General features: G+C 37.0%; 29 protein-coding genes and 3 pseudogenes (1 of these 32 running past the window's edge). 19 read left to right on the forward strand and 13 right to left on the reverse strand.

Annotated features, from left to right (window positions below; translation table 11 throughout):
- Nucleotides 1–49 precede the first annotated feature (49 nt).
- The 11 genes and pseudogenes from AC5JMK_RS14505 to AC5JMK_RS14555 all read right to left on the reverse strand — a co-directional run bounded on the left by AC5JMK_RS14505 (nt 50) and on the right by AC5JMK_RS14555 (nt 31,542).
- The gene (locus AC5JMK_RS14505; protein WP_495910415.1) at nt 50–1,249 is read right to left on the reverse strand and encodes a condensation domain-containing protein; all 1,200 of its coding nucleotides are present in this window, start codon (nt 1,247–1,249) and stop codon (nt 50–52) included.
- 48 nt (nt 1,250–1,297) lie between these two features.
- On the reverse strand, nt 1,298–2,554 hold the full coding sequence (ectB, locus tag AC5JMK_RS14510; protein ID WP_495910416.1) for a diaminobutyrate--2-oxoglutarate transaminase: 1,257 nt from the start codon (nt 2,552–2,554) through the stop codon (nt 1,298–1,300).
- A 59-nt stretch (nt 2,555–2,613) separates the two neighbouring features.
- Entirely contained in the window at nt 2,614–3,495 is an 882-nt protein-coding gene (locus AC5JMK_RS14515; RefSeq protein WP_096679478.1) for a cupin-like domain-containing protein, read from the reverse strand.
- 11 nt (nt 3,496–3,506) lie between these two features.
- Complete coding sequence (locus AC5JMK_RS14520; RefSeq protein WP_096679480.1) at nt 3,507–4,910, reverse strand: condensation domain-containing protein; 1,404 nt, start codon at nt 4,908–4,910, stop codon at nt 3,507–3,509.
- Between the two features lie 5 nt (nt 4,911–4,915).
- Nucleotides 4,916–10,981, reverse strand: coding sequence for an SDR family NAD(P)-dependent oxidoreductase (locus AC5JMK_RS14525; RefSeq protein WP_495910417.1), 6,066 nt, complete (start codon nt 10,979–10,981; stop codon nt 4,916–4,918).
- A gap of 13 nt (nt 10,982–10,994) precedes the next feature.
- The gene (locus tag AC5JMK_RS14530; RefSeq protein ID WP_495910418.1) at nt 10,995–14,231 is read right to left on the reverse strand and encodes a non-ribosomal peptide synthetase; all 3,237 of its coding nucleotides are present in this window, start codon (nt 14,229–14,231) and stop codon (nt 10,995–10,997) included.
- A 202-nt stretch (nt 14,232–14,433) separates the two neighbouring features.
- Nucleotides 14,434–15,456: a TauD/TfdA family dioxygenase gene (locus AC5JMK_RS14535; RefSeq protein WP_495910419.1), complete on the reverse strand. Its 1,023-nt coding sequence runs from the start codon at nt 15,454–15,456 to the stop codon at nt 14,434–14,436.
- Nucleotides 15,431–24,697, reverse strand: coding sequence for an amino acid adenylation domain-containing protein (locus AC5JMK_RS14540; RefSeq protein WP_495910420.1), 9,267 nt, complete (start codon nt 24,695–24,697; stop codon nt 15,431–15,433). Before AC5JMK_RS14540 ends, AC5JMK_RS14535 begins: the two co-directional genes overlap by 26 nt.
- Nucleotides 24,618–25,964: pseudogene (locus tag AC5JMK_RS14545) on the reverse strand (condensation domain-containing protein); the annotation flags it as partial. The gene AC5JMK_RS14540 and the pseudogene AC5JMK_RS14545, both read right to left, overlap by 80 nt.
- A gap of 39 nt (nt 25,965–26,003) precedes the next feature.
- A pseudogene (locus AC5JMK_RS14550) lies at nt 26,004–31,220 on the reverse strand (amino acid adenylation domain-containing protein); the annotation flags it as partial.
- 40 nt (nt 31,221–31,260) lie between these two features.
- Nucleotides 31,261–31,542 carry a cupin domain-containing protein gene (locus AC5JMK_RS14555; RefSeq protein ID WP_096679492.1) on the reverse strand — a complete coding sequence of 94 codons (282 nt, stop codon included), beginning with the start codon at nt 31,540–31,542 and terminating at the stop codon, nt 31,261–31,263.
- A gap of 973 nt (nt 31,543–32,515) precedes the next feature.
- On the opposite strand from AC5JMK_RS14555, the gene AC5JMK_RS14560 reads away from it, so the two are divergent.
- From AC5JMK_RS14560 to AC5JMK_RS14570, 3 genes are all read left to right on the forward strand, one after another.
- Nucleotides 32,516–35,311: a TonB-dependent receptor gene (locus AC5JMK_RS14560; protein WP_096679494.1), complete on the forward strand. Its 2,796-nt coding sequence runs from the start codon at nt 32,516–32,518 to the stop codon at nt 35,309–35,311.
- Nucleotides 35,312–35,547: 236 nt separating this feature from the next.
- Entirely contained in the window at nt 35,548–36,525 is a 978-nt protein-coding gene (locus AC5JMK_RS14565; protein ID WP_096679496.1) for an ABC transporter substrate-binding protein, read from the forward strand.
- A gap of 346 nt (nt 36,526–36,871) precedes the next feature.
- Nucleotides 36,872–37,603, forward strand: a complete 732-nt coding sequence (locus AC5JMK_RS14570) for a LuxR C-terminal-related transcriptional regulator (RefSeq protein WP_096679498.1) — start codon at nt 36,872–36,874, stop codon at nt 37,601–37,603.
- 217 nt (nt 37,604–37,820) lie between these two features.
- Here the strand turns inward: AC5JMK_RS14570 and AC5JMK_RS14575 are convergent, their stop codons facing one another.
- Nucleotides 37,821–38,525 (reverse strand): LuxR C-terminal-related transcriptional regulator, encoded by a 705-nt coding sequence (locus AC5JMK_RS14575; protein ID WP_096679500.1) that lies wholly within the window; start codon nt 38,523–38,525, stop codon nt 37,821–37,823.
- Nucleotides 38,526–40,253: 1,728 nt separating this feature from the next.
- On the opposite strand from AC5JMK_RS14575, the gene crtE reads away from it, so the two are divergent.
- The 10 genes from crtE to AC5JMK_RS14625 all read left to right on the forward strand — a co-directional run bounded on the left by crtE (nt 40,254) and on the right by AC5JMK_RS14625 (nt 51,427).
- A complete protein-coding gene (gene crtE / locus AC5JMK_RS14580; RefSeq protein ID WP_495910421.1) occupies nt 40,254–41,297 on the forward strand; it encodes a geranylgeranyl diphosphate synthase CrtE in 1,044 nt (347 codons plus the stop codon).
- Nucleotides 41,298–41,362: 65 nt separating this feature from the next.
- The gene (locus AC5JMK_RS14585) at nt 41,363–42,565 is read left to right on the forward strand and encodes a 4-hydroxy-3-methylbut-2-enyl diphosphate reductase (RefSeq protein WP_096679502.1); all 1,203 of its coding nucleotides are present in this window, start codon (nt 41,363–41,365) and stop codon (nt 42,563–42,565) included.
- Between the two features lie 163 nt (nt 42,566–42,728).
- Entirely contained in the window at nt 42,729–43,697 is a 969-nt protein-coding gene (gene ambP3 / locus AC5JMK_RS14590) for a hapalindole dimethylallyltransferase (protein WP_096679504.1), read from the forward strand.
- A 296-nt stretch (nt 43,698–43,993) separates the two neighbouring features.
- Nucleotides 43,994–45,073, forward strand: coding sequence for a Rieske 2Fe-2S domain-containing protein (locus AC5JMK_RS14595; protein ID WP_495910422.1), 1,080 nt, complete (start codon nt 43,994–43,996; stop codon nt 45,071–45,073).
- A gap of 87 nt (nt 45,074–45,160) precedes the next feature.
- Nucleotides 45,161–46,243, forward strand: coding sequence for a Rieske 2Fe-2S domain-containing protein (locus tag AC5JMK_RS14600; protein WP_096679508.1), 1,083 nt, complete (start codon nt 45,161–45,163; stop codon nt 46,241–46,243).
- A 183-nt stretch (nt 46,244–46,426) separates the two neighbouring features.
- Nucleotides 46,427–47,518 (forward strand): aromatic ring-hydroxylating dioxygenase subunit alpha, encoded by a 1,092-nt coding sequence (locus tag AC5JMK_RS14605; protein ID WP_096679510.1) that lies wholly within the window; start codon nt 46,427–46,429, stop codon nt 47,516–47,518.
- Between the two features lie 54 nt (nt 47,519–47,572).
- Nucleotides 47,573–48,292 (forward strand): hypothetical protein, encoded by a 720-nt coding sequence (locus AC5JMK_RS14610; protein WP_495910423.1) that lies wholly within the window; start codon nt 47,573–47,575, stop codon nt 48,290–48,292.
- A gap of 183 nt (nt 48,293–48,475) precedes the next feature.
- On the forward strand, nt 48,476–49,159 hold the full coding sequence (locus AC5JMK_RS14615; protein WP_096679512.1) for a hypothetical protein: 684 nt from the start codon (nt 48,476–48,478) through the stop codon (nt 49,157–49,159).
- Nucleotides 49,160–49,502: 343 nt separating this feature from the next.
- Nucleotides 49,503–50,360 (forward strand): Rieske (2Fe-2S) protein, encoded by an 858-nt coding sequence (locus AC5JMK_RS14620; RefSeq protein ID WP_495910424.1) that lies wholly within the window; start codon nt 49,503–49,505, stop codon nt 50,358–50,360.
- 194 nt (nt 50,361–50,554) lie between these two features.
- Nucleotides 50,555–51,427 carry a 2OG-Fe(II)-dependent halogenase WelO5 family protein gene (locus AC5JMK_RS14625; RefSeq protein WP_096679516.1) on the forward strand — a complete coding sequence of 291 codons (873 nt, stop codon included), beginning with the start codon at nt 50,555–50,557 and terminating at the stop codon, nt 51,425–51,427.
- A 481-nt stretch (nt 51,428–51,908) separates the two neighbouring features.
- Here AC5JMK_RS14625 and AC5JMK_RS14630 read toward each other — a convergent pair whose 3' ends face one another.
- Nucleotides 51,909–52,079 (reverse strand): hypothetical protein, encoded by a 171-nt coding sequence (locus tag AC5JMK_RS14630; protein WP_495910425.1) that lies wholly within the window; start codon nt 52,077–52,079, stop codon nt 51,909–51,911.
- Between AC5JMK_RS14630 and AC5JMK_RS14635 the strand changes: the two are divergent.
- From AC5JMK_RS14635 to dxr, 6 genes and pseudogenes are all read left to right on the forward strand, one after another.
- Nucleotides 52,062–52,400: pseudogene (locus AC5JMK_RS14635) on the forward strand (ISH3 family transposase); the annotation flags it as partial. The gene AC5JMK_RS14630 and the pseudogene AC5JMK_RS14635 sit on opposite strands and share 18 nt — an antisense overlap.
- A gap of 538 nt (nt 52,401–52,938) precedes the next feature.
- The gene (locus tag AC5JMK_RS14640; RefSeq protein ID WP_096679520.1) at nt 52,939–53,394 is read left to right on the forward strand and encodes a DUF6220 domain-containing protein; all 456 of its coding nucleotides are present in this window, start codon (nt 52,939–52,941) and stop codon (nt 53,392–53,394) included.
- 7 nt (nt 53,395–53,401) lie between these two features.
- Nucleotides 53,402–54,595 carry an ABC exporter membrane fusion protein gene (locus tag AC5JMK_RS14645; RefSeq protein WP_096679522.1) on the forward strand — a complete coding sequence of 398 codons (1,194 nt, stop codon included), beginning with the start codon at nt 53,402–53,404 and terminating at the stop codon, nt 54,593–54,595.
- 23 nt (nt 54,596–54,618) lie between these two features.
- A complete protein-coding gene (gene devC / locus AC5JMK_RS14650; RefSeq protein ID WP_096679524.1) occupies nt 54,619–55,785 on the forward strand; it encodes an ABC transporter permease DevC in 1,167 nt (388 codons plus the stop codon).
- 675 nt (nt 55,786–56,460) lie between these two features.
- Complete coding sequence (locus AC5JMK_RS14655) at nt 56,461–57,039, forward strand: AAA family ATPase (protein WP_096679526.1); 579 nt, start codon at nt 56,461–56,463, stop codon at nt 57,037–57,039.
- A gap of 64 nt (nt 57,040–57,103) precedes the next feature.
- On the forward strand, nt 57,104–57,671 hold the 5' portion of the coding sequence (dxr, locus tag AC5JMK_RS14660; protein ID WP_096679528.1) for a 1-deoxy-D-xylulose-5-phosphate reductoisomerase. 653 nt of this gene lie beyond the right edge of the window; the window shows 568 of its 1,221 coding nt (coding positions 1–568); its start codon is at nt 57,104–57,106; the stop codon falls past the right edge of the window.

The raw sequence follows: 57,671 nt of genomic DNA on the forward strand, positions 1-57,671 counted from the left end.
CCTATTTCTGTTTCTCTCTAATCTCTTTTTACCGGGGGAGAGTGAAAAACTACATATTTTTAGTAGTTACATTATCTAAACAAATGATAGATGATAATTGTGAACAATCTCCTACTAAGCCTGATAAATTGTTTAAAAGCGGATAATCTGTGAGTAAAAATCTTACTTCGCTATTAGATAGCATATATTGAATTCGATTTGGTGGGTAAGTACTATCAATGGGTACATACGCTCCACCTGCTTTGTATATAGCAAGGATCGCAATCAGAAAATTGATATCGCGGTCTTTGAAAATACCGACAAATTCCCGTTTAGCAACTCCTAATTTACGCAATAATCTAGCTAGTTGATTTGCTTTTTGATTTAGTTCTCGATAGGTTAACTTAGTTTCTTGATGAATAACAGCTATATTATTTGGAGTTTGAGATACTTGTTTTTCAAATAATTGATTTATTGTCTGATTAACTGGATATTTTTGAGTATTATTATTAAAATCTTTTAACAATTGATTCTCTTCATTTTTTTGCAATAAAAGAAGATCTGATATTTTGATATTACAATCCTTAATAATATTGTCAAGAATATTTGTATAACACCTGCTCATTAATTTTATATTTTCATGTTTAAATAGATTTTCCTTATACTCTATATTAATGCTAATACTTTCACCATCAACTAAAAAAGCTATTGTGATATCGTTTTTTAATTGTTCTAAATTATTTTTACTATGAATATTTTCTAGTAAAATAACTATATCAAAAATGGGGCAGCGACTAGGAGAGATTGGTATCTCTAATATTTTAATTAATTCATCAAAATCATAATTTTGATGAGTATAAGCAGCAATAGTTGCCTCTTTAACTTCCAACAGTAAATCTTTGAACGAAATCCCAGGTTTTACCTGATTACGCAAAGCAATAACCTTGCTATTTACGCTATTAATACCAATTTGATCGTATACTGGTATTCCGACAATAACATCATTATTTCTAGTATATCTTTGCAGCAATATATTCAATGCAGATACAATTATCAAATAGATAGAAAAGTAAGAATTATTAGCTATATTGATAATCTGTTGAGATAAATCATTTGATAAATCAAAGCGAAGAGACTTACTTTGATGACTGGAGAATAAAGGTCTTATATAATCCAGCATCAGATTTGTTTCTGGTAATTCTCCCGATAGTTTATTTATCCAATAAAATTTTTGAGAAAATAAGTCATCGGAGTGTATATGCACAGCCATATTTTTACTTTGTAATCGATGTTTTGGTAAGTTAACTAGAATGTCAAGCTAATTTGAGATGGAATCATTAAAAGCTTGTTTGATTATTAAACAACCTTTTTGTAAGGTAGGCATATCAATAATTAAAGGTGGTAAAAGTTTAATAACGGTATCATTTCTACCTGCTCGTTCAACGATTAATCCTAGCTCAAAACAACGTGACGTGATAGTTTTAGCGAAACTGCTATCGCCACAATTTTTGACATCAATTCCCCAAATCATTCCAATTCCACGGATTGCTATATTTTCACTAATTGATGCTATTTCCTGAGTTAGAAAATTTTTCAAAAAAAGCTCTTTGGCTTTAACATCCTGTTCAAAATTACAACTTTCTCTATACTCTAGAGCAGCTGTAGCTCCTACGAATGCTAGTTGATTACCTCTAAAAGTACCATTATGTTCGCCCGGTTCCCATATATCTAAATCTGGTTTGATTAATAATAGCGACATGGGAAAACCATAGCCACTAATTGATTTAGAAAGAACTACAATATCAGGAACAATATTTGCTCTTTCAAAAGAAAAGAAAGAGCCTGTTCGCCCACAGCCTACTTGAATATCATCGCATATTAGTAAAATATCATGTTGATCACATAATTTTCTTAATCTTTGCATCCACTCAATCGGAGCAACGACAACTCCACCTTCTGCTTGTACGGTTTCAAAAATGATTGCTGCTGGTTTTTCAACTCCAGAATTAACATCATTTAAAACGGATTCTATATATTCTATTGTGTCAAAATTTTCCATGAATCCATAAGGATAAGGCATGAATGTTACATTACTTGATGTCCCAATTGCGCCTGATCGGATTCCGATATTACCACTAATTGATAAGCTGCCCAAAGTCATTCCATGATATGCTCCCATAAAAGAGAATATACCTGATCTTTGTTTGATTTTTCTGGCTAATTTTAAAGCCGCTTCTACTGCGTTTGTTCCTGTGGAACCGCAAAATTGAATGCGATAATCTAGCTTTTTATAACTGAGTACTACCTCATCAAATTTGGCTAAAAATTTTTCTTTAGCCGAAGTGTACATATCCAAACCATGTGCAATACCATCGGCATCTAAGTATGACATAACCTTTTGTTTTATATAATCATGATTATGTCCATAATTTAAAGCTCCTGCTCCTGCAAAAAAATCAATATATTCTTTACCTGAATCAGAATAAATCATCGAGCCTTTAGCTCTATGAAATATATCTGGAAAACTACGGCAATAGCTTCTGACATTGGATTCGCGCTTTTCAAATATATTCATAAGATTTTTGTGTGGCAATAACAAACTGGTTATCTATACTGTGTATTATTTTAATATTTTTAAGAAACATAATTCAGATAAGATTTATAGAATTTAAAAATAATTTGAGGAGGAAGTTTAAATACTAAACCCATTGTTAATAATAAGTTATAGTATAAATTTTTAACTGGCATACCTTTGGTTATTGCACCTAAAGCCGTCACTGAACTTTTCTGAGTATGCCAATCAATATTAAAAGATATAGAAGTATCTAAACTTCTAACATGATGTAGTGTTCCCGGAGGCATATACAGAATATCTCCAGGATTGACGATAAACTTAACTGGTCTAGCGTTTTTATAATCAGGATATTTATTAAATTCTGGATTTTCTGGATTAACTAAAAACCATCGCCAGCCTTGGCGATAACAATATTTAGCATCTTCTGGTAGTAATATAGTAAATTGTTTACGTCCGACAATTTGAAAAAATATATTGTTAGTCAGAAGACAATCAAAATGTAATGGTGTAATGCTATGAGAAGAACCTAAGAAAAATTGACAGTAACGCCACCACTTGTACCAATACCATTTTGGTAAATAATCGAAAGGAAATGGTTGAACATCTTCTACTAAAGAAGGTATTAAGCTAAATAAAGGTAAGTCATGACAATATGGCGGTAGAGGATTATTTTGAGGATATTTTTGATAAGTCTCTATTAGTTCTATATATCTTGGCATTGTCAAACGGCATATCTCAATTTCCTGGTTACTAAATTTCTTAGCGTAAATATTGAGGGTGGGGGATAAATTTTTAAAATAATTTAATGACCATTTATGAAAGCCACTCCAATTGGGAATTAATCCAGAGATTATAACTGGTTTACCTAATTCAACATAATCTTTATGAAATTCATCACTTGATAGTTTATATATTCTGTCTATTTCTGATGAAACAATCATACTTTATTTCCTTAAAACACCGAAGCAAATTCCCAATTAAATGATGCTTCTTTTTCTAAAGAGGATGATATTTGCTGTTGCTGTAATGTTGAAAATGATAAGTCCTTGATTGGAAGATGAGAATTAGTAATTATTGCTTGTAGGAGAATTTGAAAGTCAGTTAGTATTCCAATAATTGTAGCAATATCAAATCTAGAATAATCATATGAAACTGCTACTATAATTTCGGATTCTGGATATATAACTAAATTCAAAGGATAGTTGTTTCTGTAATAAATTCCAGTTGGTTCAAATGCTATATTACCTTTCCAGTTTTCTGCAAATTCACTGATTGGAAAGTTTTCAACTACGACAATAGTTTCAAACAAAGGTAAGTTTCGTGGTACTTCACTCCAACCTTGAATTTGTGTCAGTGGAGTGTATTCATGATGACGCGTTTCTACTAATTGAATCTGAAAGTCCTGTAGCCATGACAACAAATGTTGCTCTGGATTTATTTTGACATTAATTGGTAAAGTATTTATAAATACACCAACTATTGATTCTACTTCCGCTAAATCTACTGGTCTTCCTGTAACAGTACACCCATAGATTACATTATGACGACAAGTATAACGACTCAGGAGAATAGACCAAATTCCATTAACTAATGTGGCAAGAGTAAAATGATTTTGTGTAGCAAAAGATAGCAGTGATTTTGTAGTTTCTTTGGAGAGTTTAATTCTCTCTTCATCGTATCTTTCTTTCTGCTGAGGTAATTGGTTATTTTCTAGATAAGTTAGAGGGGTTGGTGCTTTGACTCCTTGTAGTCCTTGTCGCCAAAAACTTTCAGTCTTAGCTATATTTTGTTGTTGCAACCAATCGATATAATTTCTAAAAGGACGAGCTGGCAGTAATTTTACCTCTTTGGATTCACAAAGGGCAGTGTAAATTTTTAAGCATTCCTCTAATATGATCGGTCCAGACCATCCATCGATGATGATATGATGATTACTCCAAATAAATTCATAGCGATCGCCAGCCAGACGAATTAAAGTTAAACGCATTAAACATGGTTGCGAAAAGTCAAAACACAATTGGCGATCGCTCTCTAGAAATGATTTTAATCGCTCTTGTTGTTCTGCTGGTTCAACACCACGCCAATCATATTGATTTAAGCTAATCTTTACTTGTTTATAGACAACCTGCAATGGATTATCAATGTCTTCCCAATAAAATCCTGTACGTAATATTGTATGTCTATCTACCACTTGTTGCCATGCTTGTTCAAAAGCTTCTATATTTGGATGACCATGTAAAGTTAAGGTGTGGTGAAAGAAATATAATGCTGACTCACTCGCATACAAACAGTGGAAGAGCATACCCTTTTGAACAGGTGTAAGTTCATATATGTCTTCGACATTTTCTGCTTTCATTGTGCTTATCTACCACCTAATTGATTAATTTTTTTCAAAAATTTATCTAAGTCTTGTTGGCTCAAATTAGCTCTAGGAAAGTCGGAAGGTGTATGTTTTTCTGCTGGCAAAAACTGACAGTGTTCAATAATTCTTTGTATAGCTTCAATCAAATTTGCAGCTAAAGTTTCTATTGTTTCTCTTCGATGACTTGCTGTGTTGTAAATCCAAGTAATATGCAGTTTTTCTTGAGTGATAACTCCGTTTATTTCCAGTAAGTAAAATCGATTTTGATTTGTACTTTGGCTAACTTTTAGAGACTGAGCAGTGAAATTAAATAAAGATGACTGTGATATTACAGGGTCAAAATTACCTAAGTAATTAAAACTGACTTGAGGTTGAGGGAAAGATTTGAACTTTGAATTTATTTCTGGATAATTGTTGATATAGCGCAGTATATCGTACCCAATACCTTTATTTGGAATGTTACGTAAATACTCTTTGACTGCGATTAATGCATTTCCTTGATCACGAGCTTCTGTGATATCTAAAATTACTGGAAAGCGAGTTGTAAATAAACCAATTGTACGAGAGAAGGATATATATTTGGAATTTTTGAAGACTATATCTCGACCATTATTCTCAACATCTACCCATAGTCGCTGCTCTCCCGTCCACTTTGCAAAAGCTTGTACTAAAGCTGTTAGTAGAACATCATTTATTTGAGTATTATAAGCTCTATTGACATTTTTTAGTAAGGCTTGAGTTGCTGTTTTATCTAGAGAAATTGATACTATGTCAGCGTTAGCTGCTGTATTTTCATCTGCAAAATAGTCAACAGGTAGACTACAGAAGGGTATTTGGGATTTTGCTAACCAGTAGTCTTGCTCCTGAGCTATTTCAGAAGTTTGAGCATACTCTTGAATAGACTGCGCCCACTGCTTGAAAGAAGTGGTTTTATCAGATAATTGTATTGCTTCGGCTTGACTAAGTTGTTGATAAACTGTTTGCAAATCTTTTAACAAAATCTGCCAAGAGACAGCATCTACTAAAAGATGGTGAATGACAATTAATAGGTAGTTTTTTGGCTGCGATCGCAATTCAATAAAAGCAATTTTTATCAGTGAACCTTCGCTGAAACTGAAGTTATTTTGTATTTCTGTAATTTTAGATTCAAAAGCATGTTGTTGTTCATCTTCTGAAAGCGCAGACAAATTTACATGCTCGTATGTCATTATATCATTAATGTGAGCTTCTATTTGCTGCAATCCAATTTTTTTTTGAATAAAATGCAGACGAAAAACATCATGATGTTCAATTACATATTGTACAGCTTGTTCTAGTATTTTGGGATTGCATGTTTGTTGGATTTCGAGTAATAGAGATTGTTTCAATGAATCTATTTTTGACTGATTTTGAGCTAATAAGCGATGCTGAATGGGTGTGAGGTATACTTCTCCAACTTCAGAATTATTTTTATTTTGATTTGTTTCAATTACACCTGTGGTTGTTGCTAATTCAGCAATAGTCTGGTGCATAAACATTTGTTGAGAAGTTAACTTCATGCCTAATTTATTGGCTTTAGCAACAATTTGAATTGTAATAATAGAATCTCCTGACAATTCAAAAAAATTGTCATGAATCCCAATTTTTTCAATTCCCAAAAATTGTTGCCAAACGTCAGCGAGAGTCTGCTCAACTTCGTTACGAGGCGCAACATAAGGATTTGCTAAACTTGGACGTGGATGGCTGATTTTGGAAACATTTGTTTTTGATGCCTGTGATAATAATGCTAATTCTTGTTCAAGATAATTGAAAGAATTATTATGCTCAATTACTGTTTGAAAGTCTTGCGTTGACACAATAACATGAGGCAAGCTACTTAGCAATATGCGATTAAAAGCTTCAGCACCTTCTTGAGATAATATTCCTTGTTTGAGTTCCTCTTTACGTTGGCGTTTTAATTGTTCAGGTAGTTCTGTCTCTACTGCCATTCCTACCTCTTGCCAAGAACCCCAATTTATTGCCACTGTAAATTGGTCAAATTTAGAATTGCAATAAGCTGCATAAACATCCAAAAATGCATTAGCGGCACAATAATCTACCTGTCCAAATTCACTCAAAATAGAGCTTTGAGATGAACAAAGCACTAAGAAATCTAGATGTATATTTTTTGAGTTTAAAATCTCCTCTAATACTAATGTCCCTTTAATTTTTGGTGCGAATACACTATTTGCTATCTCCTCTGTTTTCAGTTGAATCATACCACCGCCAGCAATACCTGCTGCATGAATGACACCATTAATTTGACCAAATTTTTCTAAAGCTTCAGTAACAGTTACCTGCATTTCTGCGTAGCTGGCGACATCGGCACTTTTCACCTCAACTTCTGATCCTAACTCTGTAAGTTCAAGTATTTTGTTGATTTTGCGGCTAACAGGATCTTGACTATCATGATTTTCTAGCCATTGTTCCCATTGCGATCGCTCAGGTAATCCCTTTCTAGCAATTAAAATTAACTTAGCTTGTACTGTCTTTGCTAAATATTCTGCTAGCACTAAGCCAATACCACCAAGTCCACCAGTAATTAAGTAAACTCCTCCTTCTTTTAACTTAGTTTTACCTGGAATATTTTCATTTAAACGGATAGGTTCAAAGGTTTGAATCCAGCGATGATGTCCACGATAAGCAACTATATTTTCGGTTTGCTGTGTTGTCAGTTCCGTAATCAGATAGTCTATTAAATTTTGGGTTGGTGGAACATTTGCGCTAGGGATTACTACATCAATCAGACAGGAATTAACATTTGGATATTCCTTGGGAATTATCTTACAAGGTCCCAATATTGTTGACTTTTCTGGATATAAGTTTTCGTCACCGATAACATTCTGCACATTGCTAGTTATAACCCTTAACTTCACAGAGTCGCTGATATTTGCTTTTCCAAATGCTTGTATTAAATACAATAAACTCCAAAAACCAAGATTTTGACTATTTTCAAAACTTTGTGCTTTTAATTTATTACAATCTAAAGTATCATTTGGTGTAATGCTCCAAAAATGAGCAATAGCAGTTGGAATTAAACTCTTTTTGTGGAGTTCTTGCAGCAAAGTATTGTAGTCATTTTTTTGCTGGGGATTAATAGTATATGTATATTTATTCAGTTGAGTAAATTTTTCTGCAACCCTAACTTTAACAATATATTGACTCTGCTGTGCGAGTCGTTGTACAACTGCATCTCCCACACCATAATCATCTATAAAAACTAACCAACGGCTGTTTTTGTCAGTTACAAATTCCTTTTGTTTAAAGAACTCAATTGGTGTAGATTGTTTCCAAATTGGGATATAAAACCAATCAGCAATATTGGGCTTTTTACTTAATAATTTTTGAGATACCGTTGATAATACAGTTTCAGAATTAGCCTCAATCCAGTAACGCTGACGTTCAAAAGGATAGGTCGGTAAACTCACATGTCTGCGTTGCTCATGAGCATAAAAACCTGTCCAGTTGATTTGCAAGCCTGTGAGCCAAAGCCGAGAAAGAGTATTGAGCAAAAATGCCACATCAGAAACTTGCTCCTGGGGATGTCGCAACGAAGTTAGCACCACAGTCTGTGAAATCAACTGTCGTTTGGCTAGGGTAGTTAATGTTCGTCCTGGGCCAACTTCCAAAAGTATTCGCTCCGACTGTTGTAACAGTTCGGCGATTCCTTCGTTAAATAATACGGGTTGGCGTAGATGTCTAGCCCAGTAATTAGGATCAGTCGCCTGCTCTGCTGTTATCCAAGTTCCGGTAACGTTGGATATAAAAGGAATTTGAGGTGGTTTCAGGTTAATTTCTCTAACATGCTGTACAAATGGCTCCAAAATCGGCTCCATCATCTGGGAATGAAAAGCATGAGATGTATGCAGTAGTCGCCGACAATCCACACCTTGCTCAGTCAAACCATTTTGTAATGCTTCTATTGCATTCGTAGCACCAGAAACTACACAAAGAGATGGAGCATTACTAGCTGCTAAAGAAAGTTCTGAACCCAACATTGGTTGTATTTCTTGAGCAGAAATAGAAACAGAAAGCATCGACCCAGATTCAATTTGTTGCATTAGTCGTCCACGAATTACGACTAAATTCAGTGCTTCTTCTAAAGAAAAAATACCCGAAATACAAGCAGCTACATACTCGCCGATGCTGTGACCAATCATTGCTTGTGGATGCAGACCCCACGCCATCCAAAGTTTAGCTAAGGCATATTCAATCACAAATAATGCAGGTTGTGTTAAGAAAGTTTGTTGAAGTTCTGCTTGTGTAGCTTCTAAACTTGAGGGATAAAGTATATTTGTGAGGTCTAAGTTTAAATGTCGTTTTAGTAATTCACAGCAATCATCAATTTGTTGTCGAAAAATCGGTTCTGTTTCATATAATTCCCGCCCCATATTTACATACTGCGCTCCCTGTCCGGGAAACATAAATACGATTGGATGGTTACGAGTTTCGGAAAATTTACTCAAAACTCCTTGTTGATTTGGGTCTGCGAGTGTTGTTATCGCATCTTGAATATCTCGACATAGCAACACTCGACGATAGTTAAAATTTCGCCGACCAACTTGCAAAGTATAAGCAACATCAGCCAGGTTAATATCAGAATTATCTGCTAAATAATTCGCAAGATTATTTGTAGCAGATTCTAAAGCAGTTGAAGTTTTTGCAGAAATAAATAATAACTGCCAAGGGCGCGATTGTAGAGACACGCCATGGCACGTCTCTACAATTGGTGCTTCTTCTAAAATTACATGAGCATTAGTACCGCCAATACCAAAAGAGCTAACTCCTGCACGTCTAGGATGTTTGTCTGTTTTCCATTCAGAGAGTTTATTATTAACATAAAATGGGCTGTTGGCAAAATCAATCTGAGGATTTGGCTGCTCAAAATGTAGACTGGGAGGAATTTGTTTATGTTTTAGAGCTAAGACTGTTTTAATTAAACCTGCAACACCAGCAGCTGCATCTAAATGCCCAATATTTGTTTTTAGAGAACCAATCGCACAAAAATTTTTCTTTTTTGTACTTCTTTGAAATGCCTGTGTCAACGCAGCAATTTCAATTGGATCTCCTAAAGAAGTTCCGGTCCCGTGAGCTTCAATATAAGTTATTGTTTCTGCGTTTACCTCTGCAACAACTTGAGCAGTTTTAATAACTTTTGCTTGACTTTCGATGCGGGGAGCTGTGTAGCTAACTTTGTTTGATCCGTCATTATTAATAGCAGAACCTTTAATTACAGCATGGATAACATCTCTATCATGTAAGGTATCTTCTAATCTTTTCAAAACAACAATTCCGACACCTTCTCCAGTCACAGTTCCCTGTGCTTTAGCATCAAAAGCACGACAATGTCCATCAGGAGAATTAATACCTCCTTCGTTATAAATATAGCCAGATTTTCTGAAGGCGCTAATAGAAACACCACCAACTAAAGCCATATCACATTCACCGTTTAGCAAACTTTGGCAAGCTAAATGTACGGCTACTAATGAGGTTGAGCAAGCTGTTTGAACTGTATAGCTAGGGCCTGTTAAATTAAGTTTGTAAGAAGTACGTGTAGCTAGGTAATCTTTATCCCCTGCAATTGTTATCTGACGTTCGTCTGTAGAGTTTCTAATATTTTGATTTAAATAAATATTTAGTAAATAACCGCTTAAGCTAGAACCAGCAAAGACACCTATAGAACCATTGTATGTTTCAGAGTTATATCCTGCATTTTCCAAAGCTTCCCAAGCACATTCTAAAAAAATCCGGTGTTGGGGATCAGTCATTTCTGCATCTCTAGGATTAAAACCAAAAAAAGCAGAATCAAAAAATTCTGCATCTTCTATAACAGCATTGGCTTTAACATAATTGGGTTGACTGATAAATTCTGCATCTATTCCTGATGCTAATAATTCTTCATCACTAAAAAAAGATATTGATTCTATACCATTTTGTAGATTATGCCAAAATTCATTAATATTTTTTGCTCCAGGAAATCTTCCTGCTAACCCAATAATTGCTATTTCTGAGCCGTTGGTAAAATATGGTTCATTTGGAATATTCATTATTGATTAATCCTTAATTATTTTCAACTGATTTCATTTTTTGGAGACGTTTCTTCTGTTGCGTTTTACCAGCTGAAATTTTCTCTGTTGGAATATCGGTTTCCTGTAAAAAAGCTGTTTGATTTTGAGATTGACTTACATACTCTGCCAAATCATAAATTGTAGGATATCTAAATAGATCAAGAGTCGATAATTCCACTTTTAATATTTTCTGCAATTGGCTGTGAACCGTAACTAAAAGTAATGAATGACCACCAATTTCAAAGAAATTATCATGAATACCTATCTTTTCCAGATTCAAAGCTTTTTGCCAAACTGAAGCTATTGTTTTTTCTAATTTAGTTTGTGGTACTAGATAAGCAACTTCTAATTCTGGACGCAGAACATCTGGTGTCGGCAATGCTCGACGATCTACTTTGCCATTAGATGTTAAAGGTAACGCTTCTAATATCATAAATGCTGTTGGTAGCATATAGTCAAGTAATTTATTTTGCAAGAAGCGCCGTAGTTCAGGAATTGTTAGTGTTTTGTGTGGATGCAGAGTTATATAAGCGATTAAATTTTGATTTCCAGGTTTATCCTCTCGAACAATCACTACACTTGCAGATACTGATGGATGTTGATTGATAACCGCTTCAATTTCTCCTAATTCAACACGAAAACCTCGGATTTTGATTTGATTGTCAATTCTACCGATATACTCAATATCTCCACTCGGTAGAAAGCGAACTAAATCTCCTGTTTTGTAAAGGCGATCGCCCTCTTGTTTAGTAAAGGGATTGGGAATAAAGTTAACAGCTGTTAATTCTGCTTTGTTTAAATAACCCCTAGCTAATCCAATTCCACCAATGTGCAATTCCCCCGTTACTCCTGTTGGTACTGGTTGTAAATATTGGTCTAAAATGTACAATTGGGTATTAGCAATTGGTCTACCAATAGGTATGGAGCCTGAATCATGTTTTCCAACTGGAACTTGATAAACACAGCAGCCTACCACTGTTTCTGTTGGACCGTATTCGTTGACTAATATCGTATCTGGGGCTACATTTTGCCAGAAGGCGATACTTTGGGCTAATAAATTTTCTCCACCGATAATAAACGCTCTAGTTTTATTTACGATCTCTTCTTTAGATAATTGTTGCTTCAACAAATTTAAGTGAGCAGGGGTGATTTTCACCAGACTTAAATTGGAGCTTGTTTTTAAAGCTTGAGAAAGGGTTTCAATACCTTGTTCTTCTGATAGTAATTCTACCGTGCGACCAACTAATAAAGGTGAGAAAAGGCTAGTAATTGTTAAGTCAAAACCCAAAGGAGAGTGAACTAAAGTTCCGACTCCTTCTTCTACTGCATATCTTTGGGTACACCAATTGAGGTAGTTAACTAATCCTTGGTGGGGAATTAAAGTTCCTTTGGGTTTACCAGTGGAACCAGAGGTATAAATAACATAGGCTAAATTTAATGGAGTTGTTGTAGTATTTAAATTATCATCTTTTTGTTGATTTATGATTTTCCAATCACTATCTATACAAATCAGTTGAATTTCATTTGTCTTGAAATCCGCCATTAAATGCTGTTGTGTCACCACCACAGGGATTTGAGAATCTTTTAGTATAAAATCTTTTCTTTCTAAGGGATAGTTAAGCTCAATCGGTACATAAGCACCACCCGCTTTTAAGATACCTAAAAGTGCAATTAACATTAAAGGTGTACGTTCGACACAAATCCCTACCAATACCTCTGCTTTGACTCCCAGTTCTTGCAAATAATGTGCTAGTTGGTTAGCACGAGCATTTAACTCTTGGTAGGTGAGTTGCTGATTTTGATAAATAACAGCAATTTTATCTGGAGTGCGATCGCACTGTTTTTCAAACCAATGATGGATGCATTTGTGCTGTAGCTGTGCTGTTTCAGTATTATTAAATGCAATTAATAATTTTTCTCGCTCTTCTTGACTTAAGATATCCAACCGTGCGATCGCTAAGGAGGGGTTATTAATAACGCTAGTTAACAAAGTTTCCCACTGACTTGCCAAACGTTGAATATCTTCTTTACAGAAAAGTTTAGCATCATAGTGAAATTCTACTTTGATTATATCATCTTGTGTATGGATACAAGAAAGTTTGATTTTAAATCGATCAAAGCAGACGTAATGCTGATAAATGTTAAATACTATTTTAGTATCATCATAATTATTAACTAGTTCTTCAAAATCAAAACAAAATGGTAAAAATAATTCTTCCTCGTCACTTGCATTTGTTTTTTTAAATAAATTCCAACTAAAGCTGTCTTGCCATTCCAGCATCTCATCTGTTAACTTATTAACCTGCATTAAGGTTTCAGTAAATGTATGATTTGCTTGCAGATTATAAACCAACGGTAAATATTTAGCGAATAAACCTAGTGCTATTTTTAATTCTTCATAGTTGCGACCATCACAACCTACACCTAAAATTAAATTTGATTGCCCACTCAGACGCCAAAGTAAAATGTGCCAGCAAGTAAGAAAAAATATATCTATCGATATTTGATATTGTTGGACAATTTCTTCAATCTTAGTTAGTAAATATCTATGAATTACTAACCTAATAACTTGAGGTTCAAATTCTGATTCTTGAAAGAAAGAATCCTCAAAAGGAAGCTTTAATTTATCCAGATCCGAAAAATCTATTTGTTGCCAGTAACTTGTTCTGATTGTAGTCTCTTCTGCCTCAAGTAATTCATTTTGCCACGTAGCGACATCAGCATATTGTAGTGATTCTTCATCTAGTTTTATATTTTGCAAATAGGCGCTGTAATACTGACTAATTTCATAAACGAGATTTTTTAATGTTCCAAAATCAGCACAGAGTGATGGTAAATTTACAAATAAAACATATTTTATTGAAGAAATATTTATCAATTCAAATTTTACTTCTTGTCCGATAAATTGTTTCTGAAATTTTTCAAATAAGACTTCTATCTCTTCTTCTTGAGAATCTCGTTTTTCTAAAAAATGCTCATTTAAATATATATATTTCTTAGTACCTATTACCTGGATAGGTATCTTTATACCAGGTGAGTGATAAAAATTTGTGCGGAGAATTTCATTTTTAGCAATAACTTTATTTAACGCTTTTTGTAATATCTCGACTTTTACATCTCCTTCAATCAGAATCGCACATTGAGTCCGATATAAATTACCATTTTGCTGTAATAACCAAAGATGTTTTTGTTGAGGAGATAGTGGAAAACCCTGAATTTTTTCTTGCATTGTTGTTACTGGAATGAAAAGTATTAACTAAAAATTAAATCCATATTCCAATACGATTCAGATAAAACTATAATCCTTTGTAGAGACGTGTAGCTTGCTTACCGCAGGTTAATTTTACGTCTCTACAGACCAATTTTATGTGCCAAAAATCCTTAAGAACAACCGTATTGATCCATATCATCAAATAATTATTGTTTCAATTTCAAGTTTTACTAAAATTGATCAGTTCTCCCATAGCCACAAAAAGCTTACGTTCTCCTACATAGGGATTGCGTCCATGAGCAGTTAAGACATTATCCAGTAATAATATATCTCCTTGTTCCCAAGGAAAAGAGACTTCTAACCTCTGATATAATCCACAGATTTCTAACATTGTATAATCTTCAATGGTAGTACCATCTCCGTAATAGCAATTTCGCGGTAAATCTTCTCTTTTAAAACTTGATAACAGTGATTCGCGGGTTTGTTTTTCTAAACAAGCTAAATGCCAATGTTGTGCTTGATTAAACCAAGAAAATTCATCTGTTTGAGGATGCTGGACTACAGCTGGACGAATAGAAATAGTTCTTAAACCACCATCTTTTTTCCATTCAAAATCAATTAAATCCCTTTGACAAATATTTTCTACATCTGCTCTATTTTGAGTTTGAAAAACTGTTTGCCAATCAAGCCCTAACCCGTTTCCGTAATTACGAACATACATAACTTGCTTTTCAACAAATTTCTCCCTAATTTTGGGTTCTATGAGTTGAAATACCTTACGACTATCAACTATTGGAGTTTCTCCTCCTTGCTGTGCAGGTTGACGACAGCCAAACAAAATTTTTCTAGGCCATTGATGATTAAAAGAATTCTCGTTATGCCATAACAACTTACTATCAGCAGGGTAAAAAACTGGAGTATAAACCTTACCACTTACCGTTTCACGCGGATGTTCGCCATTTTCATTGAATAGTTCTGAGCAAACCGCTAGACAAAATCCTTCAAATACGGCTGCTGTAGTAATATTGAATCCTTTAAAAAGGATAGCACCATGTTTGGTTAAATTTGTATCTATAAATTTCCGATTTGCCTCTGCCCAATCTACGATATCAACATCTGATACAGATGGTTTGATAACTAACGGTAGAGTTTGCTCATCTTCAAAGTTATCTATTTCGATAACTTCAGTTTGTAAATTGATAGATTTTCTGGCAATTTTAGGAATTATTTTTACCTGTTTCATTTTTATCTTCTACTCCATTGACAACATCAATTGCTTTTCGCTTCATCAGACTTAACTTTTGTTGATATTTCTCTTTGCGTTTTTCTTCTTGCTTCAACTGATGTTCTCTATCTGATTTAATAAGTATCTCTTCTAGTTCATTTAATCTGATAGCAGGATTTACCACAACTTGAGACAAAATTGTTTCAAAGCTATTTAGTAATCGGACTATGCTATTAGCATCAAATAAGTCTTTGTTATATTTCAATAACCCAACTATTCCTTGCTCAGTATCTGTTAGTTCCAGAAGGAGATCAAATCTTGCTACTGTATGTTCTAAATCATCTAAACGAGTCAAACTTAAATCTGAAATTACTAAATCATGTGTCGGAGCATTTTGTAGAATAAATTTGACTTGAAATAGAGGAGTTTGGTTTAAATCCCTTTTGGGATTCAGAGTGCTAACTAGTTTCTCGAATGGTAAATCTTGGTGGGCATAGGCTTCTAAACTAACTTGGCGTACTTGTTGCAAAAATTCACTAAAATTAGGATTGCCAAATAAATTGCTACGCAATACCAATTGATTAACAAAAAATCCAATTAAGTTCTCTATTTCAATTCTATTACGATTGGCAATATCAGTACCAACAACAATATCTTTATCACCTGTATACCAATATAATAAAATTTTGAATGCTGCTAAGAGCGTCATAAATAATGTAGTTCCCAGACTACCACTTAGCTTTTTAATCGCCTGAGATAATGTCTGAGAAAGCCTCACAATTTGCCTTTCTTCCTCAGATGTTTTCACTTTTAAAGATTGAGTAATTCTAGGTAATCGTAAAACTGGTAAATTATCTTCTAACTGTTTTTCCCAATATGTAATTAATGTATCAAATACTTCACCCTGCAACCAATTTTGTTGCCAAACAGCAAAGTCTGCATACTGGATATTCATCTGTGTGAGTGGTGAAGGCTTACCACTAGAAAAAGCTTTATAAAATACTGATAATTCTTGGATAAACACTCTTTCTGACCAAGCATCAAAGATAATATGATGCATCGTTACTAACAAAATATATTCCCTAGTTTTTAATCGTAAAATAGTTAATCGTAACAAGGGAGCTTGTGTTAATTTAAATGATTTTTGGTAACTTTCTAGTCTTAATCTTTGTACCTCTGCTTCACGTTCAATATCAGGTAAATATTGTAAATCAACTATTGGTAAAGGGATCTCTAAATCAGGAACAATAATTTGAACAGATTGCCCATTGACAACTTGGAAACATGTTCGTAAAATTTCGTGTCTGCGTGCTATTTCATTAATGCTTTGCTCCAAAGCTTTGACATTCAGCGAACCTTTTAGTAGTACTGCACTAGAACCATTATAAGTATATGATTCTGGATCTAATTGATGCAGAAACCATAATCTTTGTTGTGCAAAAGATAGAGGTAATGCTATCTCTCGTGAAACTCGTTCAATTGGTGGAACTAATTTAGCAAATTCATTCTTCTCACCAATACTTTTGGCTAACTTTGCTATTGTTGGTAATTCAAAAATTTGGCGTAGTGATAACTCAATATCAAATTTTTTATGAATGCGGGATATAACTTGGGTTGCTAAGAGTGAGTGTCCACCCAATTCAAAAAAGTTGTCGTTGATTCCTATCTTTTCTAAACCAAGTACTTGCATCCAGATAATCGCCAACTGTTTTTCAACACTTGTCTGAGGTGCAACATAGGTTTCTTCAACTTCTAGATGTACTGTATCAAGTTCTGGTAGTGCCTTACGGTCAACTTTACCATTAGGTGTGAGCGGGAGTGAATCTAAAATGACAAAATTTGTTGGTACCATGTAGCTTGGCAACTTTGATACTAGGAAGCTACGCAATTGAGAAATAATTAATCTCTGTTCAATTTCAGGAACAAGATAAGCCACCAAGTATTGCTGCTCACAGGAGTGTTTGTGTACGACAACAACAGTTTCTCGCACCTGTGAATATTGGCTGATAACCGCTTCAATTTCTCCAAGTTCAATGCGAAAACCACGTATTTTTACCTGATGGTCAATCCGACCAATATACTCAATTTCCCCATTGGGTAAATAGCGTGCTAAATCTCCAGTTTTATATAAACTTGTCCCTGGTTGCTCATTAAAGGGATTAGGTATAAATTTCTCTGCTGTCAGATCAGGACGGTTGAAATAACCACGAGCTAACCCTTGTCCAGCGATATGCAATTCTCCTGGTACACCTACAGGAACTAATTGATTGTATTTATCTAATATGTAAAGTTGGGTATTATCAATTGGCTGACTAATTGGTATGACCTTACCCTGAGCTTTGACTTGGGATGCTGCTGACCAAATAGTGGTTTCTGTCGGACCATACATATTCCACAAGGAGGCACATCGTTGCAACAATTGATTGGCTAAGTGTGCAGGTAAAGCTTCTCCACCACAGAGGATTTTTAATTGCTGATTCCCACTCCAATTTGCTGTTAGAAGTAATTGCCAAGTTGCTGGTGTCGCTTGTATGACCGTCGCTTTTGAGTCTGTAATTTGTGCTGATAATTGGATTGCATCTGAGGCTATTTCTCGACTAGTAATTACCAAACGACCACCGACAATGATGGGCAGAAAAAGTTCTAGGGCTGCAATATCAAAAGAATATGTTGTCAGTGCCAGTAAGGTATCATGTTGGCTTAATCCTGGTGTTTGCTTCATCGAGTTCAAAAAGTTACTCAAGGCTCGATGAGGTATTTGTACACCTTTGGGTTTACCTGTGGAACCAGAGGTATAAATGATATAAGCTAGGTTGTCTGTTGTGAGTTCACATAATATATTTTCCTGACTTTGTTGGACAATTTTTCCTGAATCAGCGTCTAAACAAACAACTTGAGCTTTGTGTTGTGGTATTACCTCTAACAGAGATGTTTGAGTTAGTAATACTGAGGCTTTAGCATCTTCTAAAATAAATTCTAAGCGCTCTTTCGGATAGCTTGGATCTAGTGGGATATATGCACCACCTGCTTTGAGGATACCCAAAAGTCCGATGACCATATCAAGCGATCGCTCTACACAAATTCCCACTAATACTTCTGGTTTGACTCCCTGTGAGCGTAAATAATGTCCTAGTTGATTTGCTCTGGCGTTCAGTTCCCTGTATGTCAATTGTTGGTCTTCAAATACTACTGCTACTGTATCTGGTGTTTTTTCTACTTGTGCTTCAAATAACTCATGAATACACTGTTGAGGATATTCAGCCTGAGTCTGGTTCCACTCCCGAAGCAACTGATGTCGCTCTATTTGCGTTAACAGTGGTAACTCCGACAAACGCTGCTGTGGATTAGCAACAATTGCTTCCAACAATGTTTGCAAATGCCTTACCATCCTTTGTATAGAACTTTCCTCAAATAAATCAGTATTGTATTCTAAAGTACCAAGTAGTCCCTCCGTTGTATGGGTCATGTATAGGCTTAAATCAAACTTTGCAGTATTACTTTTGTCTTCTAGAAGACTTACAGTCAAACCAGGTAATTCTAAGGCAGACATCGGTGCATTCTGAAGCACAAACATCACTTGAAATAGTGGTGTATGACTCAAGTCTCGCTCTGGTTGCAGTTCCTCAACTAACAACTCAAAGGGTAAATCTTGATGTGCATATGCTCCTAATGCTACTTCCCGCACACGTTTGAGTAGTTCAGAAAAAGTGGGATTGCCTGCCAACTTAGTTCTCAAAACCAGGGTATTGACAAAAAATCCAATTAACCCTTCTATCTCTGCTCGGTTGCGGTTAGCGATGGGCGAACCGATCGCAATATCTTCGCTACCTGTATAACGCCATAGCAAAGTTTGGAAAACTGCCAACAGGGTCATAAATAAAGTACTTCCCTGCTGCTGGCTGAGTTTATTTAAAGCAAAAGAGAGTTTATCAGATAGCTCAAATGAGTAGGTTGCACCTCGGAAAGTCTGAATTGCTGGTCTTGGATGGTCGGTAGGTAACTCTAATACTTTTGGCGCGTTCTTTAACTGCTGGAGCCAGTAGGATATTTGAGTTTTCAGTACTTCTCCTTGCAGGTGTTGTCGTTGCCAAGCTGCAAAGTCTACATACTGTATTGGTAGTATAGGTAAGGGTGACGGTTGTCTATTACAGAAAGCTTGATAAAGTGTTGCCAACTCTCGCACCAGTACACCCATTGACCAACCATCAGAGACGATGTGGTGTATTGTCAGTAATATTATGTGTTCTTCTTGATGAAGACGTAATAATTTTACTCTCAGCAGCAAGTCGGCCTTAAGATCAAAAGGTTTTTGTGCTTCTTGTGAAGCCTGTTGTTTAACTTCAGCTTGTTGTTGATTTGCAGGTAGCTTACTGATATCAAATATTGCTAATGTGAAAGGCATCGCTTCAGATATAAAAGCTATTGGTTGCCCTTCTATTGTTTGAAAATTGGTTCGCAGCGCTTCATGGCGGCTGATAATTTCGTTAAAACTTTGTTGTAGTGCGGCTACATTCAATCGTCCCTTGAGGCGAACAGCAGCAGCAATATTATAAAAAGAACTATTTGGCTCTAATTGGTCAAGGAACCATAACCGTTGTTGGGCAAATGATAACGGTAATTGTTGCGATCGCACAATCCGCTCAATATCCGTTACCTCAACTGTTGAGTCCGCCTGAATAACTTTTTCAATTACTTTTGCTAGTCCGGCTATTGTTGGTTTTTCAAACAAATAACCTAAAGGAAGCTCTACTTGAAAAACTTGCCGGATTTGGGAAATGACGCGAGTTGCAATTAATGAATGTCCACCTAATTCAAAGAAATTATGATCAATACCTACCTTGTCAATACCAAGTACTTCTGCCCAAATACCTACTAATAAATTCTCAATGGGTGTGGAAGAAGGGATGATATTGGATGATGATATTTGTGTTAATTCGGGTGCAGGTAGTGCCTTACGATCAACCTTGCCATTAGGTGTGAGTGGGAGTGAGTCTAAAATGACAAAATTTGTCGGTATCATGTAGTTTGGCAACTTTGATTCTAGGAAGTTGCGTAACCAAGGTAATATTTGACGAGCAAATTTAGACTGTAGAGGATTATTCGCATAAAAGTTCCAAGGCTTAAAACAAGCTTTTTCTCCAGGAAAATATTGAACACAACGCCTAGTGTTCTCTAACAACTCTGTCTTATACCTGTGAAAAATCACGTCATAACTACCATCTACGCCGGAGTTTGCCCAGTTGATGTCAATGTCATATGGTAATTCCTGTTTCAAAGCCCATAGAGATTCAGGATTTAACCCAAATTCGTTATTAATTGAGTTTAGAGCTTGATGTATGTTACTTACTGTTTCATGTTGTGAGTCACTAGCGAGTAGTTCTACTGCTTTGATTTCAACTAACAGACGTGTATTTGGTACATTTCTCAGTCCAAGTATCTCTGGTTGTGTTGACTCTAGCAACTGCCGAACAGAAGTCAGTGTTAACCTTTGCTCTTGCCAATCTAACCAGGGAAACTCCTGAACAACATCAACTTTAGTTCCTACATGGATAATCACATCGTAGCGGAACTTTGTAAGTTCATTTTGGTGATGACCACGCTTGGGCTGAATCTGCACATAGCTAATTTGAGGAAGGTGATGCTTCAAAGCGATAAAGAAAGCTGGATCAATCACCAGTTCTTCCTCTTGGCTGATAGCTTGTTGTACGCGCTGTTGTAACTCGACAGTGGATAAAGAAGAAGGGGCATTATGCAGTTCAACCGAGGTGTGGAAAGCTTCTAACAGAATCAGACTGCGGAGATCTCCCACAAAAATTGAACCTCCAGGTTTTACTGTATTTACAGCACCTTCTAATACTCGTAACAGATAGTCAACACTAGGAAAGTACTGAACTACTGAATTAATAATTATGGTGTCAAAGGCTTCTGACAAAAGACCCTCAAAGTTGTCAGCCATTCTTTGCAAAACCCTAACCTGCGGTAGATTATGCTCCGGCATTGCTAGCACTTGTTGGGTATAGTGCAGAGCAGCTTTTGAGAAATCTGTACCAAAATATTGGCTACAGAAGGGAGCAATCTGGAACAACAGTAAACCATTACCACAACCTATTTCCAACACTCGATCTGGTTTGAGAGCCAATATTCTCTCAACTGTGTGGTCTACCCATTCGTGCATCTCTTCTTCGGAAATAGGCAGTCCACCATAACTGCTTTTCCAAAGACTGATATTGAAAGTTGGATCATGAGCGAAATCAATTTGCTTGAAGATATCTTTTTCTGAATCAAAGACCATCTGCCACTGCGAAATTTGCTCAGTTTGCAATTTCGTCATCTCCTCATTCGACCCCTGATGGTTTGGGTTGAGAACAAGATAAGCCACCAAGCATTGCTGCTCACAGGAGTGTTTGTGTGCGACAACAACAGTTTCTCGCACCTGTGAATATTGGCTGATAACTGCTTCAATTTCTCCAAGTTCAATGCGAAAACCACGTATTTTTACCTGATGGTCAATCCGACCAATATACTCAATTTCCCCATTGGGTAAATAGCGTGCTAAATCTCCAGTTTTATATAAACTTGTCCCTGGTTGCTCATTAAAGGGATTAGGTATAAATTTCTCTGCTGTCAGATCAGGACGGTTGAAATAACCACGAGCTAACCCTTGTCCAGCGATATGCAATTCTCCTGGTACACCTACAGGAACTAATTGATTGTATTTATCTAATATGTAAAGTTGGGTATTATCAATTGGCTGACTAATTGGTATGACCTTACCCTGAGCTTTGACTTGGGATGCTGCTGACCAAATAGTGGTTTCTGTCGGACCATACATATTCCACAAGGAGGCACATCGTTGCAACAATTGATTGGCTAAGTGTGCAGGTAAAGCTTCTCCACCACAGAGGATTTTTAATTGCTGATTCCCACTCCAATTTGCTGTTAGAAGTAATTGCCAAGTTGCTGGTGTCGCTTGTATGACCGTCGCTTTTGAGTCTGTAATTTGTGCTGATAATTGGATTGCATCTGAGGCTATTTCTCGACTAGTAATTACCAAACGACCACCGACAATGATGGGCAGAAAAAGTTCTAGGGCTGCAATATCAAAAGAATATGTTGTCAGTGCCAGTAAGGTATCATGTTGGCTTAACCCTGGTGTTTGCTTCATCGAGTTTAAAAAGTTACTCAAGGCTCGATGCGGTATTTGTACACCTTTGGGTTTACCTGTGGAACCAGAGGTATAAATTATATATGCTAGGTTGTCAGTTGTCAGTTCACACAATAAGTTTTCTTGGCTTTGTTGGGCTATTAATTGGTCATCTGCATCTAAACAAACAACTTGAGCTTTGTGTTGTGGTATTGCCTTTAACAGAGATGTTTGAGTTAGTAATACTGAGGCTTTGGCATCTTCTAAAATAAATTCTAATCGTTGTTTTGGATAGCTTGGATCTAATGGTATGTATGCACCACCTGCTTTGAGGATACCCAAAAGTCCGATGACCATATCAAGCGATCGCTCTACACAAATTCCCACTAATACTTCTGGTTTGACTCCCTGTGAGCGTAAATAATGTCCTAGTTGATTTGCTCTGGCGTTCAGTTCCCTGTATGTCAATTGTTGGTCTTCAAATACTACTGCAATTGCATCTGGTGTTTTTTCTACCTGTGCTTCTAATAACTCATGAATATACTGTTGAGGATATTCAGCCTGAGTCTGATTCCACTCCACAAGCAACTGATGTCGCTCAGATTCTGTCAACAGCGACAATTCACAAAGACGCTGCTGTGGATTAGTTACCATACCCTCTAGTAAAGTCTGCAAATGTCCCAACATTCGGGTGAGAGTATCAATGTTAAAGCGATCGCTCTCATCGGAAGTAATCTTGAGCAACAATTCTTCACCAGGAATCACAGTCAGGGTGATCGGGTAGTTAGTCTTTTCAAACCCGTGAAAATCCTTGATTTCCAAATTTATATCGCTCTGTTGCAAGGAAGCATCTATGGGATAATTCTCAAAAACCACAATACTCTCAAACAGAGATAAACCTTTGGGAACTTCGCTCCATCCTTGGATTTTCACTAATGGACAATACTCGTATTGACCCACCTCAACTAGTTGATCTCTAATTTTATCTAGCCAAGGTAAAATATTTTCTTCAGGTGGTACTTGGACTCTTATTGGTAGTGTGTTGATAAACAGCCCTACCATCGACTCGATTTTAGCTAAAGTAGCAGAACGACCAGAAGTTACGGCCCCAAAAACTACGTCTTCCTGTCCACTGTAGCGGCTCAATAGCAAAGCCCAAGCACCCTGTACTAAAGTGTTGAGTGTTAATTGGTGTTGCATTGCGAACTGTCGCAATGCTGCTGTTGTGACAACAGAAAGCTTTACTTCTTGCTCTTGATAGCTATCGGTTTGAGTCAGTACTTTTCTAGTTAGTTTATTTACTGATAGCTGTGTTGGAGTGGTAAAGCCTTGCAGCGTCTGTCGCCAGAAAATCTCAGCCTCAGATAGATTTTGTTGCTGTAGCCAGACAATATAATCCCGATATGGGCGGATAGTTTCTAAGTATATATCCTGCTTATTGCTAAAAGGTTTGTAACAATCAATAACTTCCTTGAAAACCAAGGCAGTAGACCAGCCATCTAACAACAGATGATGATTACTCCAAGTAAAGTTATAGGAATTCTCCGAAAGTTGAATTAGTGTGAGGCGCATCAATGGTGGGTGCGTCAGTTTAAAGCCACTAGAGCGATCGCTTTCCCAAAAAAGTTCTAAGTTTTGTTGTTGTTTTTCTGAGGAGAGATGTTGCCAGTTATACTCTTGCCATGGTAGAGATACCTGTCGATGCACAATTTGTACTGGTTCTTTTAAGCCTTCCCAAATAAAGCATGTTCGTAGAATTGCATGTCGTTCTACAACATATTGCCATGCCCGACGGAATGCTGTAGTGTTGAGTTTTCCTTCGAGAGTCCAGCTTAGTTGTTCAAAATAAACACTAGATTTGGTATCTGCAAGACTATGGAAGAGAATACCCTGCTGCATAGGTGAGAGGGGATAAAAGTCTTCAATGTTTTTGTTTTTCACACCCATGTTACATATCTCCCATAGCTGCTGTAATAGCATCAAGTTCTGCTTGACCCCATTGGCTTTGCTTAAATTCAGCGAAATCGGAAGGAGTAAAACCACCTGCATCGTGAAACTGACAATGAGCAATGAGCGATCGCAGTGCTTTAATAAAGTTTTGAGCAAGTACTTCAATCGTGGTCTGTCGATGCACCTTATGGCTGTAATACCAGTTCACTTCCAGATTTCCCTGATAAATACCGCTATTAATTTCGAGTAAGTGAGTTCTTTTATTTCTTAAACTGCGAGTGGAACCACTCGTTCCCTGCACTAAGCTAAACAAAGATGATTCTGGTAAAAGTTGATCGAACTGTCCTAAATAGTTAAAAATTACTTCAGCCTTTGACAAGCAAAGTTTTTTAGTTATTCTCTGATCCCGACTCAGATAGCGCAGTAATCCATAGCCAATACCTCGATTTGGAATTGCTCGTAGCTGCTCTTTGATCGACTTTAGAGCTGTTCCTTGATCTCTGGCATTTTCAAGATTTAGATGTACTGGGAATATAGTTGTGAACCAACCTACAGTCCTCGATAAATCCACATCCTCAAAGATTTCTTCTCGTCCATGTCCTTCCAAATCAATGAGAAGAGAACTTTCTCTTGTCCATTGGTTAAATGTTTGTATAAATGCTGTTAATAATACATCATTAATTTGTGTCCGGTAAGCTGCTGGTACTTGTTGCAGCAAACTTTGAGTTTCTTCAACAGACAGCGATACTGACACAACAGAAGTGGTTTCTTCTAGATGATGTTCACCAGGAAAATCTCTGGGTATGGGCGAAACCGATTGATGTTGTGTTGTCAGCCAAAAATCTCGCTCCCCAAGTAGTGTTGAAGATTGTGCATATTTTTGTAGATAGCTAGACCATTGTTTATAAGATGTTGTTTTGGGTAGCAAGTTTATTGCTTTGCCCTGACTAATTTGCTGATAAGCTGTTTGAAAATCTTCAATTAAAATTCGCCAAGAGACACCATCGATAGCTAAATGGTGAATAATCCAAAGCAAGCGGTTAGGTTGATTTTCACCCAAATTGAACAGTGCAACCCGGAATAATGGCCCTTGTGAGAGATTTAAGCTGGCTTGCAGTGTATTAGTTGCTGCTTCTATTGCTTTTGCTTGTTTATCTTTTGGTAGTGCTGAAAAATCTAAGCATGTCAGTGGTATGACATCATCAGGACTGGCGATTAGTGCTTGAGTACTAGATTCCTCTTGGATAATTCGTAAACGTAGAACATCATGATGTTTTTGTAGAGACTCTATGATTTTCTCTAAGAATAGTGGGTTAAGGTTTTGCTTGCTTTCTAACAACACTGACTGATTCCAGTGGTGTGGTTCTGGTTGATTCTGTTGCAAAAACCATTGCTGAATAGGCGTTAGTTCCAATAAGCCAGTCACTACCATCTGCTCGGCTGGGATTTTTTTAGTTGTTCCAGCTACACCCGCTAGTTGAGCAATTGTTTGATATTGAAACAATTGTTTAGTAGTCAGATTCAGCCCTACTTGGTTAGCTTTAAATATTACTTGCAGACTCAGAATAGAATCCCCGCCTAATTTAAAAAAGTTATCATTTATACCTATATTTTCTAAATTTAATACCTCTGTCCAAATAACAGCTAACTGCTTTTCAACGCTTGTTTTTGGTGCAACAAAGGTTTCTTTGAGTTCTTTGAGTTCTGGATGTACTGTATCAGTTATAGGTAAAGCCTTCCGGTCAACCTTACCATTTGGTGTGAACGGTAGTGAATCTAATGTGATAAAAGCTACTGGTATCATATAGCTTGGCAACTTTGATTCTAAAAATCCACGTAATTCAGAAATTACTAATTTTTGTGCTTTTTGTGGAACTACATAGGCAACTAAACGTTTAGAATTTGCTGAATCTTGATGTACTACAGCTACAGTTTCTCGGACTGCGGGGTGTTGAGTAATAATTGCTTCAATTTCTCCAAGTTCAATACGAAAACCCCGGAGCTTGATTTGGTTATCAATTCGACCAATGTACTCTATCTCTCCATTTGGTAGATAGCGTGCTAAATCTCCTGTTTTGTACAACCGTTCCCCTATCTGATTTGTGTAGGGATTAGGAATAAATTTATCCGCAGTGAGTTCTGCTTTGTTGAGATATCCACGGGCTAAACCTGCACCGCCAATGTACAACATACCAGGTACACCTATAGGAACAGGTTGTAAATTTTGATCTAACAAATAGGTTTGGGTGTTGTGAATCGGGCGACCAATAGGTGGAGTGGTGCTAGCACCCTTGTGTATCGAGGCAAAAGTTGAATAAGTTGTATCTTCAGAAGGGCCATATAAGTTAAAAACTTGTTGTATATTATTTTGCTGATAAAGTTGTTGTACGAATCGATTCTGAAGTGGTTCGCCTGCGATATTCACAGTTTGCACTGAAGTTGGAATGCTATCAGTTCTGATTAACTGTGAAATTAAACTTGGGACAATATTAATTAAGGTTATATTATCGGCTTTTGCCAAAGTTGCTAAATGTAGAGCATTCTCAATCAAGATGACCTTACCACCGCAACACACAGGAACAAACATCTCAAACACCGAAAGGTCAAAGCAAATCGAAGTAGAAGCCAAAATTCCTTGTTTGGCTTCTACCCCAAAGGTTTTGTTTGCCCAATCCAACATTGCAACTGTGCTACCGTGTTTAATCATCACACCTTTGGGTTTGCCTGTGGAGCCAGAGGTATAGATGACATAAGCTAGGTTGTCAGTAGTTATTTCAGAGAATATATTTTCCTGGTTTTGTTGGGCTATGAGATTATAATCAGTGTCTAAACAAACAACTTGAGTTTTATGTTGGGGGATTTTTTGAGGAAGCGACGCTTGAGTGAGCAACACTGGCGCTTGAGTGTCTTCTAGTATAAATCTCAATCGTTCTTTTGGATAGCTTGGATCTAGTGGGATGTATGCACCGCCTGCTTTGAGGATGGCTAATAGTCCGATGAGCATATCGAGCGATCGCTCTACACAAATCCCTACCAATACCTCTGGTTTTACTCCCAGCTTTTGCAAATAATTCCCTAATTGATTTGCTTTGGCGTTCAGTTCCCCATAGGTCAATTCTTGATCTTCAAAAATAACTGCAACAGCATCGGGTGTTTTCTCTACCTGGGCTTCAAATAACTCATGAATGCACTTATCTTGAGGATAGTCTGTCTTGGTATTATTCCACTCAACTAATAATTGTTGTAGTTCAGACGATGTAAGTAATGGTAAGTCTGAAATACATTGCTCACAATTCCTAACTATGCTTTCTAGTAAAGTCTGGAAATGTCCCAGCATCCGGTTAATAGTATCTGCATTAAATAAGTCCGTGTTGTACTCGCAAGTAGCAACTAACCCTTGCTCGGAGTTCTCCATAAATAAGGTCAAATCAAACTTAGATGTCCCGTTATAAACTTCCTCATAAGTAACTGATACATCCGATAGACTGAGATTGGGTTTTGGCACATTTTGCAGAACAAACATCACTTGAAAGAGTGGGTTATAGCTCAAGTCTCTGCTTGGCTGTAGTTCTTCTACTAACTTCTCAAAAGGTAAGTCTTGATGAACATAAGCTTCTAAAGCAGTTGACTTCACCCGCGCTAACAACTCCTGAAAACTCAGGTCGTCAGAAAGGTTTGTACGCAACACTAAAATATTGACAAAAAATCCTATTAATGATTCGATTTCTGCTCTGTTACGATTGGCAATTGGTGAACCGACTAAAATATCAGTCTGACCTGTGTAGCGATAAAGCAAGATTTTGAAAGCTGTAAGCAAGGTCATAAATAGAGTTACTCCCTGCTGACGGCTCAATTTCTTGAGTTCTTTTGTCAAGTTTGGAGAAAGAACTGATTTCGCTTGAGCGCCTTTGAAGGTTTGAACTGCTGATCGCGGACGATCAGTTGGTAAATTCAGTACAGGAAGTTCACCACTCAACTTTTGTTTCCAATAGGTAAATAATGGTTGAATGCGATCGCCATTCAGCCATTGTTGCTGCCAATTGACAAAATCTTTATACTGAATAGGTAATTCCGAAAGTGGTGAAACTTCGCCACCAGCAAATGCTTTATAAAGCGCAGTTAATTCTTTGATGAAAACACCGATAGACCAACCATCTGCAATTATATGATGAAAACTTACAATTAAATGATAAGTTTTATCATTTAATTGTAAAATTTTAGCACGTAGAAGTGATTGAGCAGATAAATCAAAGGGTTGCTGTGCTAATTCCCTAGCCAAATGTTGTGCTGTGCTATTGCGTTCATTTTCTGATAGTGAGCGTAAGTCTTCAACCACCAAAGTTAAGAGTACAGCTTGATTGATGACTTGCACAGGTTGTCCATCTACTACTGTAAAGCTTGTACGCAATACTTCGTGTCGTCTAATAATTTCGTTCAGACTATCTTCTAAGACAGCTAGGTTAACGCAAGCTTTGAAGTTAATAACTATAGGAATATTGTATGTAGGAGCATCGGGATTTAGCTGGTTGATAAACCACAATCCCTGCTGGTCTGAAGATAGAGGATGAATAGATGTATATGTATTTTTCTGTTGTTGAGTATGTTGAGTGAGACATAGTGATGGTAGTCCATCTGTCGTCATTTGAGCAAGGATTTTAGTGACGAGCGATCGCGTACTCATCCCTGCAAAAAAGTCTGCTACCGATACTTCTACTTCAAATTCAACTTCAATTCGGTTTTTTAACTCAAATACTTTTAAAGAGTCAAGTCCGAGAGTGCTTAATAATTCTTGAGGATTGATCTCATCTACTGTAATTGCAAGTATTCCTGCCAAAAGTTCAATCAGATATGATTCTAAAAGTGGTTGACATTCCCTGGGGGAAAGCGCCAAAAGTTCCGAACGCTGTAATTGAGTTTCTTTTCTTGCAATATTACTAATTTTGAGAATGTTACTTGCAACTACATTGAGTTCACCTTGCTCAAACTGAGTCCGAGTTGCACGTCTTTGAATCTTACCACTGGAAGTTTTGGGAATACTACCTGGTTTAATCAAGACTACAGCATAAACTTGTACCTCATGCTCTTCAGTAACCGCTTGGCGAATAGCAGAGATCACTTCTTCTAAATTTGGCTTGGCGCGAAACTCTAATTCTTGTACAATTACTAGCCGTTCTTCATGATTAACTTTGACTGTAAACGCTGCACCAGCAGCAGAACGCAATGATGGATGACTGCGTTCTGTGGTTGATTCTATATCCTGCGGATAAAGATTTCGACCACGAATAATAATTAAGTCTTTGGCTCTTCCTGTAATGAAAAGCTCACCATTGTGCAAAAACCCTAAATCTCCCGTTCGCAAAAATGGCCCTTTACCTGTGTCTGATAGATAAGCATGGAAGGTTTCTATTGTCTGTTGAGGACGATTCCAATAACCTTGACCAACACTCGACCCAGATACCCAGATTTCTCCGATTTCATCTACTTTACAACTACTGAGTGTTTCTGAATTGGCAATGACTACCTCTTGTTCTGGTATAACTCGACCACAACTGACAAAATGATAAGCATCTTCATCTTGAGCAGATGATTCTACCACGCGATGGGATTCTAATGCAGATTTTGCGACTGTTTTGATTGTCGGTGCTGTTACCTTCTCCACACCAGAAACCATTAGAGTTGTTTCAGCCATTCCGTAACAAGGGTAGAAAGCTTGTTTACGAAAACCACACTCAGCAAAAGCTTCTGCAAACCGTTCTAAAGTATCATACCGAATCGGTTCAGCACCGTTAAATGCAACACTCCAGCTACTCAAGTCAAGAGTTTGTTTTTGTTCAGGAGTAATTTTTTGAGTACATAATTCATAGGCAAAATTAGGGCCGCCACTCGTTGTACCTTTATATTGGGAAATAGCTTGCAACCAACGATAGGGACGTTGCAGAAAGGAAGCTGGAGGCATTAAGATGCAAGGGAAACCTCCATACAAAGGTTGCAATATTCCACCAATCAAACCCATATCATGATAAGTTGGCAACCATGAGACAAACTTACTCTCGGTTGAATGCTCCATGAATTGGTAAGTCGTGGCAGCATTATGTATTAAATTTCGATGACTAATCATTACACCCTTGGGTGTGCCTGTAGAACCAGAGGTATATTGCAGAAAAGCTAGAGTATTTTGATCAATAGAGGGTTCTTGCCAGGTGTCTTCTATTCCTAGAGTAAGATTATCAGTAGTTAACCATTCCAAAGATTCTACATCAGTCTTTTGTGTCATTAAAGACCGCACTGTAAATAGAATTTCTGTTGTTGTCAGAGCGATCGCTGCTTGTGCATCTGTGGAAATTGCTTTGATTCTTGGTGTATTGCGCTCATTTCGAGGTGGATATGCAGTTACAGCTATGACTCCCGCATATAAGCAACCAAAAAAAGCGACTAAAAAATCTAGTCCTGGGGGATAAAGTAGTAAAGCCCGTTCCCCTGTCAAACTCAATGCTTGTAACTGAGCAGCTACTCGACGCGATCGCCTATCTAATTCTTGATAGGTCAATGTTGCTTTTTCTATTTTCCCATCTAATAAAAAGGTAAAAGCATCTTTATCTGGCTGCGTAGAGCTTCTGAAGCGTAGTAATTCGACAACTGTAGAAAAATCACCCAAATGATCACAGAAGCTATGAGAAAATTGACTCATTTTCATTTCAACTCAACACCATATACAAATTATTCTCTCATCAGACTCTCAATGAAACATTGTTTGCAAGTTCGTAACCATCTTCATAAGCAAAATTTTTAGAATCACGGCAAAAATCTGGTTGATAAAAACGCACAGGAACCAGATTATTGCTGCAATGGTTGATTAAATAATCAGGAGACCATTTTTTACAAGCATCCCAATGTTTAGCAACATCTTCAATTACAAGAGACTGATATTGTTTCCAGATATCTGAAAATTGCTTGGTGCTAGGACTTTTCATTCTTAGAATCGATGCACTCATTTGAAGTTTGATCGTCATAAAAACTCCAACATTATCACTTGCTTTTACTGGAAGTTTTATGCTAATTTCTAGCCATAGCTATGTGCAATAAATGTTAATTTTTCATTGATTATATGAATAGTTTATGAGCTTGCGTCGTGTTTTTCACTAATAATAAATATTCCGGACATATCTAAAGAATAAGGCGCTATTGTCAATTAAACCAAATCTTTGTAATTGAGCAGCTATTTAACGCGATCGCCTATCTAAATTCTTGAGCGGAATTCAGGAGTCAGGAATAAGCATAAGCAAGGCTTTTTATCTAGGTTGTAGACCAAAATACTGAACCTCACTAACTTGCAATCCATCGTAATTAGTTCTGCCAATAACTTAGATTGTGCAAACGCTGAGTATATAGTGTAGTGATTTCTTTGAAGAAATTCTGAGTTAATGCAAGTAATTTTTATTTATCTTTGATTACACTAACGAGAATAAGTAGCTTTAGCAAGAGAATATTTATAGAGATTAATTATTAATTATTTTTTTAGTATCAGTTTTAGTTATTAAAATTATTGATATTAGGACTTACGCGTTGACAGAAAAGTCAAAATAGCAGCTATGATTTTCAGCGCTTCTAGCCTGATTTTTCTATTCCTCACCAAGCGATGTCTAGCGACAAGCCGCGTAGCGTCTACGCAATGAACAAACGGTCTTTATAAAAGCCTGAAATAAGGTACTTACGTTAATACACAAGATGATTCGTTTGTACAGTGCGTAAGTCCTACACTTCACCGTGTCAATCCCCGCTCCCTATTCATCAAGCAATTATCTGGATTAGGAGTAATTATTACTTGGCATCCATAACTAAAGAAAAAAGATTATTAATTATCTTGTGCATTGTGTCACTCCATAATATGATTCAAATAACTTAAACTAAATGACAATTATTTGCAAAATTAGTCATTATGTCTTCAAGTACAGGCCAGTAGTGTGATTGAGTGAAAGCGGATAAATGAAGTTAGATAGATTTTTTCAAAGCCTGCTGCTGACAGGTGTGGTTGTTGTTTTTATAAGTACTCCTGTTAAAGCTCAGGATGCAAGAGAGGATATTCAAGGTCGATCTTCTACCCAGACGTCAGGGAAATCTACATTGGGTAAAGAATTTGTGATCACCAAATCTCCGAGATTAGTTTCCAATACTAGAAAAACCAAACTGCAAAAGTCTCAGATTCCAAGTTCACAGCAAAGAGCAAAGTCGGATAAAACAACTAAAAATATTCCTCAACTCAGAAAAATCCAACTTCCCGCTACTAACGCCGAAAGGTTAGTACAGTCACCAACACCAACTAACCCTGCTAACCCACAACAAAGAGGTGGAGAGCAAGTTATATCAATCACGGGAGTTAAGGCGAATTCCACACAGACAGGTGTAGAGGTAATTTTAGAAACATCTCTTGGAGAACAACTGCAAGTTACAAATCGCAGTGCAGGTAATAATTTTATTGCAGATGTATCTGGCGGACAATTGCGCTTACCTTCGGGCGAGCCATTTGTATTCCGTTCAGAAAAACCACTTGCGGGAATTACTGAAATTACAGTCACAAATATTGATGCAAATACAGTGCGAGTGACGGTTGTAGGTGAAAACACTTTGCCAACCGTTGAGTTATTTGATGATAATGTAGGGTTGGTTTTTGGTATAAGTTCGGCTACAACAGCAACGCAGCCACCACAACAGCCTGAAACACCACAAGCCCAAGAACCAGAAAACCAGACACCGCAAGAAGAACCAGCAGCACAACAAGATGAGCCGATTGAATTAGTAGTCACGGGAGAGCAAGACGGGTATGATGTAACGAATACTACCACCGGAACAAGAACCGATACACCTTTGCGTGACATTCCCCAATCAATTCAGGTGGTACCACAAGAAGTCTTGCGCGACCAGCAAGTTACCCGCCTAGAAGATGCACTCAGAAATGTTACTGGTGTTAATCAGGCTTTTAACTTTGGTTCAATTAACACTTTTACAATTCGCGGATTTGATGCGACAGCAACTAATCTTCTCAGGGATGGGCTAATTGATCCTTTGGCTGGAGAAGTGACTGAACTTTCCAGTGTTGAACAAGTTGAAGTTCTCAAAGGACCCGCATCAGTATTATTTGGTTTGGGTAATCCTGGAGGAGTCATCAATATAGTATCTAAACGTCCATTAAGTGATCGCTTTGAGTCCATTGATGCAACCGTTGGCAGTTATAGTTACTATCGGGGTGCAATTGATTTATCGGGGCCGTTAAATGACTCGAAGACAGTCTTGTATCGTTTCAATACAGCCTACAGAAATTCAGGTAGTTTTATCGATTTCTATAATGGTGAACACTTGAATATATCACCTGTGGTCAGTGTGGCTATAGGCGATAAAACTAACCTGACTCTAGAGGGAGAATACATCAGTACAAGAGATTCTTACGCATCTGGCGTACCTGTTGTGGGGAGTGTATTATCTAACCCTAACGGCGAAGTATCCCGTCATCGCAATTTTGGTGAACCTTCTGATGAATTTGAGCATATAATTACAAGGGCTGGATACAAATTAGAACATAAATTTAATGACAACTGGTCATTAAACAATGCTTTTATGTTCAGCTATCGTGATTACAGCGACAAACTGACGATTCCCTCAACCTTGGATGCAGATAATCGAACTTTTAATCGTACTTACCGAGAATACGAGCTGGAAAATAAAAATTATGCCCTGACAACAAATTTGATTGGTAAATTCTCGACGGGTTCAATTCAGCATCAGCTCCTATTTGGAGTTGATTTGAATCGTTTTGAAAACTTCTCACCAAAATATCTCGAACGCCAAGCAGCACCAATTGATATCTTTAATCCTACATATGGTCAACCACCAGGTGAGATTACTTTCGATGAATTTAGCGATCGCTCCCGCACAAATTCTTTAGGAATTTATTTACAAGACCAAATTGCACTGACCGATGGCTTGAAGTTGTTGTTAGGTGGACGGTTTGATACTTTTAACCGAAAATATGAAGATTTCACCAATGACACAGAAAGTAGTGGGTCAGATAGTGCATTCAGTCCTCGGTTTGGGATTGTTTATCAACCCATTCCTGCGATTTCACTATATGCTAGTTATACACGTTCGTTTACTCCACCAAGCGGTACATTCTTTTTTGGCGTTGATTCTTCCTTCGAGCCAGAAGAAGGTACTCAGTATGAAGTTGGGGTAAAGGCTGATTTCAACGATCGCCTTTCAGCAACCTTAGCATTCTTTGATTTGACCCGTACTAATGTCTCAACAGAAGACCCCAATAATCCAAACTTTTCCATCCAAGTAGGTGAGCAGAATAGCCAAGGTATTGAACTGAATCTTGCAGGCGAAATTTTGCCGGGATGGAATATTTATGCAGGCTATGCTTATACCGATGCACGGATCACTGAAGATAATACCTATGATGTTGGCAACCGATTACCAAATACCGCAGAGCATTCTGCCAATTTATGGACAACCTATCAAATTCAAGCAGGGAATTTACAAGGTTTAGGGTTTGGTTTAGGTTTGTTTTTTGTAGGCGATCGCGCCGGAGATTTGGAGAATAGTTACGATGTACCTAGTTATGTTAGGACTGATGCAAGTATTTTCTATAACCGAGATAGATTTAGAGTTGCACTCAACTTCAAAAATCTATTTGATGTAGATTATTTTGAAAGTGCGCTTAATTCTAATCGTGTTTACTATGGACAGCCATTTACTGTGCAAGGAACTGTTTCTTGGCAATTTTAAAAGTCGATTTAAATAATTTCGATGGGGCAAATTATTCAAAGTTTGCCCTTTACAATTTACTGAGGTTATTTGCTGCCTAAATAATTGGTCAAAGGAGAATAAAATATTTTTAGAAAGAACCACTATCTCAAACTATTTATATTAGGAATAGCTATTGTCATTTTGCTTGGAGCTTGTTATAATTTCTTCTTTCATAATTAGTTTAAATAAATATAATCAGACTTCCTCTCTCTCTAATGAAAAAAGTAAGTCGTATAATAATCATATTTATATTTGCTAGCCTCACAACTTTTTTGTTTTCTACTTGCAATCACAAGTTAACAGAAAATACAGGTAACTTAGGTGGATTATCTCGCCAAACCAACTGTCGAATAATTCAGCATTTAGTAGGAGAAACTTGTGTCCCTCAGAACCCTCAACGTATTATTGCCTTGCATGTAGCTACTTTAGGAAACTTACTTACTCTTGGGGTTAAACCAATAGGAAGTGCAACTGAATTTGACAAAACTGAATTTCCTAAGTATCTTGAAAGTAAGATAGGTGGAATCGAATGGGTGGGAGGTACCACTCAACCTAATCTAGAAAAAATATTAAAACTCAAACCGGATTTGATTATCAATTTGAGTGACGATCAAAGTATTTATCCTCTACTCTCAAAAATTGCCCCAACTGTACAAACTGGTTGGGAAGGTCCCAATGAATGGAAGGAACATTTTAGTTTTGTTGCTAAAGTCTTAGGAAGAGAAGATACTTATCAACAGGCGTGGGATCATTATAATCAGCGAATTAAAGAACTTAAAGTGGCTTTGGGCGATCGCTATCAAAATCAAAAATTTTCTTATGTCTATCTTGAAGATAGTAATAATCCTATATTTATTAGCGAACTTAAAAATGTATTTGCTGGCTCAATACTAAATGATGCTGGTTTGCAACGTACAGAAGTACAAAATGTTATTAGTTCAAATGGCTATCTTTTTATTCCTGAAGAAGAATTATCGAAGATAGATGGTGATGTTGTATTTATAGGAATTGATGAGGACAGTGATCCGAAATCATTTAACAAAATTAAACAAAAGCCACTATGGAAGACACTTAAAGCCGTTCAAACAAATCATGTATATATTGTCAACAAATCAACTTGGAGAGAGTCAAACTTAATTGCAGCTGATACAGTAATTGATGATTTATTTAAATACCTCGTCGATATTCCCTAAATTTATGTCCAAACATATCCTATTCGTCCACAAATCTACGATACTTTTTGCTTCCCAATCCTCTAAGCAGCAGACATAGTATAGATTATGATTACTTATGATTAGCTAGCCGAGAATGCGTCAGCTCTCGCTATTACATCTTCAAACAGGACTTACGGGAGCATCCCAATTTTTTCAATATACCGCGAATTACAGTTTATTTAATCCATGATCCTTACCAGGTAATGTCTCTGTTTTCCTTTCCTCAAATCCTACTAGCTAGGCAGTTACCTTAAAGCTAGAATAAGATGGACAATTTAGTTCTGCCTAGTCCTTGCTCGGGTACAAAGTATCAAATGAAGCGATGATGACAAAATCGTTACAATCTCTATTCCAGTTAATTGCTAAGGCTAAAGATGAACAGGAGTTAAAATCGCAAATTTCTGCGGAGGTGGGCGAGTATTTCACTGCTAAAAGGTGGAGATTGCTTTTTTTTAATCAGCTACCTTCTATTTATGCCAGTTTTCAAAAAAGCAATTTTCAGAAAGCGCTGCAATTGGGATTATCTACTAAGCACAATCCAGTCTTGTGCTACTTAGTGGAACGTCATGCCCCTGTTCACGAAGGATTAGTAGTATCACCCAAAACATGGAGGCTGATTTGTCCCCGTAATGATCACTGGCACGTCATGGCAGGGCCAATTGTAAGCAATGGACAATTAGTAGGCATAGTAGCCTTGACCCGTGAAAAGGGAATGCCTGCATTTAACACACAAAATCTAGCAGATTTAAGTGCCCTTTGTCTACATCTATCCACTTGGGTTGCAACAGGAGGCTCACAAACTATTTTTATTTCGTTGAAGCCATCTGAACAAACGAGATTGAATTCTTTTGAGATTAAACCTCTCACTCCACGTGAAGTAGAAATTTCTGAACTCGTAGCACGGGGATTTACAAATGCTGAAATTGGTACAGTTCTCAGAATTCAGGAAAATTCTGTCAAGCAAGCTTTAAAACGTATGTTTCGTAAACTCGAAGTTTCATCTCGTGCTGAGATGGTTGCAAAGCTTTCTTCCTTCCAATTTAGCAACGTCAATTAATTCTAATTTTATCTGACAACAAATGTCGTCCCTCTGAAACTGCACATTTTATAACCTTTATATAGCAAATCTTTTAGCCTTTCTCCGAGAAATGTGCTAATTTTGTTCGTGAGCGTGCGATTACGACCCTCGGGCGCTCATTCTTGCACCTACCTTATATCTGACAGGATATAAGGTAGGTGCAAATTCAGAGGTTTGCTGTCAGATCATGTTAATTTTATTTACTTGCTAATTCCTGACAAACACGTGAGTTGAATTGCATTCTAGCTGACACATCATGATTATGTTGTAAAACATCATTTTTGATTGCCCATAGAACTGCTTCAGTTCGTGAGCTCAGTCCTAATTTTGCATAAATTTGGCTAATATAATTGCGTATTGTTTGATGACCTAAACTTAGCTCATTAGCAATACAAGCATTATCCAAACCTCGTGCTATCATCCTCAGAATTTGTTGCTCTCGCTGTGTCAAATTAGCATTTTCAGCTTGATTCCATTCGCCTTTATTGGATTGAACATAATATTCTACAAGATTTTTACTAAACCATGTTTTCCCTTGGGCTACTGTAAGACTAGCATTAACTAGTGTTTGTGGTTCTTCAGATTTCAGTACACAGCCTGCTATACCATTTCTTTTTAAAGTGGAAAGGGTTAGTTTGTTATGACTCATAAGTCCTAATATCTTTAGCTTTGGACAATTCCTGTGTAAAAAAGCTATTGCATCAGGGAATTTGAATTGAGGTAAATCTAAATCCATAATTATTAAATCTGGTTGAAGCTTTTGATGCAATTTTCTAATTTTATGACTACTGTTTGCTTCACCTACTATGATTAATTTTTTTTCGACACTTAGAGTAGTACGAATACCTACTCCTATTAATGAAGCTTCGTCAGCAAGTAATACTCGAATATTATTGTACATCTGTATACCCTTCCTCATATTTGGTTTTCAGGGAATATTTAGTTAGATTTACGTGCCTTATCATCCCTCATAAATAATTTCGCACTCCCATAGTATTTTTAAAGGAACTTATTGAATGACACTGCAAAAAACATTAGAGAGTCTGTACCAAATTTGATCCATGTATCACCTCTATGGCAAGTACGGCTGACTTATGATTGCTGGCTAGAAAAAGACATTGCTAAATTTTATAGGCTATCAACAAATCATTGATGGACAAAGCCACTTGAATTTAAATTGTGCATCTGCTGTCGGAAATTGCCAGTTAACTATAAGTTCCCTTGCTTTACGCATTTAGACTGGCAATTTTTTCCTCAAAGTCACTTTGTTAAAAAGTCTTTCTGTCAAAACACTCACAGGTTAAAGCCATCGGTAACAGGTTGATATAATCAATATTTTGTCGATTAACTAACTATTAATCAAAACTTCGTCAAAATCGTTGTAGGAAACACTATTTTGAGGAAGCTGTTGCGTAATATTTAAACGCTTCATTTATTTTTGCCCTCAAAACATATTACAAACATATTTCCCACATTTTCAGCGTGACATTAATCGACAAAATCAAACTGATTTTAACCTGTGACTAATACCAAGCATTATAACCCCGCTTTTAACATGTACATCGTAACAAGATAAATTTTTAAATATTTCTGTAATAAACAGAACCGTAATGATACTAAAATGTGTATTATTATTGACACTAAAATATACAGCGTTTTAATTTATACTTTTTATAAAATTATTTTTTGTTCACTTATCCCAGATATTGATAAAATTTATCATTAAATAATATTATTATGAACTAGCTTTTGCTTTTAACTACTATGTATATTGAATATTTGCTATTGACCCTGTTTGATTTTAGATGAAAAAAATAAAACATATTTATTTAAAATACTGAGTTCTATTTAAACTTATTGACTCAGCAACGTTGTGGTTATGTTAAAATTTAATGACAATTAAATGATGAAATCCTTATATGTTGGAAAAAGCAGACTTTGCGATTGAAGTATCTTGCATAAGTAATAAATGTATCTAATAGCAGATATCAAGCAAAAAACTTTTTTTATTTATTTAAAATATAGCTTAGGTAGGATGTAATTATTCTTGTAACGTGCATGAGTCTGTGTTTTTAAAAGCGTCCCACCACGCTGTCTTTTTGCTTTTATATATGAATGGAAGTAAACATGTATCTGCTTCTACCCTGTTTTCTGTATTTCTTAGAAGAGTAGTAAAAAACAAAACCTATGAAGGTAGGTTTTATGGTATTCATGAAGATAACCTCAATAAGTTTAGATAACAATTTAATAAAAAAGTACATGTGTAACTGTACAAATTTTTTAGGATAAAGCTAAATTAGTACATGATGTAATGTACTAATTATCAAAACTCAGGTCAAAGTTAAGTTCTTTTATATATGTAACTATATAGATGAAATTTCATTTTTTTAGTTATATTTAATGAGAGTTTTTGATTAATTGAAAGTAGAACAGCACAAAAAACCCGTAGACGCGGAGCGGCTTCTCGGAGAGTAATATATAACGGAAAGTAAACTTGCCCAAAAAGCTCTTCAATTCTGCCTACCTGCGGAAGCCGCTCCGCGTCTACTGCTCTGTGTCTTCTGTCTTGTCATAACGACAATTTCCCACACCTATCTACTATTTTTTTAAACGAATATTCATACTCCTCATGAGGAATGAAGCAACAATGAATACTAAAATTTCTGAACAAGCAATCCTAAATTATGAATACTATGAAACTCAAGAAACTAGTCATGAAATCAAAATGATAAATGCTTCTGTACAATCATCAACTTTGAAAGACACAAACAACTATCTTACAGAAGCTACTTTTAATTTGTCAGACTACCTTGCACAACGGCAGGAAAAAGTTGAAGCAGCACTCGAAAGCTCAATCACTTCAGGTTATCCAGAAAAGCTATATGAGTCTATGCGGTATTCCTTAATGGCCGGGGGAAAACGTCTGCGCCCAATTTTATGTCTTGCCAGCTGTGAATTATCTGGGGGCGTTTTAGAAATGGCTATGCCCACTGCTTGTGCGCTGGAAATGCTTCACACGATGTCTTTAATGCATGACGACTTACCTGCTTTAGATAACGACGACTATCGTCGAGGTAAGTTAACCAATCATAAAATCTATGGCGAAAATATTGCCATACTGGCTGGCGATGCACTTTTGCCCTATGCCTTTGAATATATAGTAGTTCAAACAAAAGGAGTTCCAGCTGATCGCTTGTTACGAGTCATTGCTAAGTTAAGCCATGCGGTTGGAGCAAGAGGTCTAGCAGGTGGTCAAGTTGCTGATCTTGAATCAGAGAAATTGCAAAATCTTGATCTCGCAACTCTTAACTTTATTCACTCTCACAAAACTGGTGCATTGTTAGAAGCCTGTGTTGTTTCTGGAGCACTGTTAATAGGAGCAAATGATGAGGTTTTGCGGAGGCTTTCTCGTTATGCTCGCAATATTGGTCTTGCCTTTCAGATTATCGATGATGTCCTAGATGTTACTGCAACTAAGGAGCAACTAGGTAAAACTCCAGGTAAAGATGAAAAGGCACAGAAAGCAACTTATCCTAGTTTGTTAGGAATTAATGAATCTAGATACCAGGCACAAAAATTAATTGAGGAAGCCAAGAAAGAACTCGCTCCTTTTGAGAAGAAAGCTATCCCTCTAATAAGTCTAGCTGACTATATTATCACTAGAACTCACTAGGTAGCTAAGTAGTTATCGTAAATAGCTGGACTCCTCCTACACCCCTACACCCACTTTCAATTCAGATGGATACAAAAGCCTTAAAGCGATCGCTCCATAATTCCAATCGCTATTACCGTAATGGGTTTGGACACAAAGTAGAAGCAACAGAAAGATTGCATTTTGACTATCAGAGTGGTTTAATCCAACAAATCCGAGAGAATGGCTATAAATTACAACGAGGTGATGTCACCATTCGACTAGCAGAAGCATTTGGATTTTGCTGGGGGGTCGAGCGGGTGATTGCTCTAACCTATGAAACACGTAAGCAATTTCCTACTGAGCGAATTTGGATTACCAACGAGATTATTCACAATCCGACGGTGAATCAAAATCTGACAGAAATGCAAATTGAATTTATTCCAATGAATGAGCAGGGACAGAAGGATTTTGCGGTTGTTACTGAGGAAGATGTAGTAATTCTACCTGCCTTTGGAGCTACAATTGAGGAAATTAAACTATTAAATACGATAGGGTGTACAATTGTAGATACAACCTGTCCGTGGGTTTCTAAAGTTTGGAATAGTGTTGAAAAACACAAAAAACAAAGTTACACTTCAATTATCCATGGTAAATATAAACACGAAGAAACAATTGCAACTAGTTCCTATGCAGACAAATATCTAGTTATTCTCAATTTACAACAGGCAGAGTATGTCTGCAATTATATTCTCAATGGTGGAGACCGTGAAGAATTCTTGAGCCAATTTGCTGGAAGCTATTCTTTTGGATTTGATCCAGATACTGATTTAGAACGCATAGGTATTGCCAATCAAACGACAATGCTCAAAAGGGAAACCGAGCAAATAGGAAAGCTATTTGAGCGTACTCTCATGCGTAAGTATGGCCCAAGCCAAATCGATAATCATTTCTTGAGCTTCAACACCATCTGCGATGCAACCCAAGAGCGTCAGGATGCAATGTTCAAACTTGTGGAAGAAAAGATAGATTTGATGGTTGTGGTGGGTGGGTTTAACTCGTCTAACACAACTCACTTGCAGGAAATCGCCTTGGGGCGCGGTATCCCCTCTTATCACATCGACAGTGTAGAACGTTTGGGGCCAGGTAATCGAATTCAGCACAAAAAGCTAAATCAAGATTTAGAAGTGGTTGAAGAATGGCTACCACAAAGACCAGTTGTAGTAGGAATTACTGCTGGAGCTTCTACCCCAGATACAGTTGTTTCTAATGTCATCGAGAGGCTTTTTGAGATCAAGTCAGCTATGTAGCACTTTGTCTGGGAAGAGTGGAGACTTTGAGTTGCCTGTAAGGGGCTGTGGGGGGGAGAACGGAACGGTTTTTACCGTTAGCTGAGAAGATCCAAATTCAATGAGTAGAAGCTTTCATGCTTTTCTCTTTAATTGTTTTGATTGCAACAAGGAAAATATAAAGATGACCATTGTTAACCGTATACGTACTGATGTTGTGAATGTAGCAAAATCTTTCGGAGCGGAATATTCCGAAGCAGTGATTGACCAGATATTCCAAGGCTTTGGTGAGAAGTTTACTAATGCTGGATTCGCAATTCGGGTACAAAACAAACGAAATCAAAAAGTTGATTGCAATATTCGCTATGGAGAAGCGAAGGAGAATTGTCTTGCATGGGATATAGCCAGAGAATCAGGTTTGCTATCTGACCAAGGTCATCCTGTAGACAAACTCATACAGGAAATGTTTCAAGCTATTCCAGCGATCGCATATGGTGCAGATTTTGATATTAACTATGGATTAGTAAAAATTTGGCATCTTCCCAAGATAGTACCCGTAGAAGAGGCTTTTAAAATACCATCTTTGCCAAAGAGTGTAAATGCTCATATAGATTTCTTCAAAAAGTATCATCTTGATGCTTTGTGCGCCTTGACAGTTGATTATCGGAATAAATCAACTAATCTGTATTTTGATGCTCATCATCCAGAACAGCGTACAACCCAATTCTACAAAAATATTTTGCAGTCACAACAATTTCAAGTGCCTTCTGATGAAGTGCTGGAAATACTTGTCAATTGTCCAGAAATTGCAGTTACCTTCAATTGGTCTTCTCCTAGGATTGAGCGGATGTGTTTTTACACTGCTTTCGTAAATCGTGAAACTGTGCCTCAACACATTAATCCAGTACTGAAAAAATTTGCTCAAGAGGCCCCAGCACTATTAGACAATCCAGGTTTTTTAGTTGGCTGGTCATTTGGTCCAGATGCAAAAAAGGGAACATATATCAAAATTGATGTAGATTATCATGGTCTAGTTGTGCCTTCATTCTTCCACATGCACAATTTACCGTTACCCGTACCTGAAGCTACGAGCGTTTTCAACTTACCATCCTCTGAGGCAGAGGATAAATCTAGTAGTGTTGTTATGTCATAACTAACTCAAAACTCTAGAAGCGGCATTGCTAATCTCGATATAGAAGATCAATACCGTCTTAGTCAGTAAAGTGCAGGACTAGGTGAACTTTAAAATTTTGTGTTGCCAAAACTGGAATTTATACGAATGGAGACGACATAAACTCCTGATTTTAACTACAGCTAGTCGTTGAAAAACCAAATTTTTTGCTCAATTTTTGGTATTTTTATCCTCTATTTTGGCAACACAATTATCTTTTGACTAGTAGGTGTGCTAAGGCAGTCTAGAATTTCTTGTTTGAATCAAGGAACAAACAAATGGTTAGCTATGTTGAAAAGGTCATACAGCTGAAAACCACAACACCAGAAACTCAAGTGGACAACAAGGTAATGAACCTAGCAGCTAGTTGGTACATTGCCATGCAATCTAAGGAACTAGGCAAAAAGCCACAAGCAATAGAGTTATTTGGTCGTTCTCTAGTTGCATGGCGAGACAAAGCAGGTAAAGCAGTGATTATGGAGCGTTTCTGCTCACACTTAGGTGCATCTTTAGCAATCGGTGAGGTAGTAGATGGTTGCATTCGATGCCCTTTTCATCACTGGCGCTATGATAGTTCTGGTGTATGCGTGGACATACCAAAGGTAGCAACACCTACAACAGATTTAATTCCGCCAACAGCGCGTCAATACACTTATGTGACTCAGGAAAAATATGATTACATTTGGGTGTGGTATGGAACTGCGACTCCTTTATTTGACTTACCCAAGTTTGATGCGGCAGAAAGCGACAAGCATAAATATATGGCTTGTCCTGCATCCATTCCAGTAAAAACTACTGTACGGCGGGTAGCTGAAAATGCATTTGACCACCACCATATCGTCTCAATACATAAAATGCCAGTAAATGGTCAAATTAAACTGACCCTGCTGAATGAGGAAGATGTAGAAATTAGCGAATTACCAATCGCAAAAGAAGCCTGGATGGGAAGTCTCATCGAAGCCCAACTTAAAACCTATTTTGGTGTAGGTGCAATTACCAAGGTTTTAGGATTAAATTTTGAAACTTTGTCGGTTCGAGGAGATGCTTGGCCGAGTGGCTCTGTAGCAATAATGAAATTCAACGGACAGCAAAAGTTTCAGCTACTCAGTGGTGTTACTCCAATCTCTGAAAACCAGACCATTTGGCACCTTTTGTTAATGATTAAAAAAACTGGCAACTTATGGTTAGATTTACTTTCCTACATTGTATTTGGTCAACAAAATGTAGCTACTGCATTTGTGGATAAAGCGCTTTTCGATGCGATGAGTCCATATACAGGTCGAGCGTTTATTAAGCCCGATCAGCCAGTGCTGAAGTTTAGACAGTTTTATCAAAATTGGGTTGCGAAAGCAGAGTAAAAAGATATTTTGTCAATACAATTATTTTTTCATAAATAAGTGTGCCACGGCAGTCTAGATTTGTTATTTGAATCAAGGAGCAAATAAATGGTTAGCTACGTTGAAAAGAGTATACAGTCAAAAGTTACACCATCAGAAACTCAAGTGGACAACAAGGTAATGAACCTAGCAGCTAGTTGGTACATTGCCATGCAATCTAAGGAACTAGGCAAAAAGCCACAAGCAATAGAGTTATTTGGTCGTTCTCTAGTTGCATGGCGAGACAAAGCAGGTAAAGCAGTGATTATGGAGCGTTTCTGCTCACACTTAGGTGCATCTTTAGCAATCGGTGAGGTAGTAGATGGTTGCATTCGATGCCCTTTTCATCACTGGCGCTATGATAGTTCTGGTGTATGCGTGGACATACCAAAGGTAGCAACACCTACAACAGATTTAATTCCGCCAACAGCACGTCAACATACTTATGTCGCCCAGGAAAAATATGGTTACATTTGGGTTTGGTATGGAAGTGCAACTCCTATGTTTCCTTTACCTAAGTTTGACGCGGCAGAAAGCGACAAGCATAAATATATGCCTTATCGCTTCTCCTTGCTAGTAAAAACTACTGTGCGACGAATAATTGAAAATGCATTTGACCATCACCATCTCGTTACATCACATAAGATGCCAGTAGATGGTCAAATTAGACTGACTATGCTGAATGAAGATAATGTGGAACTTAGCGAACTCCCAATCGCAAAAGAAGCCTGGATTGGAGACATTATGGAAGGTCAACTTAAGACTTATTTGGGTACGCGTTTAATCACAAAAGCTTTAGGGTTAAATGCTGGAGCTATGTGGAATCGAGTAGATGCATGGCCTAGTGGATTCATAAGCAGAGTTGATCTCAGTGGACAACAGAAAGTAATAATTATTTCTAGTGTGACTCCAGTTTCTGAAAATGAAACAATATGGCATACGCTTCTCATGATCAACAAAACTGGCAACTTGTTACGAGATTTATTTTCCTATATTGCTTTTGGTCGGCAAAGTGAAGCGACTGCATTGCAGGATGAACCAATTTTTAATACTATCAGTCCATGTACGGAAGGACGGGCATATGTTAATACTGACCATTCATTGTTGAAGTATAGACAATTTTATCAAAGTTGGGTTGCAAAGGTAAAGTAGAAAAAAGCTAGCAGTGAATCTGCTTCTGTTGTGAAACATTAAGTTCTTCTTTTTAGGGCGTTGTTGCATCAAAATATGAATCATGCGATCGCTCTAATTCATATTTCTATTCTGCAACGCCAAAATCGCTGTAGCTATTTTATAAATACCTACATTTTACATCTTAATAGAAGGAACAAATAAATGGTTAGCTATGTTGAAAAGGACGTACAATCAAAGCTTACAACATCAGAAGCTGAAGTTGACAACAAGGTAATGAACCTAGCAGCTAGTTGGTATATTGCCATGCAATCAAAGGAACTAGGCAAAAAGCCACAAGCAATAGAGTTATTTGGTCGTTCTCTAGTTGCATGGCGAGACAAAGCAGGTAAAGCAGTGATTATGGAGCGTTTCTGCTCACACTTAGGTGCATCTTTAGCAATCGGTGAGGTAGTAGATGGTTGCATTCGATGCCCTTTTCATCACTGGCGCTATGATAGTTCTGGTGTATGCGTGGACATACCAAAGGTAGCAACACCTACAACAGATTTAATTCCGCCAACAGCGCGTCAATACACTTATGTGACTCAGGAAAAATATGATTACATTTGGGTGTGGTATGGAACTGCGACTCCTTTATTTGACTTACCCAAGTTTGATGCGGCAGAAAATGACAAGCATAAATACATGCTTTATCGCTTTTCCTTCCCAGTAAAAACCACTGTGCGGCGGGCAATTGAAAATGCATTTGACCACCATCATCTCATCACAATGCATAATCTGCCAGTAGTTGATCAAATTAGACTGACTATGCTGAATGAGGAAGATGTAGAACATAGCGAACTACCATTCGCAAAAGAAGCCTGGATGGGAAGCTTCATCGAAGCCCGAATTAAAAGCTTTATTGGTGTAGGTGCAATTACCAAGGTTTTAGGGTTAAATATTGAAACTTTGTACAATCGAATAGATGTCTGGCCTAGTGGATTTATAAGCACAATGAAGTTCAACGGACAACAAAACGAGAAGCTAAAGGCATTCACTAGTTTTACCCCCATTTCTGAAAATCACATCATATGGCACATTTTGCTCACGATTAACAAAACTGGCAACTTATGGTTGGATCTTCTTTCCTACATTGTTTTTGGCTGGCAAGTGGAAGTTGGCGGATTAGAAGATAAACCAGTGTTGGATGCGATGAGTGCATTTACGGGTCGAGCATTTATCAAGTCTGACCAGCCATTGTTAAAGTTTAGGCAATTTTATCAAACTTGGGTTGCTAAGGTACAGTCAAACTAATTTAAGTTGTGAGCTTATTCCAAAATTATTAGTACCTAATCTTAATTGAAACAGATGTTATCTAAATTGGTAGAGGAGCAAAAGCTGATGAAGCAAAATTTGATTGTTGCTATTACTGTTTTTTTGATATACATTTACTTTGCAATAAATACTCCTGCTAATGCTGCAAATGTGATTTCAATTCCCATCAATAATGCCGGATTTGAAGATCCTTTTTTGAGGGTAAAAGATGAATTTACTCTTGAGACACCAACTAACTGGACAATGTATAATCCAGATGGTTTAATCCCTGAAAAACCAACAGACTCAACTTCCTATTTAGGCGTAACAAATGCTTTTCCAAGATCAGCCTTCTATAACCAGCACGCTCCTGAAGGTCGAAATCTAGGATCTGTTTACCTAATCCAAAAATCAGGAAGCGGTGTCGCGGGTCTGGAACAAACACTTGATGCTACCTTAGAACCTAATACAAAATACACGTTAATGGTTGATATAGGCAACGCAGCAGATGGCTTCAAAGACATTTCCCTAGCTGTTTTTCCTGGCTATCGTGTGGAATTACTAGCAGGTGATACAGTGTTGGCTGCTGACGAAAATACCATCTCCATAGAAGAGGGAGAATTCAAAACCTCAACAGTAACATTCGCTACTAAGCCTAACACGCCCTTATTAGGACAGAAGTTAGGAATTCGGCTCATTAATCTTTTACAAAGTTCATCTGCAAATATTGATTTCGATAATGTCCGCCTAACTGCACAACCTACCAATATTTAAAATTTCTCACAATTTCACAGTATCTATTTAGAGAAGAAAATGTAGTTAATTTTGGATAAGCACTTAATTAATTCATCTTCTTAAGTATTCTCCTCGTTGAACTTTTAACTCATTACAAGATTTTCAACACACAATATTGCTCGAAAGAAATTGTTATCTAAATTGGTGAAGGAGCAAAAAATCATGAAACGTAAATTGATTGTTGCTATTGTTTTTTTTATATACATTTGTCTTGGAATTAATACTCCTGCTAGTGCTAAAGGTGCTGTTTCTATTCCGATAAACAATGCTGGATTTGAAGACCCTTTTATAGAGGTAGTAGATGATTATACAGTCGATACACCTCCTGGTTGGACAACATATAATCCAAATAATTTAGTACCAGAAAAACGAACAACATGGACTTCTAATAACGGTGTAGGATATGTTGGTCCAGGTACACAGTTTTATAACCAGTTAGCTCCAGAAGGTCGGAATATAGGATACATTTATCTTGCTCAAAAGCCTGGAAGTGGTATCGCTGGTTTTGAACAAATACTTGATACTACCTTAGAACCCGATACAAAGTATACGCTAAAAGTTGATGTTGGTAATTTCGCGGGTACATTCAAAGGAGTTTCCTTTGCTGGTTTTCCTGGTTATCGAGTGGAATTAGTAGCAGGAGATACAGTTCTTGCTGCTGACCATAATAATCTCTTTATCAAAGAAGGAGAATTCAAAACCTCAACAGTTACATACACTACTACACCTAAAGATCTCCATTTAGGTCAAAAGTTGCGAATCCGACTTGTCAACCTCTTACAAGACAAATTTTCTGGTCTTGATTTTGATAATGTGCGCTTAATGGCAGAATCAATTGAGACCTAAAATTTGTACGCTGTTATAGTAATTACTGTGATTTTGAATTTTGAATTTGGATCGAAAAAGTGAAATCTGTCTACATTTCTGCAAATCTATCATCTGTTGCAAGCATTTTTCAAATTTGTATTACTGATGATACTGATGAATAGGATGGGTATCCTAATCGTCTAACTATGGGATGGGTGAAACTTCCATCCCATAGTTAATCATAATTAATAGAAATTTATGTAAAATTGGGATGCCCGGTTTAAATGTTCTAATATGGAGAAACTTAATCAGGAAATAAATAGTTCAGGTTAGTCATCTTGAAAGAGCATTTAGCCAAAATGAACAAAATCAGAAACCCAAGATGAATCTAGCAGCCAGTTGGTACATTGCCATAACATCTGAGGAACTAAGCAGTCAGTCACAAAGAATTCAGTTATTTGGTCGCTCTTTAGTAGCATGGCGAAACAAAATCGGTAAACCAGTAATTATGGATGATGTCTCTACCTATGTTACTAAGGAAGAATATGGTTACATCTGGGTGTGGTATGGTTCTGTTAATCCTTTATTTAACTTACCTGTGTTTGATGTTACAGAAAATAACAAACATAACTATATATATAATTACTTTTCCTTTACAGCGAAAACGAGTGTACAAAAAATTATTGAAATTGTACTTAATCATCATCACATAATCAGATTACATAATTCGTCGTTTATTGATCAAATCGAGCATACCTGCCTTGATGAAAAAAATGTAGAACTTAGCAAACTACCGATTACAAAAGAGGCCTGGTTTGGAACCATAACTGAAACTCAAATAAAAGGTTATTTTGGTATAAGTGAAATTGCTGGTTTTTTGGGATTAAAAATTACAAACTTGACCAACAGAGTAGATGCTTGGCCAAGTGGATTTTTAAGCAGAATTAAAATTAATGGACAACATAAAATTAACATATTCTCTAGTGCCAGTCCAATATCTGAAAACGAAATAAAATGGCATGTATTGATATTTGTGGAAAAAACTAATAATTTTTTGTTAGATCCACTGTATTACTTAGTTGTTGTCTGGCAAAAAAAAGCTTCTCTATTAGTAGATAAATCAGTCAGAAATTTAATTGATAAATATATAAGTCAGCCATCTATTGAAATTGATAAAACAGTTTTTAATTTTAGAAAATTTTATGAAACTTGGGTTGCTAAGGTAAAACAAAATAGATGAATAATATCTTAGCAAAAAAGTACTTGTGTAACTAAACAAACTTTATAATATTCAGTTATTTTTAAAGTATGAGGTCATATAAGGATTATTAAATCAGCTCAATATTAAAATTTTGTGTATTGATCAATACACAAAATTTTAATATCGGCAATGTAATTCACGGTAAACGACTGATAATAACTGAGGAAAAGCTGATGTCCAATAACGCTGTTTCTACAAAGTCTGCTTTAAATTTTTTAGACATTAATGTAACGGAAGTCAACAACTATCCTACTGCTATTCAAGATATAATTATCAACCGTCGCTTCGACGGGATGATCATCCGTGGAGTCTTGCCCTTGGATAGTATTGAGCGAGTTATCCGTCGCCTAGAAGATGAGGATGAGGGCGGCATGAAATTAATCTTTAACAAGAATGAAGAGTTTGGCACAAAAGTAGCTCAAATATACGGTCATGTTATTGTTGGTCAATCGCCTGATCTCAAAGACTACTTTGCTTCTTCAGCAATCTTTCGACAAGCTTGTCGTGCTTTGTTCCAAGGAAATCCCGACTTTGAGGAACGGGTAGAGTCGGTACTTCATTCTCTTTGTGGATTACCTGTGGAAATTCCCACAGGACCAGAAGGACAAAGTTACACTCCAGCTACTCTTCGATTGTTGACTGAAGGTCGTGAAATTACAGTTCATGTTGGCAATGATTTCTTGCTAATGCCGGCATCTGAGCATTTGAAAACTTTGCTTGATTTCTCTGATCAGCTTAGTTACTTTATTCCCCTCAGTGTCCCTCAAGCGGGTGGTGAGCTAGTAGTTTACAATCTGGAATGGAATCCAGAACAAGCAGAACAATCAGGTGACTTGCACAAATATATGAATGATGCTGATTCTAGATTCCAGTCTCAGCAATCCCAAAGCGTAGCTTTTGCACCAGGTCCTGGAGATATGATACTGTTCAATGGTGGTCGATACTACCATCGGGTTAATCAAGTAATCGGTAATTCTCCACGGCGAACCATTGGTGGATTTTTAGCCTTCTCTAAAGAGCGTGATCAGATTTATTATTGGAGTTAAACTTAACCGATCTGTCTAAATCAAACGTCCTTTAAAATCCCGCCACAATCTTACGAATGCTATCTCCCGTCAGCCGATGATCCGTAGTGAATTTCCAACGAAGCAAACACTTATTGCTTGATATTGAGTCAAGACCAAGACTTACACAAACAATAGCCGAAATTCTGATTTTTAAGTATAGGTAATACCCCAATACGGTTGGTGTTAAGAATAAATGTAGGTTGGGTTGAGTGCAAGCAAAACCCAACAAAGCCTTGATAATGTTGGGTTACTCTACCTTGAAGCCGCGCAAAGCGCGTCTACGTTCCTCAACCCAACCTACGCTAGTTTTAGTTTTTAGCCTTAACACCAAGCGTATTGGGTAATACCCTGCTGGTAGACGCTTTGCGTCTACATGAATTGCCGTTACGCTATATAGTTTTGTGTAAGTCCAATGAGTTTCTCAACAAAAAAACGAGCCCTTTAATTAAAACCTGCTTGCTTAAATATCAAGCAGGTTATTTTTATAGATATTTTGTTCTACTTTACAACCCACATTCCACACCCTAACTGTCACAAAATTTCCATTATTGGGAACAATACCTAATTTCAGTAGATCACAAACTTTTTCCCAAAGGGCGATCGCCAAGAGTAATTTGCTTATGTAGTTCATAAGATAAAAGCCAATTTCTCTTATATACATCAAGATTATAGGAAAAGATTTGGAATAGAAAGTAGTTATAGGCTCAAAAATATCTGTCGAATTAAAACAACAAACAAAAAACCAGTTTTAAGATTATTATTCGTTGGTGTCTCTTTTATTCTAGTCAATATATGGGTTAAGCTTCTATGGCTAAAAATCAGCTGAAAGAGAAGAGGTGGAAGATTAATTTATCGTGAATTATTTAGTCTCAAACAGATGTTAGCCTTCCTGCGTCAAGCTGTTGAGAAAATATATCAAGTTGTTGAAGGTATTTATCTTCCATCGGGCTAATTGACAGAAGCTCAGTTGCTAGTTTTTTATAAGCAATTCTTATCGATACTCCACCTACTTGCTTAAACAGTAACTGATAAAAAGTATCACTGACTACAAAATTTGTAAGCGATCGCCCTTTGGGAAAAAGTTTGTGATCTACTGAATTTACATGACTTTCAGCCTTAACTGAACCGTATTGCCTTAGAAGGACGCGATTTGATCAAGTTTGGTTGACTTCTCCTGATTCCAAAAACTTTTTTATTTTTTCTCAAAAAATCGCGATCTTTTGTAATAAAACTAAAAATTGTACCCGATCGAGGACTAGGCATGTTTAAGCAATCAGGACTATCGTAGTTTTAACTTAACTTAGATCTTACGCCTACCCCATATACCGCCTGAGAATAAATTCTCAGGCTGATAGCATAAGTTATTTAAACGGACTCAAATACTTTCCTAATTAGATTTATCTGACTTTCGCTATCAACTTTTGAAATTTATTTCTTGGCGGTATGAAAAGCTGGTGCAAGAGTTCTTGTGATTAAAGGACTACTTTAGTATGGCAATAACTTCTAGTTCTAACAGTGTACGGACTTCTACCTATTGGATGCAGATCGGTTTTTTCTCAATAGTTGTGCTTTTTAATGTCTGTTTAAATCTTCAAGTTTTGACTGTTGGACTAGCGTATTTTTACGATCCTCAGTGGTGGAAAGTTCATGTTTGGCTGGTGCGTGGTTACAGTGGATTGACACTACTGCTGTTAGGATTGGTGTTCTTGAGTCCATTTCCTAAACGAGTGCGAGGGCTGACGGTTAGTATGCCAATACTTCTTGCACTACAGTTTATTACAATTCACTTAAATCCACCTTTACCTTTGCCCTTACCTTTAGGTGTATTACACCCATTAATTGGGTTCACGCTGTTTTCTGCTTCCACAACTTTAGTTCATCGCACGCAGCGCTTCATATTTCCTAAGCTAGATGATGAAAGCGATGTTAATTTAACTAAGCAATGATCCAAAGATGGCAAAGGATACAAAGGAACTGAAATGGCTAAGGGCTATCAATTGGCCGATAATTGCACTCGTAATTGTAGCTACTGCTTTGGCCGGAGGGTCATTATACTATAGTATTTCAAAATTTGGACGCAAGCCTACTGAACCTGTAGTTGCTGCTCCCACTCCTGAACCGATCACGGCTTTAGGACGACTAGAACCTATTTCAGAGGTAGTGCAAGTATCTACACCGACAACGCTCAGAAATGATCGGGTTGCTCAACTTTTGGTAAAACGGGGTGATCGCGTTAATAAAGGTGAGGTGATTGCTAGTTTGGCAAGCCATGATCGCCTGCAAACAGTTTTATTAGAAGCACAAGAACAAGTCAAGGTTGCTCAAGCAAAACTAGCTCAAGTCAAAGCAGGAGCAAAGTCTGGAGAGATTTCGGCTCAACGAGCTGAAATTACTCGTCTTAAAGAAGAATTGCAAGGCGAAATCGCAACTCAAGCAGCAACCATAGCTCGACGGCAATCCGAGGTTAATATTGCACAAGCAGAATACAATCGCTATTTGCCGTTGTATCAAGAAGGTGCGATCGCAGCTTCTGATCTCGATCAAAGGCGACTGACGCTGGAAACTGCTCAAGCACAACTCAAGGAAGTCAACGCCAATCGCAATCGTACTGCTGATACGTTGCGCGCCCAAATCAATCGAGCTAAAGCTACACTCAACCAAATTTCTGAGGTTCGTCCTGTAGATGTCCAGTTAGCACAAACAGAGGTCGATCAAGCAAATGCAGCAGTCAAACGGGCTAAAGCTGAGTTGCAAGAGGCCTACATATATGCACCGATCACAGGACAAGTTCTAGAAATTCATAGTCATGCAGGTGAAGCGATCGCCTCTGAAGGAATTGTTGATTTGGGAAAAACTGACCAAATGGAAGTCGTTGCAGAAGTTTATCAGAGTGATATCAGTAAAATTAGTGTTGGTCAAGTCGCAGTCATTACAGGTGAAGGGTTTTCTGGGGAAGTGGGTGGAACGGTTCGTCAAGTTGGACTGCAAGTTATCCAACAAAAAGTTTTCAGCAATCAACCCGGAGAGAACCTTGATCGGCGTGTTATTGAAGTCAGAATTAGTGTGAATCCCAAGGACAGCGCAAAAGTAGCCAGTTTGACTAACTTACAGGTGCAGGTAGCAATTCAACCACAAACGCAAAAATAATCGCTTGATACTCTTTAAAATTTATGTTGCGTAAGTTATTTCGCAGAACACCTCTAGCGTGGCTACAAGTCAAACGAGAAAAAAGTCGCCTCATTGTCGCCTTAGCTGGAATTGCTTTTGCTGATATTCTCATGTTTTTTCAGCTTGGTCTGATGGAGGCTGCTTTTGCTTCTGCTACGGCGATGCACAGTCTGTTACAAGGTGATCTGTTCTTGATTAATGCCATATCTGATAATGTACAAACCATTAAGCCTTTTTCACGCTCCAGGCTCTTTCAAGCTCTCGGTAAAGACGGAGTCGCTTCCATCAATGTTTTATATCTAGGAATAGGAAGTTGGCGTAATCCTGATAATCGGACATTTTGGCAGGTGCAAGTTTATGGTTTTAATCCCAGTAAGCCATCAATAGATGTACCAGATGCTACACCACAGTTAGGTAAAATCAAATTGTTAAATTATGCCCTTTATGACCGAGCAGCACGACCAAATCTAGGTAATGTTAGTAGCAAAATTCAGCAAACAAATTCGTTTTCGGCACAAATAAATGACATACAAATTCAAGTAGTTGGTGTTTTCACAATGGGAAACACATTTGCAGCTGATGGTAATTTGATTGTTAGTGACTCTACCTTTTTGCGTTTGTTTCCAGAACGTCAACCGGATGAGATTGATGTCGGTTTGATCAAGCTGAAACCCGGTACAGATATTAAAAAAGCGCAAACAAATTTAAGAGCAAAATTGCCAAATGATGTGCTAATTCTCACTAAGCAAGAATTTATCCAAAGAGAGAAAGACTACTGGGGTCAAACCAGACCTATCGGTGTGATTTTTGGATTTGGAACTATAGTCGGCTTTTTAGTGGGGACAGTTATTGTTTATCAGATTCTTTATTCTGATGTTTCTGATCATTTACCTGAATATGCTACCCTCAAAGCTATGGGTTATAGCGATCGCTTTTTAATTGGGCTTGTACTTCAAGAAGCTGTTATTCTGGCTATTTTGGGCTTTATTCCAGGATTTGCAATTTCCTTTGGGCTTTACGGACTCATTGCCCAAGCAACGTTTCTTCCTGTCATCATGACAGTGGAGCGTGCCACACTGATTTTGTCTTTGACTTTTATAATGTGCATTGCATCAGGAACAATTACAATGCGTAAGTTAGGAGCTGCTGATCCTGCTGATATTTTTTAGCAGAAAAGCTGAACCGTAGAAATTCGGAGTTGCATAATAGCGCGATGAATTGAGGTAAAATTTGGCGTTGCTGATTTCATGTATGAAAAAGTTTTTAACTAACTGCTAATGTAAGGCATTTATTTGGGAGATTAACACCAGACACTATAACCCAGGTGATCAGCGTCCCACAAAGAGAGTTTATTGAAAGCAAACAAAGTATTTATGTAACTATACACATTTTATGACACTGAGATAAGTTTGATATGTAATCCGATATGATGTTCTCTATTTGGCGTTGCTGAATTTGGTTATGAAATATGTTTGCACACTTTTTTGTAGAGATGTGGCATTGCTACATCTCTACATACTCATGAATTGTTAATTCATGTCTTGATTCAGCAACGCCTTCTATTTACTCTCAACTTTACCGCTTGAATAAATTTGGTATCTATACTCTTGAAATAAGTACCATTACAAAATTGCTTGGACATTCTTCAAGCTGTTTCCTATTCCCTATTAAGAGTTTCCCGTTAAGAGTTCCCTACCTTCACGATTTCATAAAAATACTGACATAAATCGTCATTTTCCCCTAGTAAATATATCAAAATTACATCATTTACTATTTTAAAATTTTCAAATTCTTTATTTGGTAAATACAACAAATCAACTTTTCGTCTTTGTAGATAAGTATTTATGATTAAAATTATTGCTATTGTTGGTATGCCTGGTTCCGGTAAGAGTGTAGCTGCTAGTCACTTGAAAAATCAGGGTTTACCTATAATTTGGTTGGGTGAAATTATTATATCTGAGGTTGAAAAAAAAAGTTTAATGCTCACGCCACAAAATGAACAGATTGTTAGAGAAGAAATTAGAGCTAAACATGGAATGGATGTATGTGTGCAAATGGCTTTACCATTTATTCAAGAAAAGTTATTGAATTATCCATTAGTTATTATTGATGGTCTTTATAGCTTTAGTGAATATAAAACTCTTAAAAAAAACTTTGGTCATGAATTGTTAGTAGTAGCTATTTTCACTCCCAAAGCTCTGAGATACGAACGACTATTTTTTAGAAAAACTAGACCGTTGACACGAGAAGAAGCTGAGTTAAGAGACTGCATGGAGATTGAGAAAATTGAAAAGGGAGGACCAATTGCTATGGCAGACTTAACTATAGTCAATGATGGAACGCAATGGCAACTACATCAAAAAATAGAAATGATTTTAACAGAAATATTGCATAATTCTTCTTTGAACATCTGTAGTAATTAATAGAACAGATTGAACATTTTATTAAATCAAGGCAATCTAGATAGTTTATAGGAATTTTACTATCGTGAAACTAATTTCTATTCTTGGTTCGACAGGTTCTATTGGTACTCAAACTCTGGATATTGTTACTCGGTATCCTAATCAGTTTCAGGTTGTGGGATTAGCAGCTCTCAAAAATGTAAAATTACTAGCTCAACAGATCCACAAATTTCAACCAATGATCGCAGCTATCGGTGATTCACAAAAATTACCAGAATTACAAGCTGCGATCGCTGATGTTAAACCCCAACCTATTTTACTTGCAGGTGAATCAGGAGTTATCGAGGTTGCTCGGTTCAACAATGCTAAGATTGTAGTCACAGGTATTGTTGGTTGTGCAGGTTTATTACCTACAATTGCTGCAATCAAAGCAGGCAAAGATATTGCCTTAGCTAATAAAGAAACTCTTATTGCTGGCGGACCAGTTGTATTACCTTTAGTACGTGAATATGGAGTAAAACTGTTACCTGCTGATTCCGAACATTCCGCAATTTTTCAATGTTTGCAGGGAGTACCTAATCAAGGATTGCGACGAATTCTACTGACGGCTTCTGGGGGTGCTTTCCGTGATTGGCCAGTTGAAAAATTATCTA

The sequence above is a fragment of the Pelatocladus sp. genome, assembly GCF_059505505.1.

What these genes read in the sequence shown, in the direction of transcription:
- AC5JMK_RS14505 (WP_495910415.1), bottom strand. Translation starts at nt 1,249, where the DNA reads ATGGCTGTGCATATACACTCCGATGACTTATTTTCTCAAAAATTTTAT.
- ectB (WP_495910416.1), bottom strand. Translation starts at nt 2,554, where the DNA reads ATGAATATATTTGAAAAGCGCGAATCCAATGTCAGAAGCTATTGCCGT.
- AC5JMK_RS14515 (WP_096679478.1), bottom strand. Translation starts at nt 3,495, where the DNA reads ATGATTGTTTCATCAGAAATAGACAGAATATATAAACTATCAAGTGAT.
- AC5JMK_RS14520 (WP_096679480.1), bottom strand. Translation starts at nt 4,910, where the DNA reads ATGAAAGCAGAAAATGTCGAAGACATATATGAACTTACACCTGTTCAA.
- AC5JMK_RS14525 (WP_495910417.1), bottom strand. Translation starts at nt 10,981, where the DNA reads ATGAATATTCCAAATGAACCATATTTTACCAACGGCTCAGAAATAGCA.
- AC5JMK_RS14530 (WP_495910418.1), bottom strand. Translation starts at nt 14,231, where the DNA reads ATGCAAGAAAAAATTCAGGGTTTTCCACTATCTCCTCAACAAAAACAT.
- AC5JMK_RS14535 (WP_495910419.1), bottom strand. Translation starts at nt 15,456, where the DNA reads ATGAAACAGGTAAAAATAATTCCTAAAATTGCCAGAAAATCTATCAAT.
- AC5JMK_RS14555 (WP_096679492.1), bottom strand. Translation starts at nt 31,542, where the DNA reads ATGACGATCAAACTTCAAATGAGTGCATCGATTCTAAGAATGAAAAGT.
- AC5JMK_RS14560 (WP_096679494.1), top strand. Translation starts at nt 32,516, where the DNA reads ATGAAGTTAGATAGATTTTTTCAAAGCCTGCTGCTGACAGGTGTGGTT.
- AC5JMK_RS14565 (WP_096679496.1), top strand. Translation starts at nt 35,548, where the DNA reads ATGAAAAAAGTAAGTCGTATAATAATCATATTTATATTTGCTAGCCTC.
- AC5JMK_RS14570 (WP_096679498.1), top strand. Translation starts at nt 36,872, where the DNA reads ATGACAAAATCGTTACAATCTCTATTCCAGTTAATTGCTAAGGCTAAA.
- AC5JMK_RS14575 (WP_096679500.1), bottom strand. Translation starts at nt 38,525, where the DNA reads ATGTACAATAATATTCGAGTATTACTTGCTGACGAAGCTTCATTAATA.
- crtE (WP_495910421.1), top strand. Translation starts at nt 40,254, where the DNA reads ATGAGGAATGAAGCAACAATGAATACTAAAATTTCTGAACAAGCAATC.
- AC5JMK_RS14585 (WP_096679502.1), top strand. Translation starts at nt 41,363, where the DNA reads ATGGATACAAAAGCCTTAAAGCGATCGCTCCATAATTCCAATCGCTAT.
- ambP3 (WP_096679504.1), top strand. Translation starts at nt 42,729, where the DNA reads ATGACCATTGTTAACCGTATACGTACTGATGTTGTGAATGTAGCAAAA.
- AC5JMK_RS14595 (WP_495910422.1), top strand. Translation starts at nt 43,994, where the DNA reads ATGGTTAGCTATGTTGAAAAGGTCATACAGCTGAAAACCACAACACCA.
- AC5JMK_RS14600 (WP_096679508.1), top strand. Translation starts at nt 45,161, where the DNA reads ATGGTTAGCTACGTTGAAAAGAGTATACAGTCAAAAGTTACACCATCA.
- AC5JMK_RS14605 (WP_096679510.1), top strand. Translation starts at nt 46,427, where the DNA reads ATGGTTAGCTATGTTGAAAAGGACGTACAATCAAAGCTTACAACATCA.
- AC5JMK_RS14610 (WP_495910423.1), top strand. Translation starts at nt 47,573, where the DNA reads ATGTTATCTAAATTGGTAGAGGAGCAAAAGCTGATGAAGCAAAATTTG.
- AC5JMK_RS14615 (WP_096679512.1), top strand. Translation starts at nt 48,476, where the DNA reads ATGAAACGTAAATTGATTGTTGCTATTGTTTTTTTTATATACATTTGT.
- AC5JMK_RS14620 (WP_495910424.1), top strand. Translation starts at nt 49,503, where the DNA reads ATGAATCTAGCAGCCAGTTGGTACATTGCCATAACATCTGAGGAACTA.
- AC5JMK_RS14625 (WP_096679516.1), top strand. Translation starts at nt 50,555, where the DNA reads ATGTCCAATAACGCTGTTTCTACAAAGTCTGCTTTAAATTTTTTAGAC.
- AC5JMK_RS14630 (WP_495910425.1), bottom strand. Translation starts at nt 52,079, where the DNA reads ATGAACTACATAAGCAAATTACTCTTGGCGATCGCCCTTTGGGAAAAA.
- AC5JMK_RS14640 (WP_096679520.1), top strand. Translation starts at nt 52,939, where the DNA reads ATGGCAATAACTTCTAGTTCTAACAGTGTACGGACTTCTACCTATTGG.
- AC5JMK_RS14645 (WP_096679522.1), top strand. Translation starts at nt 53,402, where the DNA reads ATGGCAAAGGATACAAAGGAACTGAAATGGCTAAGGGCTATCAATTGG.
- devC (WP_096679524.1), top strand. Translation starts at nt 54,619, where the DNA reads ATGTTGCGTAAGTTATTTCGCAGAACACCTCTAGCGTGGCTACAAGTC.
- AC5JMK_RS14655 (WP_096679526.1), top strand. Translation starts at nt 56,461, where the DNA reads ATGATTAAAATTATTGCTATTGTTGGTATGCCTGGTTCCGGTAAGAGT.